The organism is Dysgonomonas sp. 216 (assembly GCF_010501065.1).
Taxonomy (GTDB): domain Bacteria; phylum Bacteroidota; class Bacteroidia; order Bacteroidales; family Dysgonomonadaceae; genus QVMM01.
This window is the reverse complement of record NZ_QVMM01000002.1, coordinates 57,672-115,342: the sequence shown is the minus strand read 5'-3', so window position 1 is coordinate 115,342 and position 57,671 is coordinate 57,672. Positions and strand designations below refer to the sequence as shown.

At 35.1% G+C, this 57,671-nt stretch carries 43 protein-coding genes, 1 tRNA gene and 1 pseudogene (2 of these 45 cut by a window edge); 24 read left to right on the top strand and 21 right to left on the bottom strand.

Translation table 11 applies throughout. The features are described 5' to 3' along the window. The 4 genes in view from D0T53_RS02060 to D0T53_RS02045 are tightly spaced (at most 4 nt apart) and all read left to right on the top strand, a layout consistent with a single transcriptional unit that may run on beyond the window. A protein-coding gene (locus D0T53_RS02060; protein WP_163264573.1) for a murein hydrolase activator EnvC crosses the window boundary here: on the top strand, nt 1-899 show its 3' portion. 385 nt of this gene lie to the left of the window's left edge; only the last 899 of its 1,284 coding nucleotides appear in the window; its start codon lies beyond the left edge, outside the window; the stop codon is at nt 897-899. Nucleotides 900-903: 4 nt separating this feature from the next. Next, a complete protein-coding gene (locus D0T53_RS02055; RefSeq protein ID WP_163264571.1) occupies nt 904-1,788 on the top strand; it encodes an FdtA/QdtA family cupin domain-containing protein in 885 nt (294 codons plus the stop codon). Then, nucleotides 1,778-2,713 (top strand): GNAT family N-acetyltransferase, encoded by a 936-nt coding sequence (locus D0T53_RS02050; RefSeq protein WP_163264569.1) that lies wholly within the window; start codon nt 1,778-1,780, stop codon nt 2,711-2,713. Before D0T53_RS02055 ends, D0T53_RS02050 begins: the two co-directional genes overlap by 11 nt. Then, entirely contained in the window at nt 2,710-3,813 is a 1,104-nt protein-coding gene (locus D0T53_RS02045; protein ID WP_163264567.1) for a DegT/DnrJ/EryC1/StrS aminotransferase family protein, read from the top strand. Before D0T53_RS02050 ends, D0T53_RS02045 begins: the two co-directional genes overlap by 4 nt. 32 nt (nt 3,814-3,845) lie before the next feature. On the opposite strand, the gene glmM is transcribed toward D0T53_RS02045, so the two are convergent. From glmM to rpe, 5 genes are read right to left on the bottom strand one after another with little or no spacing between them, the layout of a single operon-like run. Further along, a complete protein-coding gene (gene glmM / locus D0T53_RS02040) occupies nt 3,846-5,231 on the bottom strand; it encodes a phosphoglucosamine mutase (protein ID WP_163264565.1) in 1,386 nt (461 codons plus the stop codon). A gap of 31 nt (nt 5,232-5,262) precedes the next feature. Further along, entirely contained in the window at nt 5,263-6,372 is a 1,110-nt protein-coding gene (locus D0T53_RS02035; RefSeq protein WP_163264563.1) for a DUF4827 family protein, read from the bottom strand. Then, a complete protein-coding gene (locus tag D0T53_RS02030) occupies nt 6,369-7,409 on the bottom strand; it encodes a bifunctional oligoribonuclease/PAP phosphatase NrnA (protein WP_163264561.1) in 1,041 nt (346 codons plus the stop codon). The genes D0T53_RS02035 and D0T53_RS02030 overlap by 4 nt, the downstream gene beginning before the upstream one ends. Nucleotides 7,410-7,451: 42 nt before the next feature. Further along, nucleotides 7,452-9,413, bottom strand: coding sequence for a ComEC/Rec2 family competence protein (locus D0T53_RS02025; protein WP_163264559.1), 1,962 nt, complete (start codon nt 9,411-9,413; stop codon nt 7,452-7,454). A 4-nt stretch (nt 9,414-9,417) separates the two neighbouring features. Next, nucleotides 9,418-10,071, bottom strand: a complete 654-nt coding sequence (gene rpe / locus D0T53_RS02020) for a ribulose-phosphate 3-epimerase (protein WP_163264557.1) — start codon at nt 10,069-10,071, stop codon at nt 9,418-9,420. A 381-nt stretch (nt 10,072-10,452) separates the two neighbouring features. Between rpe and D0T53_RS02015 the strand changes: the two genes are divergently transcribed. Next, nucleotides 10,453-11,241, top strand: coding sequence for an RsiV family protein (locus D0T53_RS02015; RefSeq protein ID WP_163264555.1), 789 nt, complete (start codon nt 10,453-10,455; stop codon nt 11,239-11,241). 99 nt (nt 11,242-11,340) lie between these two features. Here D0T53_RS02015 and D0T53_RS02010 read toward each other — a convergent pair whose 3' ends face one another. After that, a complete protein-coding gene (locus D0T53_RS02010) occupies nt 11,341-12,093 on the bottom strand; it encodes a DUF6261 family protein (RefSeq protein WP_163264552.1) in 753 nt (250 codons plus the stop codon). 303 nt (nt 12,094-12,396) lie between these two features. Here D0T53_RS02010 and D0T53_RS02005 point away from each other — a divergent pair, with 303 nt between their 5' ends. From D0T53_RS02005 to D0T53_RS01995, 3 genes are all read left to right on the top strand, one after another. Then, nucleotides 12,397-13,851: an aminoacyl-histidine dipeptidase gene (locus tag D0T53_RS02005; RefSeq protein WP_163264550.1), complete on the top strand. Its 1,455-nt coding sequence runs from the start codon at nt 12,397-12,399 to the stop codon at nt 13,849-13,851. 7 nt (nt 13,852-13,858) lie between these two features. Next, entirely contained in the window at nt 13,859-14,050 is a 192-nt protein-coding gene (locus D0T53_RS02000) for a hypothetical protein (protein ID WP_163264548.1), read from the top strand. A 117-nt stretch (nt 14,051-14,167) separates the two neighbouring features. After that, on the top strand, nt 14,168-14,605 hold the full coding sequence (locus D0T53_RS01995) for a thioesterase family protein (protein WP_163264546.1): 438 nt from the start codon (nt 14,168-14,170) through the stop codon (nt 14,603-14,605). A gap of 203 nt (nt 14,606-14,808) precedes the next feature. Here D0T53_RS01995 and D0T53_RS01990 read toward each other — a convergent pair whose 3' ends face one another. The 3 genes from D0T53_RS01990 to D0T53_RS01980 form a co-directional block, all read right to left on the bottom strand. Beyond that, nucleotides 14,809-15,702 carry an FkbM family methyltransferase gene (locus tag D0T53_RS01990; RefSeq protein WP_163264545.1) on the bottom strand — a complete coding sequence of 298 codons (894 nt, stop codon included), beginning with the start codon at nt 15,700-15,702 and terminating at the stop codon, nt 14,809-14,811. Nucleotides 15,703-16,013: 311 nt separating this feature from the next. Beyond that, nucleotides 16,014-18,386, bottom strand: coding sequence for a hypothetical protein (locus tag D0T53_RS01985; protein WP_163264543.1), 2,373 nt, complete (start codon nt 18,384-18,386; stop codon nt 16,014-16,016). A 170-nt stretch (nt 18,387-18,556) separates the two neighbouring features. Continuing rightward, the gene (locus D0T53_RS01980) at nt 18,557-24,121 is read right to left on the bottom strand and encodes an alpha-2-macroglobulin (protein ID WP_163264541.1); all 5,565 of its coding nucleotides are present in this window, start codon (nt 24,119-24,121) and stop codon (nt 18,557-18,559) included. Nucleotides 24,122-24,324: 203 nt separating this feature from the next. On the opposite strand from D0T53_RS01980, the gene D0T53_RS01975 reads away from it, so the two are divergent. Further along, nucleotides 24,325-25,302 carry a glycosyltransferase family 2 protein gene (locus tag D0T53_RS01975; protein ID WP_163264539.1) on the top strand — a complete coding sequence of 326 codons (978 nt, stop codon included), beginning with the start codon at nt 24,325-24,327 and terminating at the stop codon, nt 25,300-25,302. Nucleotides 25,303-25,839: 537 nt separating this feature from the next. On the opposite strand, the gene D0T53_RS01970 is transcribed toward D0T53_RS01975, so the two are convergent. Both D0T53_RS01970 and D0T53_RS01965 read right to left on the bottom strand, forming a co-directional pair. Further along, complete coding sequence (locus D0T53_RS01970) at nt 25,840-26,247, bottom strand: DUF3244 domain-containing protein (protein WP_163264537.1); 408 nt, start codon at nt 26,245-26,247, stop codon at nt 25,840-25,842. Between the two features lie 364 nt (nt 26,248-26,611). Further along, nucleotides 26,612-28,306: a hypothetical protein gene (locus D0T53_RS01965; protein ID WP_163264535.1), complete on the bottom strand. Its 1,695-nt coding sequence runs from the start codon at nt 28,304-28,306 to the stop codon at nt 26,612-26,614. A gap of 254 nt (nt 28,307-28,560) precedes the next feature. Here D0T53_RS01965 and tyrS point away from each other — a divergent pair, with 254 nt between their 5' ends. The 11 genes from tyrS to D0T53_RS01910 all read left to right on the top strand — a co-directional run bounded on the left by tyrS (nt 28,561) and on the right by D0T53_RS01910 (nt 42,452). Next, a complete protein-coding gene (gene tyrS, locus D0T53_RS01960) occupies nt 28,561-29,838 on the top strand; it encodes a tyrosine--tRNA ligase (protein ID WP_163264533.1) in 1,278 nt (425 codons plus the stop codon). A 38-nt stretch (nt 29,839-29,876) separates the two neighbouring features. After that, nucleotides 29,877-29,947, top strand: a tRNA-Gln gene (locus D0T53_RS01955). A 345-nt stretch (nt 29,948-30,292) separates the two neighbouring features. Beyond that, the gene (locus D0T53_RS01950; RefSeq protein WP_163264531.1) at nt 30,293-31,273 is read left to right on the top strand and encodes a hypothetical protein; all 981 of its coding nucleotides are present in this window, start codon (nt 30,293-30,295) and stop codon (nt 31,271-31,273) included. A gap of 11 nt (nt 31,274-31,284) precedes the next feature. After that, on the top strand, nt 31,285-31,725 hold the full coding sequence (locus D0T53_RS01945) for a T9SS type A sorting domain-containing protein (RefSeq protein ID WP_163264529.1): 441 nt from the start codon (nt 31,285-31,287) through the stop codon (nt 31,723-31,725). A gap of 6 nt (nt 31,726-31,731) precedes the next feature. Beyond that, nucleotides 31,732-37,992 carry an RHS repeat-associated core domain-containing protein gene (locus tag D0T53_RS01940; protein ID WP_163264527.1) on the top strand — a complete coding sequence of 2,087 codons (6,261 nt, stop codon included), beginning with the start codon at nt 31,732-31,734 and terminating at the stop codon, nt 37,990-37,992. A gap of 1 nt (nt 37,993) precedes the next feature. Next, entirely contained in the window at nt 37,994-38,530 is a 537-nt protein-coding gene (locus tag D0T53_RS01935) for a hypothetical protein (protein ID WP_163264525.1), read from the top strand. Nucleotides 38,531-38,689: 159 nt separating this feature from the next. Next, nucleotides 38,690-38,998 carry a hypothetical protein gene (locus D0T53_RS01930; RefSeq protein ID WP_163264523.1) on the top strand — a complete coding sequence of 103 codons (309 nt, stop codon included), beginning with the start codon at nt 38,690-38,692 and terminating at the stop codon, nt 38,996-38,998. A 289-nt stretch (nt 38,999-39,287) separates the two neighbouring features. Next, nucleotides 39,288-40,274: an RHS repeat-associated core domain-containing protein gene (locus tag D0T53_RS01925; protein WP_163264521.1), complete on the top strand. Its 987-nt coding sequence runs from the start codon at nt 39,288-39,290 to the stop codon at nt 40,272-40,274. Between the two features lie 8 nt (nt 40,275-40,282). Next, nucleotides 40,283-40,702: a hypothetical protein gene (locus D0T53_RS01920; protein WP_163264519.1), complete on the top strand. Its 420-nt coding sequence runs from the start codon at nt 40,283-40,285 to the stop codon at nt 40,700-40,702. A 174-nt stretch (nt 40,703-40,876) separates the two neighbouring features. Beyond that, nucleotides 40,877-41,926 carry an RHS repeat protein gene (locus D0T53_RS01915; protein ID WP_163264517.1) on the top strand — a complete coding sequence of 350 codons (1,050 nt, stop codon included), beginning with the start codon at nt 40,877-40,879 and terminating at the stop codon, nt 41,924-41,926. A gap of 154 nt (nt 41,927-42,080) precedes the next feature. After that, nucleotides 42,081-42,452, top strand: a complete 372-nt coding sequence (locus D0T53_RS01910) for a hypothetical protein (protein ID WP_163264515.1) — start codon at nt 42,081-42,083, stop codon at nt 42,450-42,452. A gap of 147 nt (nt 42,453-42,599) precedes the next feature. On the opposite strand, the pseudogene D0T53_RS01905 reads toward D0T53_RS01910, so the two are convergent. From D0T53_RS01905 to D0T53_RS01875, 7 genes and pseudogenes are all read right to left on the bottom strand, one after another. Beyond that, a pseudogene (locus D0T53_RS01905) lies at nt 42,600-43,631 on the bottom strand (dipeptide epimerase); the annotation flags it as partial. Between the two features lie 9 nt (nt 43,632-43,640). Next, nucleotides 43,641-44,720 (bottom strand): hypothetical protein, encoded by a 1,080-nt coding sequence (locus D0T53_RS01900; RefSeq protein WP_163264511.1) that lies wholly within the window; start codon nt 44,718-44,720, stop codon nt 43,641-43,643. A gap of 12 nt (nt 44,721-44,732) precedes the next feature. Further along, nucleotides 44,733-45,551 (bottom strand): alpha/beta hydrolase family protein, encoded by an 819-nt coding sequence (locus D0T53_RS01895; protein ID WP_163264509.1) that lies wholly within the window; start codon nt 45,549-45,551, stop codon nt 44,733-44,735. A 26-nt stretch (nt 45,552-45,577) separates the two neighbouring features. After that, a complete protein-coding gene (locus D0T53_RS01890; protein WP_221411482.1) occupies nt 45,578-46,624 on the bottom strand; it encodes a lysylphosphatidylglycerol synthase transmembrane domain-containing protein in 1,047 nt (348 codons plus the stop codon). Nucleotides 46,625-46,735: 111 nt separating this feature from the next. Then, a complete protein-coding gene (locus D0T53_RS01885) occupies nt 46,736-48,241 on the bottom strand; it encodes a S26 family signal peptidase (protein ID WP_163264507.1) in 1,506 nt (501 codons plus the stop codon). Between the two features lie 11 nt (nt 48,242-48,252). Next, nucleotides 48,253-48,969, bottom strand: coding sequence for a 4-hydroxy-tetrahydrodipicolinate reductase (gene dapB, locus D0T53_RS01880; RefSeq protein WP_163264506.1), 717 nt, complete (start codon nt 48,967-48,969; stop codon nt 48,253-48,255). 93 nt (nt 48,970-49,062) lie between these two features. Further along, on the bottom strand, nt 49,063-49,428 hold the full coding sequence (locus tag D0T53_RS01875) for a GntR family transcriptional regulator (protein WP_163264504.1): 366 nt from the start codon (nt 49,426-49,428) through the stop codon (nt 49,063-49,065). 1,324 nt (nt 49,429-50,752) lie between these two features. Here D0T53_RS01875 and mnmG point away from each other — a divergent pair. From mnmG to uvrC, 3 genes are all read left to right on the top strand, one after another. Next, nucleotides 50,753-52,627 (top strand): tRNA uridine-5-carboxymethylaminomethyl(34) synthesis enzyme MnmG, encoded by a 1,875-nt coding sequence (mnmG, locus tag D0T53_RS01870; RefSeq protein ID WP_163264502.1) that lies wholly within the window; start codon nt 50,753-50,755, stop codon nt 52,625-52,627. 86 nt (nt 52,628-52,713) lie between these two features. Beyond that, nucleotides 52,714-53,238 carry an adenine phosphoribosyltransferase gene (locus tag D0T53_RS01865; RefSeq protein ID WP_163264500.1) on the top strand — a complete coding sequence of 175 codons (525 nt, stop codon included), beginning with the start codon at nt 52,714-52,716 and terminating at the stop codon, nt 53,236-53,238. A gap of 51 nt (nt 53,239-53,289) precedes the next feature. Then, nucleotides 53,290-55,113, top strand: a complete 1,824-nt coding sequence (uvrC, locus tag D0T53_RS01860) for an excinuclease ABC subunit UvrC (RefSeq protein ID WP_163264498.1) — start codon at nt 53,290-53,292, stop codon at nt 55,111-55,113. Between the two features lie 38 nt (nt 55,114-55,151). Here uvrC and deoC read toward each other — a convergent pair whose 3' ends face one another. Genes deoC through dtd form a run of 3 tightly spaced genes read right to left on the bottom strand, consistent with a single transcriptional unit; the run spans nt 55,152 to nt 56,822 of the window. Next, the gene (gene deoC / locus D0T53_RS01855; RefSeq protein ID WP_370457773.1) at nt 55,152-56,012 is read right to left on the bottom strand and encodes a deoxyribose-phosphate aldolase; all 861 of its coding nucleotides are present in this window, start codon (nt 56,010-56,012) and stop codon (nt 55,152-55,154) included. A 27-nt stretch (nt 56,013-56,039) separates the two neighbouring features. Further along, nucleotides 56,040-56,366 carry a nucleotide pyrophosphohydrolase gene (locus D0T53_RS01850; protein WP_163264494.1) on the bottom strand — a complete coding sequence of 109 codons (327 nt, stop codon included), beginning with the start codon at nt 56,364-56,366 and terminating at the stop codon, nt 56,040-56,042. Nucleotides 56,367-56,369: 3 nt separating this feature from the next. After that, entirely contained in the window at nt 56,370-56,822 is a 453-nt protein-coding gene (gene dtd / locus D0T53_RS01845) for a D-aminoacyl-tRNA deacylase (protein ID WP_163264492.1), read from the bottom strand. A 492-nt stretch (nt 56,823-57,314) separates the two neighbouring features. Here dtd and D0T53_RS01840 point away from each other — a divergent pair, with 492 nt between their 5' ends. Beyond that, nucleotides 57,315-57,671 carry the 5' portion of a glycosyltransferase family 39 protein gene (locus tag D0T53_RS01840; protein WP_163264490.1) on the top strand. It continues 1,176 nt past the right edge of the window, so the window shows 357 of its 1,533 coding nt (coding positions 1-357); it begins with the start codon at nt 57,315-57,317; its stop codon lies off the right edge, out of view.

Sequence of the window (57,671 nt, the reverse complement as noted above, 5' to 3'; positions counted from 1 at the left end):
TGATGTTCGTTCTCTCCGGAAAATCATTTACCGAATCGTTTCGGAGAATGAAATACTTGCGAGAATATTCGGAGTGGCGTAATCAACAAGCCGAAGATATTAAAAAGCAGCAAAAAGAATTGGTGGCTAAGAAAGAAGAGCTAGACAAACAGAAGAGTGAAAAACTTGCATTGCTTTCTCAGCGTAAACAGGAACAAGACAATCTTAAAAAAGAAGAGGCCGACCTGAATAAAGATATGGGAGAAGCCAAAAAGCAGGAAAAAGAGCTTACTGCACTAGTAAAAAAACAGCAACAACAAGCACAGGAGCTCAGTAAACAGATCGACCGTATTATTGCCGAGGAGTATGCCCGCCGCGAACGTGAAGCCAAACGCATAGCAGAAGAAAAAGCACGGTTAGAAAAGGCTAAAGGCACAAAGCTTACATCGAAAGATATAGAAAAAATAGATGGGGCACAAACTGTTGAAAGAAACTACAAGTTAACCAGTAGCTTTGCCTCCAATAAAGGAAAAATACCGATGCCTGTGGCTCAAAGAGCAACTATTGTAGGAAAATATGGTATACAACCTCATCCCACGGTTCCTACTGCTTCGATACGCAATACGGCAATTCAGATAAGAACCGAAAATGGCGCCACAGCAAAGGCCGTATTTAACGGAACCATATTTATCGTAAGACCTTCCCGCGGGTATAATAATACGATTGTTGTAAGTCATGGAGACTATATGACTTTGTATTCTAATGTTAAGGATGTTTATGTAAAAGAAGGACAAGAAGTAAAAGCCGGACAGAATTTAGGTAAAATATTTTCCGATCCCGATAATGGTGCAACAATTCTTGAATTTGCGATAAAACACAAATCGGGTACTCTTAATCCCGAACAATGGCTTAAACAATAATACTATGCGTGAACGAATTATTGATTTTCCGAAAATAGAGGACAGAAGGGGAAATCTTTCCTTTGCCGAAGCCTTAGACCAGATACCTTTCAATATTGCAAGGGTTTACTGGATTTATGACGTTCCGGGAGGACAGGTTCGTGGTAGTCACGCATTCAAAAGCCAAGAGGAGGTTATTATCGCTCTGTCAGGAAGTTTCGATGTTGTTCTCGACAATGGGACTCAGGTACGCAGGCATACGCTTAACCGTTCGTATAAAGGCTTATACGTTCCTAGCAAAATGTGGCGTTCTTTAGAGAATTTTTCGACAAACTCGGTATGTTTAATAATCACATCCGAGCCTTTTGATGAAGATGATTATATCCGCAATTACAGAGATTTTAAACGATACATAAAGCAAGAACCCTTATCGGAAGGTAATAATACTGTTTTATTAAAAAACAGACCTAGTAAAGAACCCTTTAACCCGGCAAATAATACTGTGTATGATTGCAATCTTATTGAACTTCCCGTTATAAGAAACCGGGCCGGAAATATTACACCCATACATAATTCCGAAAATATTCCGTTCGATATTGCCCGTGTATTTTATATATATGATATTCCATCAGGTCAAACACGGGGTGGGCATGCACATAAATATTGCCATCAGTTTTTAATAGCGGTCAGTGGAAGTTTTGATGTAGAACTGGACGATGGGGTAAACAAACGGATTGTTACATTAAACAGGCCCATGATGGGACTATATTTACCCCCCGGAATTTGGGCGGTAGAAAAGAATTTTTCGTCGGGGGCTGTAAGTTTAGTTTTAACATCACATATATACGAATCGGAAGATTATATTCGTAAATATTCGGACTTTAAAAACTACAAACCTGATGTTGATTAAACAATATACTGCGGAAGATAAGGCTTTGTGGGATAATTTTGTCCTTTCATCAAAAAACGGAACATTTTTATTCTGCCGCGATTTTATGGAATATCATTCGGACAGATTTAAAGATCATTCCTTGATGTTTTACAGTAAAGATAAACTCATTGCTATTCTGCCTGCAAATATATCAGATGACATTTTTTATTCACATCAAGGTCTTACTTACGGAGGACTGGTATTATCGCATCATATTAAGACAGACGATATATTGAATATTTTTTCGTTACTCACAGCGTATTTAAAAAATATTGGTATTAAGTCATTTTACTATAAAGCCATTCCACATATCTATCACAACTATCCTGCAGAAGAAGATTTATATGCTCTGTTCAGAAATGGAGCTTCTCTGTCGTCAAGAACAGTTTCGTCGACAATAGAATTAGCAAATAAGCAACCTTATGGGCAGTCACGAAAAAAACAGGTAAAAAAAGCCTCTGGCTTTAAATTACAAATATTAGAAAATTCTTCTTTAGACGGTTTTTGGCATGTTTTAGACGAAAACTTACGTATCAGGTATAATGCGAAACCGGTGCATTCTTTAGCCGAAATTCAATATTTGAAGTCGAAATTCCCCGATAACATAAAGTTATTCACAGTATCGGAGAATACCGAAATTATTGCAGGAAGCCTAATCTTCGAAACCAATTCTGTTGCACATATCCAGTATATCTCGGCAAATGAACGGGGAAAACAAATCGGGGCATTAGACCTTTTATTTGATACCCTCATCAACAGATACTTTTCGGATAAAAGATACTTTGATTTCGGAATATCTACCGAAAATGGAGGACTATACCTTAATTCGGGGCTGATATTTCAGAAAGAAGGCTTCGGCGCCAGAGCAATAGTATACGATACTTATTTGATTGACATAAAATGAAAACGATACCTTTTCTCGATCTTAAACGTGTAAACGAACGGCATCAAGCCGAAATAAACGACACTGTTTTAAGAGTTGCACAATCCGGATGGTACATACACGGAAAAGAATGTAGCAATTTCGAACACGAGTTTGCGGCTTATTGCGGTACAAGCTCCTGCATTGGCGTAGGGAACGGATTGGATGCTATACGGCTAATTTTTTCGGCTTATATTGAGATAGGAGTATTTAGCAGAGGTGATGAGGTTATTGTTCCGGCAAATACTTATATTGCCAGCATTCTGGCTATTACCGAAAGTGGTTTAATACCTGTGCTGGTTGAACCCAATATTAATACTTATAATCTGGATGCATCCAAAATTGAGGAGAAAATAACCGATAAAACGAAAGCCATTCTGGCTGTTCATCTTTATGGGCAGGTTTGTGATATGGAGCCTCTAAAAACTATATCGGAAAAATACAACCTGAAACTCATTGATGATGTTGCGCAAGCACATGGGGCTGTATACAACAATAGTAAAACCGGAAATTTATGCGATGCTTCGGCTTTTAGTTTTTATCCTACAAAAAATCTTGGAGCTTTGGGCGATGCCGGGGCTGTTACTACAAACGATGCACAATTATCAGATGCTATCAGAAGCATTGCGAACTACGGCTCGAAAGAAAAGTATGTACATCAATATAAAGGGATAAACTCGCGTTTGGACGAAATACAGGCAGCCGTTTTAAGCGCAAAACTAAAGTATCTGGACGAAGATATTGAAACAAGGCGTAATATTGCCCTACACTATCTGAAAAGCATATCAAATCCTAAAATTATACTCCCTGAGTTTAGAAAACCCGAAGAGCACACTTTTCATCTGTTTGTTATAAGAGCCCAACAAAGAGATAGCTTAAAAAAATATTTATTAGATAACGGTATTCAATCACAAGTACATTACCCCATTCCCCCGCATAAACAAGAAGCTTATAAAGAATGGGAAAAAGACAGTTATCCGATAACCGAAAAAATACATCAGGAAGTTCTTAGCCTACCTTTATTTTTTGGAATCGCACAGGAAGAAGCAGATAAAGTAATTGAAGTTTTAAATAAATGGTAAGGGGCTACTAATTCAGCAACCCCTTTCTATCATTATTTAACCATCGATTTTATTATATCTATAATCTCGGCCCCGGCTGTTTCAGCATCCTTCATTGTCGAAGCTTCGGAATAAATCCTGATTATCGGTTCTGTATTCGATTTTCGAAGATGTACCCATTTTTCGGTAAAATCTATCTTCACTCCGTCTATATCGGTAACATCAAAACCTGCAAATTTGTCTTTAACAGCTTTCAGAATCGCATCGACATCAATATCGGGAGTTAATTCTATTTTCTGCTTTGCTATGTAATATTGCGGGTAAGTTGCTCTTAGTTGACTAACTGTTTTCTTTTCTTTAGCAAGGTGTGTCAGAAATAAAGCAATACCAACCAAAGCATCGCGCCCGTAGTGGCTTGCAGGATAAATGACCCCGCCATTCCCTTCTCCTCCAAACACAGCATTAACTTCTTTCATTTTAGTTGTAACATTAACCTCACCAACGGCGGCAGCATAATAATCGCATCCAAAACGGTGTGTAACATCGCGCAAAGCACGGCTCGAACTTAAATTCGAAACTGTAGCTCCGGGAGTATGGCGCAGAACGTAGTCGGCAATAGCCACAAGAGTATATTCTTCGTTAAACATTTCGCCATCTTCACAAACAATAGCAAGGCGGTCAACATCAGGGTCTACAACAAAGCCCACGTCAACTCCTCCTTTTTTCATCAGTCCCGATATTTCTTGCAGGTTCTCGGGTAAGGGTTCCGGATTATGAGGAAATTGTCCGTTAGGTTCGCAATATAGTTCAACAATATCTTTTACACCCAATGCTTTTAAAAGCTTGGGCAGAACAACACCGCCCACCGAGTTTACACAATCAATAGCTACCTTAAAGTTTGCAGCTTTTATAGCATCTGCATCAACAAGCTCCAAATCGAGCACGGCTTTTATATGATAATCGGTATAATCGGCTTTTATTTCATTTCCAAGGTTATCTACATCTGCATAAATAAACTCTTCAGCCTCAGCAATACGTAATACTTCGGCACCTTCGGCTGCATTTAAAAATTCACCTTTTTCATTTAACAGCTTTAAGGCATTCCATTGCTTTGGGTTATGGCTTGCTGTAAGAATAATTCCACCACAAGCGTTTTCGGCAGTTACAGCTACTTCGGTTGTTGGTGTAGTAGCCAAACCAATGTTTACTACATCGAAACCCAGTCCCATTAATGTGCCGGCAACAAGCTGCTCCATCATTGCTCCCGATATACGAGCGTCACGCCCTACAACAATTTTGTTGCTTTTTATCTGTGTTGTTTTTTTAATGAATATACCGTATGCCGAAACAAATTTAACGGTATCCAACGGATTCAGACCTTCGCCTACACTCCCTCCTATTGTACCCCTTATTCCGGATATTGATTTTATTAGTGTCATAACACGAGTTCTTTTGTTTGGTTCTTAAAGTTTATTCTTCATCAAAAGAATATTGTATTTTACCGAAGTATACGAACTCTTCGTTCAGTTTTTGCACGGTAGATCCTGAGATACTGGGCACTATCATTTTTACAATAGCTCCGTTTCGTACAAAGCCTAAAGGTATAGTCATACCTTTCGATTTGAATGTATAATTAGAATACCCGTTCGAAGCATCTTTTTCGGTATAAGTACTTGCTTGTCCGTAATAGAAGCTTATAATATCGTCGGGATCGGCTTCGTTCGAAAAAATAGCAGTAGCATCAAACATCGGGCGAGTAGTATTCGAATGCGTCACTTGTACTTTCTGACGGTCGTTAATATCTATTTGTCGTCCGTATCCTTCGTCTACTACATTAAAATATACACCACTTCTTTTGTGATAATAAAACTCGTTTTCGGCAAACACTCCATCAGATGGGTATTCGTTTAGGACAATTATCCCCGAATCAGCTATCAGGTCGTTAATGGCTTTTTGTTCGGCTTCCGGAATTTCAACTTCTCCTTGTTTTTTACTAAATTCGTATTTAATGTAACCAAAATAAACAGGATCGTAATAGTTTGACTGATAGGCAGAACCTACCCCAAAGGGCACTATCATTTTTATAATGGCATTTTCTCCAACATAACTTAAAGGGACAGTTAAACCTGTTGACGTAAACATATAGTTGTAAACACCATAAGCAGAACTTGAATATTTATATGTACTTGTATTTCCATAGGTAAAGTTCATATACTCATTTTCAAATCCCGGTCGGGTATTATCCCATGCCGTACTATCTGTTATAGCATCGCTTAAAAGCCGATATGTACCTCGAATTCTTACAGTAACTTCAGTTCCTTGTTCAGCACGGTTTCCATTACCCGAATCGATAACATGAAAAAATACTCCGTGGTTGGACTCAGAGAAAAATTCACCCTCATCAAAAGGTCTGTCAGTTGGGTAAGAACTTGTAGTGTAGAAACCACTGTCGTTCATCAACCTGCTTATAGCCTTACTTTGTGATTTTAGTTTATCGGCATACGTTTCTGTTTTACTGCACGATGCGGCAATAATAGAAATAAATATTAGCAGGACTATGCCTGAGATCAGTTTTTTCATTTATCGGTTTGTTGTTTTAAGTTGTTGAAGAATTCGGGTAGTGCTTTTTCGTATATTTTTATCGCTTCATCCAGTGTTCCAAAAAATTCTCCCCCCGACGCATTCAGATGTCCGCCTCCATTATAATACTTAGAGGCAAATGAATTGGTAGGAATGTCTCCGGCAGAGCGAAACGACATTTTTATCATATCGTTATCTTCTCTCATAAAAGTGGAGAAAGAAATATCTTTTATGCTTAACGGAAGATTCGAAAAGCCCTCGGTATCCCCTTTTTTTGCATTGAAACGAGTTTGCTCTTCTTTCGAAAGCCAGATAAGAGCAGCGTTATATTCGGGAAATATACGCATTCTTTCGCACAACATAAAGCCTAACATCCGAAAACGATCGGCTGAATAATCGTGGTAAACATTTGCGTAAATTTGGTCTTTATCAATCCCTTTTGCTAATAACTGACCTATAATATAATATATTTCGGGGCTATTAGAGTTATATGTAAAACCGCCTGTATCGGTCATCATTCCTGTATATATGGACTCGGCTCCAACTTTACTTATCTCGTCGAAATCGCCCATACGACAGATTAATCTGAAAACCAGTTCGCTTGTCGAAGATATTTCGGGATGCGATATTGTAATGTCGCAAAAATCCAACGGATGGGGATGATGATCTATAAGAACTTTTTTTGCCTTCGAAGCTTCAACCCATGGTCCAAGCTGATTTATACGCTTGGGCGTATTAAAGTCAAGACAGAAGATAATATCGGCTTCCGATATAAGTTTTTCGGCATATTCGGGATATTTCTCTGCATTAAGAATATCTTTTGATCCTTTAAGCCAAGCCAAAAAATCGGGGAAATTATTCGGCACAATTATCGTTACTTCGTAGCCCGAATCGTTAAGATAATGAAATAATCCCAGTGAAGAGCCTACCGCATCACCGTCGGGCGATACATGTGTTACTATAACAACTTTTTCATTGTCATTAAGAAGATCCTCTACCCTCGAAATCTTATCTTGTGCTATTACTTTAGTAATCATTATATTAATTGGCTCTTTCAGAAAATATTCTAACAAAAATAATTAAAAAATTGACCTAAACATACCTTTTTCAGCCATATCGTGCAACGGAATATCCATATTTTCACATTCTCTTTTTATTCTATTACGGTTACGAACTGATAATGAACGGTCTATGATCACATTTTTGATAGAAAATGTTTGAGTTAAAGAATATAAAGAAATGGTATCGGATTTAAAAATGTGCAAATAATCTATTATAGGCCTATTACCATCTTCGTTTACCTGCCAGTAATTGGCTTTAGTTGACAACAAAACTTTGTTACCCAGAGGAATTAATCGGTACTGATTTATCGAATCCAAAACATGAATTTGCCTCCCATTGTTCCACTTTATTATAGAATTGTTATTGCTACTATATATTTTTAATATATCATCTTTTAGTAAATAATTTTCTGCCAGAAAATTCAGCATAATCAGAAGTACAAATACTTGAGAAACAATAAGAGTTTTAGACCTGCGATGAATAAGAAACGCTAATAAGCTAATTATTGCACACACGAAAAATAGCATGCCAAACATCGATACCTTAATATTTTCGATCAACGCAAACGGAAGACCTTCAAAAAAATGAACTACAAACATCAGTATCTTTATCAGTAACCCGAATATTGCAGTTGGCAACAGCATAATAACCGAAGATATTACCGAAGGAAGGATAGTAGAAAATAAACTTATTACCACCATAATCATACTTGTGTACAATATGAGGGAAATAAGAGGTACAACCAACATATTACTGATAAAGAAATAAGTAGGGAAAGTGCCGAAGTGATATAAGCACAAGGGAAGAGTGCCCAATTGTGCCGCTATCGACAGAGTGAAAAGATTCCAGCCCGATCGTAAATACCTGTTTTTAATCTGTACTGATGACAAGTAAGGATGAAAAAAGCAAATTGCCGATACAGCCGCAAAACTAAGTTGAAAGCCCATATCAAAAACATAGAAAGGCTCATAAACGAGCATTACAAATGCAGCAAAAGAAATATTGTTAAAAGTCAGCCCTCTCCTATTGTATATGTGAGCAACACAAATAATTGACAACATTATTACAGCCCTGATAACGGAAGGCGAAAGCCCTGTTACAAAAGCATAACACCAAAGAACAGCAATAATAAAAACCTGTGCATATTTATTCCAATTGATGCGATGAATAAAAAGTCCTAATATTGACAGAATGATTCCGTAAATTATGCCTGTATGCAACCCACTTAATGCAAGCACATGCGCTGTACCGGTTTTTCGGAACGATTGTTTCAAGTCGTCGGATAAAGAATCTTTATAGCCAACGGTTAAAGCGGCAAGCATGGCATAAGAATCTTCATCGAGGTTTAACGATTTATAAAATTGAAGTATTTTATCCCGATAGCCGAGCGCTATTGTCGAAGGAGAGAAACTTTTACCCTCTGTTGTTTCCCAGTTGGAAGAATATAAGAAAACCGAACCCGAAAATCCTTTATTGTACATATAGTGTGCATAATCGAATTCATCGGGATCACCAAAGTTTTTGAATGGCTCAATTTTTCCGAAAAACATTATGTTTTCGCCTACTTGCAGCTGCCTGCTTCGTATACCCGGTTGCAAATAACATATTACTTTCTTCCGGTTGTCGAGTTTTACCTCACACATTATTGAATTTTCCTTTGTTTGCGGACTGTTTATTATTAAGCCCTGATAAGATTCTTTATTATCGGGGAAACTGAATGTTGCCTTTTGTTGACTATGGGTAGTCAGAAATACAGCAAACGCAAAGAGGCAGGAAAATAGTCCGGCACCAAATAACCATCTTAACCCAAATTGTTTTTGAGGATTAATAAAAAACGAAACCAGCATTATTGCCAACCCCGCGAACAACAGAATAAAGCCTATACTTGTAGGGACATATAAGTAATATTGAATAAGAATACCTACTATTAGAGGTATCAGAAAGCGAAGAAACGGAGTTTTATGCAAAAAATCCGTCATCGTTTCATGTCAGGCTTTTTAGTTTGTGTATTGTTTCGGCAGGATTGGAAGTCGAAAACACGGCATTACCTGCCACAAGTATATCTGCTCCTGCTTCTACAAGTTTTTTTCCCGTTTCCAGATTAACACCACCATCAACTTCAATCAATGTGTTGAGATTTTTTTTCAGTATTATTTCTTTTAGCTGGCTAACTTTCGAAAGAGAATGTTCTATAAATTTTTGTCCTCCAAATCCCGGATTCACACTCATCAGCAAAACCATATCCACGTCGTGCAATATATCATTCAGCAATGTTACAGGTGTATGTGGGTTAAGTGTAACCCCGGCTTTCATTCCGGCTTCGTGTATTGCAGCTATTGTACGGTGAAGATGGGTCGATGCTTCGTAATGTACGTTCATCATATATGCTCCGGCATTTTTTACCTGCTCGATAAATTTTTCGGGCTGAACTATCATCAAATGCACATCAAGAGGTTTTTTTGCTACTTCTTTTACCTTTTCCAATATGGGAAAGCCAAACGAAATATTAGGAACAAATACTCCATCCATAATATCGCAGTGAATCCAATCGGCTTCGCTGTTATTTATCATTTCGATATCGGCCTGTAAGTTAAGGAAGTTTGCCGATAATAACGATGGGGCTACTTTGTGACTCATAAAACTATCTTTTTGCTTAGTTACAAAAGTACAAAAAATAGATTGATAAATATCGGGCTTTTACAAGTAAATATCAGAGCAACAAAAACAGCCTCATTACATTCTAATAATAAGGCTGTTACTCGTTAAATTTTTCCATTAATTTGTATAAACTTCTTTAATTCCTTTCGGTAAAGATTGCTCGACTTTATACGATCGTGCGAACATCTTTAAGAACTCCGTTGTTTTTAATGATGGGCCACTGTTTTTTTTGTCGATAAGTTTATTAACTTTGAGTGTAGAGTTTTTGCTCATAGGCTTTATTACTTTTTGATTTTAACTTACTATACAAACGCTTGGTTTTTAATATTATTGTTTAATACAATGTTTATTTGAAATAATATGAAAAAATTCTTTGTTTTACTAGCTTCTGTCTGGGTGGTATTTTCGTGTACAACACCCGATCCTAAACCTACTTTCGAGCATTTAGCGACCGAAAGGACTATTTACATTTCGAATGATTCGGCTAAGCCTTTCATGAAATTAAATCTTGAGTTTGTTTATCCTTCTACTTATGCAAACGACACCTTATTGGCTAACATACAGAAATTGTTTGTATTAGCATTTGCAGGTAAGGATTATGCCGGACGCAGCCCTAAGGGAGCTTTTGAAGCTTATGAAAAGAGTCTGATGGATGAATATGTAGATATCGCAAGAGATTTTGGTGGTGAATCGGCTGCTTTCTTCGGAGATTTGTATCAAACGATAAAAACTGAAATAATTGACGATTCGCTAAAAAACATTGTTATAGTAAAAACAACTAACGAAAGCTATATGGGTGGAGCTCATGGTTCTTACATCGAAAGTTATTATAACATTGATATGCAAAAAGCATTACTGCTGAAAGAAAAAGAACTATTTGGCGATGAAAACAATCAAAATATCTCGCAACTCATTACCAAATCGTTACAGGATAAGTACGGCGAGAGCATTCACGATGTTCTTTTCGAAATTGACAGTATACAACCAAATGGCAACTTTTATATTAATGCCGACGGGATAACTTACGTTTACAATCAGTATGAAATAGCACCGTATTCATCGGGAATTATCAAAGCTTTTATACCATACGAAAAAGTGAAAGAATTTTTAAAACCCGAATACTCGGAGATACTGATTCAAAAGAAATAATATCGTATGTATAATCATATAAATAAAGCCCGAATGAACATTCGGGCTTTATTATTGTATTTAATCTATTTTGCGCCTTATAAAAAAACAGAATACTAATCAATAGAAAGTTTCGGGAGATATTGCTCCTTGTTGTTTAGTGTTTGAAGCATTGAAATTGTCATTGTTATCGCCTCTATTTAACTGATTTTGCATTTTTTCTATCGCTCCATTCAATTGGTCGACAAACGAATGGTATTTCCAATCTCCGTTTACTATTGCAAAAGCTTCAATTTTGCTTATAAGCTTTTTATACAATTGGTCGATGTTACTACGGATCGATTTCAAAGAAACTCTCCTGTTTTCAAAGCTGGTTTGGTACTTCTCGAAAAACTCCTCAAACTGATCGTTTTCTTTTTTCAATATATCTACCCATTCGTCTAAATGAAATTCGGCTAGCAATTCCTTCTGCTCTTCCATATCGGAGCAAAACTTCTTCAACGCCAAAGTTTCCTCATCATAAGGTAGTGGGCGTAAATCGCCATATTTATCGAAAATTTGTTGTAACATTTTCGCATTGTTACGCATGTCTTCGTCGGGGTGTCTTAAATTGGCTTTTATAATCAATTCAATAGCCCTGTGATAATCGTCGCGCTTAGCATCCGAATCCTCTAGTATTTTACTACAATGGGTTTTAGACTCTTTATTTACAATTGCATACTCTTTTTGGTACAGGTCTAAAAACCGTTCGTAAATATCGTCCACATTCAGATACCTTGCCCCTGTAGTCTCAATCAAATTTTTTACATCGGTCATGAACTCAATATGTTCATTGTTGTGTAACTTGTAGGTTTTAATCATTTTTATTTTCATAAGGCAAGCAATTTTAAATGGTTAACCAAAAACACTAAAACATATAAAACAATAGTAGATACCTATTCATAATAACAAACAAATGTTTGCTCTTTTTTGTTCGCTGATTTTTTATTTACAATCAATTATTTAACAAACTTTTAAGAGACTGTTATTCTATTGTTAACAATCAGACTGTCTCCTTTTTCTGTAGATTAATATGAAATTTAAATTTATTAGTTTTATTCTGCTACTGAATTTTAAGTGCTATCTTAGCATATGTAAATAATAAATATCACACATAATAAGAAAATTAAAATAACTATGCCAAAGAATGTATTATCGTTAGAGCCGAAAAATGTATGGAAACATTTTTACGATTTAAGTCAGATTCCGCGTCCTACAGGGCAGATGAAGGCTGTTACTGCATTTGTCAAAGATTTTGGACATTCGCTAAACTTAGAGACCATACAGGATGAAACAGGAAATGTGCTGATAAAAAAGCCGGCATCGAAAGGAATGGAAAATGCTCCTGTTGTTATTCTGCAATCGCATCTGGACATGGTTCCTCAAAAAAACACCAGTGTAAAACACGATTTTGAAAAGGACCCGATAGAGCTTCGGGTAGAAGGAAATATTGTAAAGGCCAATTCTACAACCCTTGGCGCCGATAATGGCATCGGGGTAGCAGCAATAATGGCCATTTTAGAAGATACCTCTTTGGTACACGCCCCTATTGAGGCACTGTTTACTATAGACGAAGAAGTTGGAATGGTAGGAGCTTTCGGGTTAAAACAAGGTTTTCTGAAAGGTTCTGTTTTACTTAACCTCGATACCGAAGAAATAGGAGATTTGTGTGTAGGATGTGCGGGAGGAGTTGACATCAATGTTTCTTTTGGTTTTAAGGACGAAAAAACACCCGAAGGAGATATTGCTTATAAAATAAGTTTAACCGGTCTGAAAGGAGGCCATTCGGGCACAGAAATACATTTGGGTAGGGCTAATGCCAATAAATTAATGATGCGCTTACTGAAAGAAGCTGTAAGCGATTTCGAAGTGCGCTTATCCTCATTCAAAGGTGGTTCGTTGCGCAATGCTATTCCTCGCGAAGCGTTTGCTGTAGTAACTGTTCCCAAAGGTGGAGAAGAAGATTTGCAAAGTCTGGTAAAAGAATATGAAAGTACATATAAAGCCGAATATAATGGCATTGAAGATAAATTATTGTTGGTTGTTGAAAAAACAAACTTACCGGCAACTGTAATACCCGAAGAAGTACAAGACAGTTTGATAAATGCAGTTGAAGGATGCCAAAATGGTGTGATAAGCATGTTGACAGATTTTCCCGGCACGGTAGAGTCTTCTTCAAATTTAGCTTCCATTGAATCCTCAGCCGGTAAAATCGAAATTAAATTCCTAGCCCGCAGTTCGTCCGAAACCCGAAAAGATGCTATTTGTTCGAGTATAGAGAGTGTATTCAATTTGGCAGGAGCAAAGGTTGAGATAGAAAACCCATATCCGGGATGGCAACCTAATGCTAAAGCTAAGGTACTTCATATAATGAGCGACCTATATGAAGAAATGTACAGTAAACCGGCAAAAGTAAATGTAGTTCATGCAGGGCTCGAGTGTGGTATAATATTGGGTAGTACCCCCGGCTTAGACATCGTTTCGTTCGGGCCAACAATACTGAATGCACATTCGCCTGACGAATATGTGGAGATTGATACAGTTGCAATTTTCTACGATTATTTAAAAGCGACTTTAGCCCGTTTAAAATAACAAAGCTATGATTAAGCCGAAAAGATCGACGGTTTTATGTACAGCATTGTTTATATATACTGCTGTGCTGGCTATATTTATATATCCGTTTTTCAGTAAAGCAGGTATGCTATTTGAGTATTTTTGCCTGATAGGAGGATGTGTATTCCTTACTTTGCTGCTTATATATCTTTTCAGGCGTCGGGAAAAGAATAATTGACCTTATAATAAATTCAGATAAAAGGGTTGTTCTGTCGAACAATCCTTTTTATTTGACCTCAGCAAACATAAGAAATTTATAAAAATACCATAACTTTGGAGTTTCAAACACGTAATTATGGAAGATATATTGTTTAAGCATAGCCTGCCACTTCAGATACGTTTTAACGATGTAGATAAATTCGGACATGTAAATAATGCCGTTTATCTTAATTTTTACGACTTAGGCAAAACAAACTATTTTGGCTCTGTCTGCCCGAATGTTAATTGGGAAAGGGATGCTATTTTAGTTGTTCATCTCGAAGTGGACTTTATTTCTCAAATTTATGGAGCCGACGACAGTATTGCCGTACAAACTGCTGTTACCGCCATCGGTACCAAAAGTTTCGATTTGGTTCAACGTCTTATCGATACAGATACAAACGACGTGAAATGCATTTGCCGCTCTACAATGGTTACATACGATTTGAAAGAGCACAAATCTAAGCCTTTAACAGAAGAATGGATAAATGCCATCTGTTCTTATGAGGGAAAAGATTTAAGAAAAAAGAAATAAAGTTTTTCTTAAAATCCAAAAGTAAAAAACTACCACACTTGTAAAAACAAAGATAGTTGTGGAACTTGTCCACAACTATCTCATTAACCTTTATTTAATCTCTATCAGTACATCGTTTATTCTGATTTGAAGAATAGGGACATCCTGCATCCAAAGTCCTTTTTCAAAGCATAAACTTCACTATTGCTCTCATAAGAATCAAATTAAGATACAATCATAGATTTTGAACACCGAATAACTCCTCTTCTAAAATATGGGGCAACAAATTTCCCTTTTGAGAATATCATATATCCCGACGATGTTTCGACTGCATATTTCTTTTGGTGCATAATATCCGATAAGTCAACATAATCATTAGCCTCATGATAAGTACAGATGACTGTTTTTACATTATAATTACCCGAATCGAATATTTTTTTTGCCCCTGCAATTACAGATGTTTCAGCACCTTCAACATCCATTTTCAGAAATACCGAACTACCCGGTTCAAGATCTTTTACCACAGAATCTATGGTTATGCAGGTTTCAGAATCTATATCTGATACAAATTTGTGTATTATAACCACCTTATCTTTCCAAGGTTCGAAGGTTTTTTTCAAAGGTTCGTCCCATTCTTTATCCGATTCGAAAAGATAAATTTTACTAGCTTTTTCAACCATTGAAAGAGAAAAATTACCTTCTGCTGCACCAATGTCGAAAAGAATATCTCCTTTTTCGAATCCGAAAGATTCTGATATATAAGAATGGGCCGATTCAGGGTCTTGCTCGCACAAAAGGAGGGAATAATGCCTTTTGACTCTGCTTTCTTTAGTTTTACGCCTAAAATAGAGACGATTACCATTGTGCATTACATACCGTAAACCACTCTCGGAATCGGTTAATACATCAATATCGTCAGCTTTATATTTTTCGTTAAACTCGTAAGGGAAAATATGCCAGCCATTTTTTTCGATATAGGATAAGGCTTCTTCTATTTTTTCGTCTTTAAATTGAGGGTTCTTATCATAATATTCCCTCATTGAACTTATAAGTTGAGCTCTCTCCCTTAATTTCTTCTTTTTATTAAATAGTTTTTTTATCTCTTTTATGATTCCCATTGGTTATTGTTTGTTTTTAAATCAGACAGTTAGTTGTTAATACAAATGTAACCGTTTTTATCGGATGAGGCAATAAGCCTTTGACATATTATTAACACAGTTGCTTTCAAATAAAACCTAAAAACTATTGTTGTTAAAATGCACCACAGCTTAGTTATTTAAGGATATAATATGCCCTCTTCGCATTGTTTTATTCATATACAGCTTTATAAGAATTGGGCATTCCTAATTACCCACACCTGTAAAAACAAAGATAGTTGTGGAACTTGTCCACAACTATCTCATTAACCTTTATATTAAGATTCTAATATTTACTGAATAATTACTTTTTTCACCCAGCCCGATTGGCCTTTCACAATAACAAGAGTTCCTGTTGTTAAACCTTGTATTTCATTTTGTCCTGCGTTTATAGCTATATTATAAAGCAATTTACCATCAATAGCATATACATTTACAAGCTCGGCATCATCGCTATTTACATATAATACACTATTGTTTGCATATACGTTTACTCCGCTTACAGTGTTATCAGCATCTATTCCTGTTGCGTTTCTAATTTCAATGTTTACAATTACTTCGTCCTGAGAGATATTGCTTCCATCGCTCAAATCAAAGTTTATGTTGTTCATTATTATTTGCTGCTTGTTACTTTGTGCTTGTTGTACGGTGTAAGCAACATCTATAATTTTTTTGTAAACTATTAGAGAAGACGAAGACCGAATTTCGTTTTTCTTAATCTCTATCAGCCATTTATTACCATCTTGCGGAGTATAAGTAAGATAGAAGTTATCAGCAAATTCATCGTTCAATTTAGTTGCGTCTTTATCAAGAGTTAATCCTTGCGGAAATTCTACTATAAACGAGCCTGTAATTGTTGCATCGGACGGAATTGTAAGAGCAAGTTCGAATTTACCTTTATTATCGTCTCCCACAGGCGTAGTTTCTTCTGCTTCAACTTTGTTGTTACTACTGTTTAAGAAGAATGGATAATAAACTTCGTACTCATTTAAAACCCACTCCGAGCTATGCCAATTGTAATATTTAGCTATGTATGCATAACCTTCGTCGGTATATAATGTTACGTCTTTGTAATTACCTTCCCAATTACCAGCATTTTTATTCCAAGAATAATATTCTTCCAATGTATAATCTCCATTGTCATTGTAGTCGTTTACGTATTTAGAACTTTCTATCCACTGGTTGTTATCATAGTCCCAAGAATAATACTCATACAAAGTAGGATACAATTCGTCTGCATTTTTGAAAGCAGCATTGAATTTTTGAGCACCAATAAGAGATCGACCTTCATAATCTCCTATATATGCTTCGAGAAATATTACATTCTTATTCGAATCGTATTTTTTTATTTCCAATAATTGAGTAACCCAACGATAGATATCGTTGCCCGAAGAATCGGGAATAAAACTATAAGTCTTATACTCGTAACGAGTTACATTTTTATCAGAATCGTACTCCATCAGGTATTGAGCCGATGATTGCCAATATTCATGCACACCTGTTGAGTCGATATAAGATGTATATAGATATTCGGTTTTCGATGTATTATTCTGGTTGCCATCATAAGTAAATTCAGTCTTATTTTGGTTTATCCAACTTCCGTCACCAGCCAAATATTGACCGATAGCCATTTTTATTAAACCATCGTCGTATGTGTTAGTATAATTTATATGATTGTATTTAACCAATTGCCCTAACTCCCAATCGTAACTATAATTGATTTCACTTGTTATATTAGCACTTGCATCAAAGTCGCGTTCTGTTTTTTGAATGCATAACCAAGTGCCATTCTCCCAATGGTAATAAAGCTCTTTACTTACATATTGGTCGTACAAATATTCACGTTCTTGCTTATAAGAGCCTTTCCACTGGTTAAGGCTATCGCTATAATATTGTTCTTCCAAAATATAATTGCCCGATTTATCATAACCAAATATATACATATCATGTTTTTTCCAATCGTTATTTTTCCACAAATAATTGGCCTGAAAGATTATATTTCCCAAAGCATCATATGCTTGTTGAGTTTTATATCCATCTAACAACACATAATTATCGTCATATATAAAGTTAATATTAAGAGTATCTCTATTTTGCTGGTCGAAGAAACTGAAGTATTCATTGTCTCTTATCCATCTGTTATTTTTCCAAATTGAATGATATTTAGTTACATCATTTTCACCCCTTTTATACTCAATTTGTTCAATCTGAGCCCAAGCGTTATTTTTCCATTCATAATCGGTTTCTAAAACTATATTCCCATCGGCATATTCATATTTATATTTGCTTTCGGGAATTAGTGCTTGCAATGTATCACTCCACTCATGAAATTCCTCACAAATTATATTCCCATCATTATCATACAAATAATATTCTTTTTCAATGATGTATCCATCTGCAGAATACATGAATATACTATCATTCCACGAGTTAGTAACACCTTCGCCTTGCGAAGCCCGCGAGGCTATTTTAGGAGTATTAAATGTAACAACCTTGCTTTTTTGTGTTCTTTGCGTTTCAACTTTTTTCTGGTTGCTTTTCATTACCTCAGCAATGTTCAGCTTTTCTGTTTTTACACGATGCCTTTTCTTTATATCAGCTTTCGGAGCAGCCACCGCAGGCAGTAACAGAGCCAGCATAATAAGTAGAGAGTAAAATTTTTTCATAAACAATAAGCTTTAGTTAATAATATAAATACAAATATGTCATTAAAGTCTAGAAATCACCGACTAAGGTAATATATAATTTAGCAACTTAGTTGTTTTTTAACATAAAACAAAAGTCCCTTAAGAAAATTTCTTAAGGGACTTTTTCCATTATATATCTTTAATCCATCCTATTGAGTAACCTCAACCCATTTTCCTAGGGTTTTCGACTGTTCTTCGGGTTTGTACATTGTTTCCGAAACAGTAGCAGGCAAATAGAATTTACCGCAATATGCAGCCTGAAGCCTTACTTTGAAAGAAGTTGAGTATCCATTTCGCAAGTTGAAATATGTCAACACCCTGTCGTCGCGAATATCCTGATAATTGAATGTTTTACTTTCTTCGTTATCGAACAAACGATTATTGAATATTTCCCAACCCGAAGCAAATATCTGGCTCAGAGCAATATCGGTTAAATATTCACCCGATACATTTTGCACAATAACGCTTGCATAAAATTCTGTTCCCTGACGCAGCGATGTAACATCTATTTCTTTATTCTCTAAATCGGTATATTTCACGTAAATGTTCATGCCTTTATTTTCTGCAGGAAGAGGATCTTCAAGCGGTTGTGTACGACCAATCAGACGAACATATATTTCGCCTTGCCCCTTGTTCACAAATTTAACATCGACAGTTTCCTGAGGTTTGATATTTATTTCGTTAAACACCTGAGCCGGATTTCCACTTTCCTGTTTCACATCGTTCAGATACCATTCGTAACTTATATTGCCTTTGCCCATAACTTCGGCAAGTTTCGACATTGCTATTAACCCATACGATGCAGTTTGAGTGGATATGTAATCCGAACTAAGTTTTTCCGATACTTTACGGGCAAGTATCAGAGCCTTTTCGGTATTCCCTAATAACAGATGAGTTTCCATAATCATAGCTAAATCCCTGCTACTGTCGCCATATGTATTATTACTAACAGTATATCCGTTTACATTGTCGCTTACGTTGGCTATAAGTTGGCGTGCCGCATCTTTTTTGCCTGCAACCGCATATGCTGCAGCAAGCCTCCAGCGTGCCTGTGCCGAAAGATCTTTCATTTCTTTCAAACGATTCATTGCACCTAGTTCGGGCTCTCCTGCCAATGCTAGTGTATACAAACGGTAAGCTTGCTGAAGATCGCTCATCGAATAATCGTAATACGAATTATACATGTCTCCCTTATTCCAGTTCTGTGCAGCCTTTTTCTGGAATTGTTTCCATTTCGACAACACATTTGACGATACGTTATAACCTTTATTATGGGCTTCGAGAAGGAAATGACCTGCATAAGTTGTTACCCACTCTGTAGGATAATGGTTGCCGGGCCAGTAGGCAATGCCTCCATCGCCTAGTTGACGTGATGAAATTATTTTGATAGCCTCGCTTATATTATATTTCATCTTTTCGGTTTGCTTATCGGTAAATTTAGTGAATGTACCAACATACAATAATGGAAATGCTTTTGACGATACCTGTTCGGAACATCCGTGAGGATATTCGAGCAGATAAGCGATATTTTTATTGAGATTGACGCTAGGCATGCGCGATATTTCGAGCTTCACCCAATCGTCGGCTTTCGGAGCATCCATTCTGATACTTAATTGCTGTGTATCGCGTGGCGCAACTAATGCCTGATCGCTAAGCAACATCGATGGATTTGGATTGCGTACTTCAATATCTATCGTTTCGCTCGAAGTTTCGCCTCCTCCCGTTGCATTTATTTCAACACGTTCGTAACCTGTTTTACGTGCAGCTTTCATTTTGAAATAAACAATTTTATCGCCTGTATCGCTAAATGTAACCGATTTTGATGTTCCGTCAGTAAATTGCAATAACCCTCCCGATTTTACCGTAACGGTAACGTTCTTCACTTTTTTATCCATAGCAAACACATTTACAGGAAGAAGTATTTCTTCGTCAGGGCCTGCCACACGAGGTAAAGTAGATAAAATCATCAACGGATTTTTAACTTGTACAGCTTTTTCGGTATTACCGTAAGCTCCTTCAGGCGACCCAGCTACAACCATAACACGTACAGAGCCTATATAAGATGGCAATTTAATTTTGTGCTTTTTAGTTTCGCCCCCTTTAATACTGAAAGGACCAAGGAATTTAACAACAGGTTTAAAGCGGCTAAACGGATTGGTTGAAGCTTCAAGTGCTTCGTCACCACCAATGCTTAACAATGGCCCCAATTTTCCGGCATTTGCCCCTACTACCATATCGTACATATCCCAAGTGCGCACTCCAAGTGCTTGTTTAGCGTAAAAATCGCTCCAAGCATTCGGGGTTTTAAATGCGGTTATATCAAGCAGTCCTTCGTCTACTACGGCTAATGTATAAGTCATTTTCTTCTTATTTTGCTCCGAAACAGACACAGTAAATTCAGTTTCAGGGCGCAGCTCGTCAGGCATCGCTATTATAGGCTTCAATATAGTATTATCGTTCTTCACATTAATATTTAATACCCCATACATACGGATAGGTAAATCGTTATCGGTTTGTGCATGCGGTTGCAATAAAGTTGCGAAAATGTAAAAATTCGGATTCATTTCTTCCGTAACCTTAATTGTGTGTTTAGTATCTTCTTCCGCACTGGTTTTTACCCACTCGCGCGATAACACTTTCGATCCTGTTTCGATACTTATCAAAGCCCTACCCTTCGAACTCTTCGGAATAGTTATAGTTACATCCTCGCCCACCTGACAAGTATATTTATCCGTTGAAAACGATAACATAGTTAATCCACCGGGATCGTCTTTTGCCGAGCGTCCACGCCACGACGGCCAGTCAACATAAACAATCCGTCCTGCAGTATGCCCACTCTTCTCATCCTTTACCAGAACCAGATAACGCCCCCAATTAGGATATTCTACCCTGAATTTAACCCGGGCTTTTCCGCTTGTTGTAGAAACATTCTGATCGAGTACAATATTGGCCGAAGTACTGTTTACGTATGACGAGAGGTTTTCGCTGTTACTACTCCACCACCACGACCAACGTATTTTATATACCTTCACGTTAACATCCGAACGATTTAACGGTTTTCCTTCGGGCGAAAGGGTAACAATATCCAACATATTGTCGGCATCGGTTTCGAGCATATCGTAATCGTTTGTTGTAGGTGTTTTTACCCCAACATAACTAGAGAATGGCGAATATGCCACTGTTTGTGGGTATACACTGGCATCGCCCCCCGATTCGAATACGCGCGAAATAATATTAGCTTTTAACATGCCCGGAGCATTGGCTGCTTGTGGCAATTTTGCGCTCACATTGGCTTCCCCGTCAGAATCTAAACGCCCTTCGAAAAGTGTATAGGTATCAGAACTGAAATTTGTTGCAGGATTATTGAATGAGTATTGCTCATATCCTTTAAACGGACTGCCCACGGTACTTAATGTCATTTCTACCGCTGCTTTCAGGCTATTTGCAGGTGCACCGTGTAACCATTGCGATGATAATTTACCGGTGAATGTACCTTGGCTGGCTTTTATTATTTCGCCTGCATCGATGCGTATTTTCAAACGGTTTGGTTTTACGGTTTCTATTTTCAGAGTCTTAGTAAACGATACACCTCCTACTTTTATCACAGCTTGCCAATTACCGGTTTCATCCGTTGGATTGGTAGCAAATTTGAAATCGTAGAAACCGTTTTCTCCCGATGTTTTGATATATTTCTGATACAATTGTGCACGCGGAGTAAATAACTCGAGCGATACAGGATGGTCTTCGGGTATAATTTTATCTTTATCTTCGAGAATGAAAGTCACAAATATTGAATCTCCGGGTCGCCAAACTCCCCTTTCACCGTAAATATAGCCTTTCAATCCTTTCTGTATCTCTTTACCGCTTATATCGAAATTGCTTAGAGATAGCGAAAGATTCGATGTTACTTTCAGGTATCCTTTTTCCTTGTCTTTCGATACTACCACAGCAAAGGGGACTCCACCCTTGTATTCTATGTCGGCAAATCCGTATCCATCGGTATCTCCCGATCCTATAAGCTGCATCTGGAAGTTATATACATTTACCTGTGCTTTTGCGATGGGTTCGGTGGTTAAAATGTCGGTTACCGATACTTTTACTTTTTTATCGGAGCCTATTTTTGCGATTATGCCGAGGTTCGAAGCAAATACTATACAGTTTTGCTTACGGTTCATATAATAGCTCTTATGGCAAGGATTGTCTCTTTCGCTCCACTCGTATTCATCCCAATCAATATCACTATCATAATAGTACGACGATGGGATGTCCCACACCGCCTCGTCTTCTTCGGTTACTTTATTATCGAATCGTTCGAGAGCTGCATCTTGCGAAACCTGAGGAATTACACCATCGCAAGGGTAAAGCGAGTATTCCTTTTTCATCGAAAACTCGACCCTGTAAATTGCACCCGGATCTTGTTTTATCATAGTCGACAAGTCGATTGAAAAATTATTCCAATGATCGAGCCTCATGCTGTGATCTGTATCGAGCCGAACGCGTTTTTTGAGGATAATACGTCCGAAACGGCGTAAATCGCTACTTCCTCCTAAATTGTTCGACTGCAAATACCCCAACACATTATTCTCGAATATCTTTATCACTTTTACATCTACAGCCCAAAGATTCACCGCTTTAAACGGAACTATCAGGTTATTTGAGTTTGGCAAAATATTTCCTGTTGTATTGAGTAACTCAACATCGGGATTATTTTTCTCTAGAGTCAGCTCATACGAGTAACTCTTATCCAATTGTTTGTTATTGGAGTTTTTAACTTCCTGATAAACAGTGAGACCTACAGTTGTTGTGTTGCGCGTATCGTTAAGGAAAATAAGTAGTACGTTTTTTTGTATGTCGTACGAATAGTTCTGTACACCATTCAGACTGATAAGCCCCTGTATGTTTTGGTTAGCCGACAAAGGATCGCTGAATGTTACCCTGATAGCTTCCTGTGGATCGTAAGTGAGACGCACATCGTTTACCTGAAACAAATCGAGCTTGGGCATTGTAATTACATTGTTTATAATTTTATTAACCCCAAGCGGTGCACCGTCTATTTTAAGTACATAATCTTGTGTTTGTCCCGTACGTTTAAGACTATCTACCGTAAAAGTGTAACGCCCAGTTTGTTCGGATGGTAGTACTTTTACGCGAGCGGTATTTGTGGGTCCTGTTACAGAAAACATTTTTTCGATCATGTCCACCGGAGCCGCATCGGCAAGTGTAAGTGTTCCGCTAACGGAATTCCATTCCAAGTCGTTATCTTTTGTGGGAGAATAAGGCAAAACATCCGCCGTAAAATTTTGTGGCGGTACATTGAAATAAAAATAAAACTCCTGAAACTGGCTTTCCACCTCAAGTATTTTCCCAAGCTTGAACCATGCTTCGTATTGCTGCCCCGATTTAAGTTCGCCCACTTCGGGAACAAATGTTATTTTACGGCTGCTTGTCCAATAGGCTTTTCCTTTTATAGCAGGTGTAAATTCAAATAATTCCTTGTCTATCTCCTTATTCAACTCAACAGCAGGCATATCCTGAGTAAGTTCAATCTGTATGGATGAAGTTGACGATACACTACCGAACGTAAACGCAGCTATATAACGCGAAAACTCGGGATCGATGGTATGATCTCCCGTTTTCTTACACGAATTGAAAAGAAGGAGAACAAAGCCTAATAACAGCAGGCCGACTGACGACAAGGATTTTGAATTTTTCATATTTCGAAATGTTTATGTTAAGCTCACGGAGCTATTTTATTAGCTTAATTAAATAACATTAATACGCTTTACAAAAGCAAATTAAGGCAATTTGTGCAAATATAAAGAATTTACTAAAAAATATCTTTGTTTTTCCATTATATATTTAAATCGTTTTTTGTAGTTATATTTGTTGTAGGCTTTATATGGAAATAAGCTGTTTTATGCGCAAAAAAATTAGTATTATAATTCCCGTATATAATGTTGAACCTTATGTCGAACGTTGTATATTAAGCATTATCGAGCAAGACGTTTTTCCCGATGAATACGAAATTATTGCTGTAAACGATGGTTCAACCGACCAAAGCGGCCAAATACTTGAAAAACTACAACAAGCTTACCCTTTTATTAAAATTATTAATAAAGAGAACGGAGGCCTTAGTTCGGCAAGGAACGAAGGACTCAAACACATTTCGGGCGATTATATTTTTTTCCTCGACTCCGACGACTGGATTACCGATGGATCGATGGCTTTTCTGACCAATTGGATAAATTCTGTCGAATCCGACATTTATTTGTGGCGCCTTGACGAAATTTATGATAACGGAACGATTAAAAGGCCTAAAAATGTGCTGTCTGACAACAACAAGATATTAACCACTGAAGATTATCTGAATTCGCATACTCTGATAAGCACCGCCTGCCAAGGGTTGTTTGCCAGACAAATTTTCGACAAATACAACATAAGGTTTAAAAACGGTTTTTTGGCAGAAGATGACGATTTTGTAGTCCGTTTTTTTTCGAGGGCTAAAACAATAGTTTGTACCCATCGCTCTGTTTACTGCTACTATCAGCGCCAAGGGTCGATAAGTAAGGGACAGGAATTTGAGAAAAAAATAATTGGCGACAGGTTGATAATGCTCGAAGAATTGGATGCATATATATCGCTATTCGACGGCAGAATGAAAACAGGATTGCAACGCAAGCTCGATTTTCTGGCTATTGATATTATTCGCCTTTGCATCCGGAAACGGCTTCCGGAACAGATAATAAACGAAACTTTGTCGGGATTAAAAAACATAGGTTATTTTCCGTTGAAAACAGGGCGAATTTATTCGATAAAATACCTGATATTTAAAATTGTGTTTTCTTTTCCTTCACTGATTAAAAAACCGGGATTCTTTCTGAGAAAGTACATGTAATAAAAAATCATCAATACTAATACATTAGTATTGATACCTTTTCCATCGTAAATTATAGTGGGTTTACTTTTGGTATTTTACCATTATACTTGCAGCTGAATATAATCGTAATGAACATGAGACTCCACTACACAAATTAATCCCCTGCAACAGTAGTAGTAAAATAGAAGATGAGTCTTCATAAAAATGCTTCTTCTTGTAGATATTTATTGTTAATACTTTTGCGAAAGTATGTCATAAAAAACACATTAAAAATGCCATACAATATTTACAAATCCTGCATATAGTTTTAGAAAGTATATTTTTCACTGACAATCAATACATTGCCGTATTTACAACGCAAAAATATATAACTTTTTAATATGCTGCACCTAAAGTATACAATACTGTTTGATATGCGATGAAATGGGTTATTTATGTTATAATTATAAAAGAAGGACAGAAGTTGATTAGGGGAAACCATTCTTCTGTCCTTAATTACCTAGTATTGCTGCTTTTAGCATACGCTAAACCGAGCCACGATTAATAGGCTGTTCTTCACTCTACAGTGAAGTTACCTGTTGTCGTATACGCAGTATTGCTCAAATTTGTGAGCCTTAACGTATAGTCGCCGCTGCTAAACGATGTTATAGGCAAATAATACACACCGTCTACCTGAGCAAAAACTACCGAATTGTATACATTTCTGTCCGACGAGTTGAATATCACAATATGAACATTGCCTATATCATACTGAAATTCCAGTCTTAAATATGATTTCAGAACATGGTATGCTTTAAGTCCTATATCTGAAGACCCTCCTGATTTAGGACGATGTATTACAAGCTGCCCTTCAAGATGCATTTCATTATCTATCATTTCGTCTTGTGCACTGGCCGTTTCTACAAAGGCTGGAGTAAACATAAAACCAGCCAAAAGGCAAATAACTGCTAAAATTCTTTTCATAATTTAAGTGATGTTTAAGTGAAAAATAATGTACGCTTTGGTTGTGCGGTCAAATGTAATATGGGGGATAACAAAAAGAAATGGAAAACAGTATCCATATAGTTTTTTGTAAACCACATATTTATTTAATCACTTAATTAACAACACGATATAAAGTTTTTATTCCAATATAGATATAGCTTTTTTGCCTTACATGTAACTCGAAAATGTTGTTTTTGAAAGTGTATTAAGGTTATCAACGAACATGGAACCGTATATATTTAAATAATATAACCACAAAAAGAAAACCTTCCGCTATTACTGTTTGTAATAACGAAAGGTTTAGAAAAGACCGTATATAATTATTTTATTATCCTAGATCAGTTTAGACAGTCATAATTGCCACATTTTCTTTCAGGTAAACCAACATATTTCCGTAATCTTTTACTCCTATTTTTTTGCGTATTGCCCATTTCTTTGTCTGTATAGTATTCAGTGTTTGTCCCATAAGAATAGCAATCTCGGTATTACTAAGGTCGGCATAAGTAAGGCAACAAATCTTAACTTCGGCTTCGTCGAGTTTTGGATATGCTTTGCGAATTTTGTCGTAAAAGCTGTCGTGCATCTGGTTTATCAGGCGATAAATGGTATCCCAGTTAAAGTCTTCCTGCCCATAAACTACTTCCCTGAATTTTTTCAACAGTTTTTCGTTTTGCTTCTTTTCACCCTGACGCAGATATCCCTCAAACAAAGCAGCCTTCTTCAATATATCGAAATGCTGGTACAATGTAGCTTTAAACTCATCTTTTTGCTCATTCTGTACACGCCCCATTTGTTGCATGCTATAAATCATTTCGTTTGCTTCGCGTAGCTCTTTTTCTTTATTCGCATGTTTTCTGTAATAGTAGGTTATTATAGCTAAAGCAATAAGAATAACTACTAAGATTCCGATAAACAACCGGAACTTTTCTATCTCTAATTGATAATTCCTGTTCAGAATCTGCTCAAAACCATAACGCTTTTCTATTTCGCGTATGTTTTGTTCTTCCCTTTGGGTATGAATGGCATTATTGGTTCTTATATATTTCTTCAGGTAACCGATAGCTTCTTTATGATTATCTTTTAATATCTCGAGTTCCGATAATATCCAATATATGTTCAGGGTATTTCCTCCATTATATCCCAGATCGGAAAGTTCCACCGATTTATCTATGTAATATTGAGCAGAATCGGTGTTATGTTCCAACATAAAGATGTGAGACATACTAGAAAAAACTTTTATTTTGATATTATCGTCATCTGTCATCTGCAATACTTCCCTGAGGTACATCTTTGCTTCGTCATAATCTCCTCTGATTTTTAGTGCCGTACTTATATTTAATGTTAAATCTAGTTCCAGCTTTTTGTCGTTTTTGCTTTTAGCTATCTCATAACCCTTGTCGTAATAATAAAAAGCGCTATCTCTTTCTCCCATCAACAGAAAAGTGTTTGCCAGCATATTATCAGCCATAATCTGATTCCTGAATTTATCGTTTTTCTTGCTTCTTTCGAAATAATGCAAAGCATTTTTGTAACGTTCGATAGCTTTGCTACGCAACTTAGGTTTGTAATAATTTACTTCGCCAATATAACATTGTATTAATCCTTTCAGATTGTTATCGTCTGTGTTATTGGCAAACTTTTCGGCATCGAGAAATTGCTGCAAAGCAGGTTCGTTTTTTTTATTCAGCAGCAATACTTTTCCGTAGTAAAATGCTGCTTGTGCAGTATTTGGGTAATCGTTCTCTTTCTCGTAAAACTCTTTTGTACTCAGTATTACCGTATCCTTTACTATGCTTCTGTCAGATTTGTCTTTTGCCTGAATTCTAAGTAAATGATACTTATGATACACCTTTTTGTCGAGGGCTTCGAGCCCCACAACCGAGTCGAGTTTCGCCAAAGCTTCGGCAGGTTCGTCATTGGCCAACAGGTAGTCAGCCTCAATAATTAAAAGTTCGGCATTTTTTAATTGATGGTCACAGCCAAAGTTTAATATGAACAGGCAACCAACGATTGATAAAACAATAATTGCGCGTTTCATTGTAGTATTCAATTATTACAGATATTCCGGATTTATAAAAGTTGATATAAAAATATGGGTTTTTTATAAAACAAACAGCATTTTTATCCCTATTTTATTGTTAAATTGTAACCATTCTTAAAACAAATGTTTGCATTGTGCTTAATTACAATATTTAGATAGCAAGCATGTATTTTTCCGACTACTTTTTTTATTTACAAAAGAAGTCGTACTTTTGCGAAACTTGTATCACTTTTAATATTTAAAAAGAAACGATGAATTTTGTTGAAGAGTTAAAATGGCGTGGGATGATCCATGACATGATGCCGGGGACCGAAGAGCAATTACAAAAAGAGTTAACCTCGGCTTATGTTGGTATTGACCCAACTGCCGATTCTTTACACATTGGACATTTGGTAAGCGTTATGATGTTGAAGCACTTTCAGCGTGCAGGACATCGCCCTATTGCATTGGTGGGTGGCGCAACAGGCATGATTGGCGACCCTTCGGGTAAATCGCTCGAAAGAAACCTTCTTGACGAAGAAACTTTACGCCACAATCAGGATGCGATAAAAAAACAGTTGGCTAAATTTCTCGATTTTGAGTCTACTGCCCCTAATGCAGCCCTGATGGTAAATAATTACGACTGGATGAAAGATATAACTTTCCTTGGTTTCATCAAGGATATAGGTAAACATATCACCGTTAATTACATGATGTCGAAAGACTCGGTTAAGAAACGTTTCTCGGGCGAAGGCGAAGGTATGTCTTTTACCGAGTTCACTTACCAGTTGGTACAAGGATACGACTATCTTCACCTATTTTCTAACTTCGGTTGCAAATTGCAAATGGGAGGTTCGGACCAGTGGGGCAATATAACAACAGGAACAGAACTTATCCGTCGTAAAGTAGGTGGCGAGGCCTTCGGGTTAGTGTGTCCGCTTATAACAAAAGCCGATGGTGGAAAATTCGGAAAAACCGAATCGGGAAATGTTTGGCTCGATCGCCGTTATACATCTCCTTACAAATTCTATCAATTCTGGCTGAATGTAAGCGACGATGATGCCGAAAAATACATAAAAATATTCACAGCTTTAAGCAAGGAAGAGATTGAGGGTTTGGTAGCAGAACAAAAGGCTGCGCCTCATTTACGTCCGCTTCAGAAAAGGCTGGCACAGGAAGTTACGGTAATGGTGCATTCGCAGGAAGATTTCGAAAATGCAGTTAAGGCATCGGAGTTACTTTTTGGTAAATCGCTTCCTGCCATCGACAACGAAACTTTCCTTGAGGTATTCGAAGGCGTTCCGCAGTTCGAAGTATCGGACAACGATATCGAATTGGGAGTGAAAGCTATTGACCTTTTAACCGAAAAAACAGCAGTATTTCCGTCGAAAGGCGAAATGCGTAAGCTTGTTCAGTCGGGAGGTGTATCGATAAATAAAAACCGTTTGGAAGATACTGAAGAGGTTATCGACAGTTCGTATTTAATAAATAATAAATTTATCCTTATCCAACGGGGTAAGAAAAATTATTACTTGATTATTGTAAAATAAGGGAATCTTTCATTCCTTTGCACTACATATAATGCAACTGTCTCATGGTGTAATGGTAGCACTGCAGATTCTGGCTCTGCCGGTCTAGGTTCGAATCCTGGTGAGACAGCTTAGTAAAACAAAAAAAGATGTGAGTTTCAAAAAACTTGCATCTTTTTTGTTTCTTATGTACAGCTATTAATTCACTATATCTTAACTCTATTCTTTTTTGTTAAAATTGCAAATATTTAACCAATAGCGACTAAATTGTTTGCTATTTAGTTAATTTTGTTTTTATTTGTATTCGTAAACAGCGTGATGTTTTGTTATTTATCTATAATCCGTACTGAAAAACAATTATTAATCTGAAACTATATCTCGAATCAAAAAGTGTAACTCTTCTATTATACAAAACATACGTTCACTATCCTCATTGTAATAAACTAATTAACAATCAACATAAAAGAAAATCTTTATGAAAACAAAAGTTATATCACTAGTAGCATTTATCATTATATCATTATCAGTAAAAAGTCAAACATTAAGAACAGTTGGTTTAAACGATTGGGATACAATAAACGAATCGGGATTTTTTTCGAGCGCACGGACTACTCCCAATAATCCTGATTCTATTTCTGATATATTTTATGGTATCACAATCGCACACATGAGCGAGAAATATGGCGGTCAAATGGCTTTTAGAATAATGCCTCACACCCAACCCAAAGGCATTCCTAATGTGTGGGTTCGTAGCCGCATCCATACAGGAGTAGGAGAATGGGCTAAATTGATACACAGTAAAGGAAATCACACGATGGAGGGAAACCTGAATTTTCTGAATTTTACTGTAAGAGATAATGGGTATATTGGAGAAAACATTACAGGAAAAATGGGAGAAGGTACCCGACTGTATTTCCAAGGGAATGAACTATCTAATAACAAGGTTTTTTTTATATCTAAATACAACTGGAGCAGCAACAATTCGGATCTGCGTATAAATGTCAGGAGTGGAAATGATGGCAAAGATCGTTTTGTTGTCGGCAACAACATTAATAATGTTTGGAAAAGTTGGTTGTCTGTATCCAATAATGGACGGGTTGGTATTGGTGTAGAGAATCCTCAAAATGCATTGGATGTGAAAGGAACAATATGTGCCGATAAAGTAGAAATAAAAGCTGTAACATGGGCCGATTTTGTTTTTGCGAAGGATTATAAACTTCCATCTCTCGAAAGTGTAAAACAACATATTGACGAACATAAGCACCTGCCTGATATTCCTTCCGAAAAAGAGGTAATAGAAAAAGGAATTGATGTGGTTGAAATGCAGGCAAAGCTGCTACAAAAGATTGAAGAGTTAACCTTATATGTGATAGAACAGGAACAAAAGAATAAGGATCAAAAAACTCAAATAGAAGACCTTCAAAACCGTTTGAAAAATTTAGAATCAACAAAATAACACCTATTACTATGAAAAAATATATATTAGGTCTAGTATTCATATTGGGAATATTCGGCTGTGAAAAAATTGTGGCTCAACATAGTGTAGTATACGAATACGATGCAGGAGGCAATCGTATATCGCACAATTTGATTGTAATGGATGTAAGAAGATCGGCAGCTCAAGAACAGGAGGCAGAACCTCAAACACATACTGAAAAACTTGCCGAATTTACTGCAATCATATATCCAAATCCCACCGAAGGTTTACTGAAGGTAGAGTTACTGAACCTTCCATCAGAAACGACTGCCGAAATAAAGGTATATGATAAGGCAGGAAAATTACTTATACAGAAGCCGGGCATATCAGAGGTTGTCGAGATAGATTTGCAAGAATACGTATCAGGAATTTACGTAATGCAAATAACAGCAGGAGAATCGACTTCGAATTGGAAAATAATAAAAAGATAAGATAGGATGAAAAGAATATATTTTACTGTTCTTTTAGTATATATATGTGTATTAGGAGGTACACAAGCTCAGGAAACTCAACCGAGCTGGAGCCTCAAATCGACAATGAATGGAAACCAAAATTATGTTGCCCGCGATATTATCGAATTGTTACCGGGTTTTTCATATACATCCACTCAAGGTAATTCGTTTACGGGTTCTATAAATGAACTTTTATTGTTCCCTCCTACCGAAGGAGTTTATGCAAAACCCGATGGAACAATAACTAATAATCCGGAAGAAGGAGGTATTGTTGGAACTATTGGCGGAAGTTTCGATGTAAGTTCTACAGGAGCTGCGACATACACAATTCCCATAAATTGTCCTGCCGGTATAAATGGTATGCAGCCCAATATCTCATTGGTGTATAGCAGTCAAGCCGGAAATGGTATTGCAGGCTGGGGATGGAATATAAGTGCCAGCTCTATGATTAGTCGGAGCCCTAAAAATTATTATTTTGATAACGAAAAAACAGGTATTATTTGGGATAAAACATCGCCGCTAACTTATGATGGTCAACGAATGATTCAGCAAGAAGCATCAGGCGACAGCATTGTTTATTGTACCGAAAACAATACTGTAATTCGCATTGTAGGTTATAATATAAAAAATTGGGGACCACTTTATTTTAAAGTATACACAAAAGAGGGTAATATCTTAGAGTACGGAAGTTTATCAAATATAGCATCATATTATCCGATAGAAGGTTCCGGTACTGTTATTAACAATGGTTCTGTACCCATAGAATTTGTTGATATAATTCAAAAAAATCTGGGCTGGGCATTAACAAAGGTAATTGATAGCAATAATAATTATATCGAATATATATATGACAACGATTTTACCCGCACAAGTGCAGGGCAAATATGTTATTTTACATGTAAGAACAATCACTTATCGCGCATCGAATATGGGCATATCGATTCTAATCAAAAACAAGTAGTCAACAGTGTGCAATTTCATTACACAACATTGTCAGATACTTCTACAAAATATCTGGACGGAATGACTGTCAACAATAATTCTTTACTTGAAAAAATAGAAGTAAAAGGATCAGGGAATAATCTATTGGAAGAGTATCTGTTAGACTATAATGTGGTTAATAATATAGATTATCTTTCTTCAATTAAAAAAAGAAACTCGGATGGAGAATTTATCCACCCCATTAAATTTGATTGGTCTCCGGTTAGTTACAACTATTCATATATAAAAGAATTAACTTTTAATAAAAGCACAAATGTAACTGCATATGCAGATATAAATCATTTCATTCCTGTTGCTTTTGGAGACTTAGACGGTGATGGTATATTAGATCTAGTGATGAAAGTTGTAAAAATGGATGGAAAACAATATTGGATAGCTTATAGAAATAACGGAAACAAATTTTTTGAAACACTTTATGAAGGAAAAGGGGGAGATGATGCTCCGGTTTTTTTGTTCTTAGATATGGATAATGATGGCAAAGACGAGTTATATAGAGGAGTACCATATAACAGTGGGTCAACTGCATTATTATTGGAATGCTATAAATATGAAAATAACAAGTTTTTACGTTATAGTTCACAGGATATAAGAATAGATATAAAAGGATCTGATTTTCAATACAGAGAATATTTTCATGTAATTCCGTCAGACTTTTTAGGAAATGGTAAAACTCAATTATTATTAGTTGCAAACAATAATAGAATTATTTCATCATGGGGATTTCCTACAGACATCGATTTAACAATATTCGCAGATTATGCAAAGTCTCAGATTTTACTTACTGACATTAATGGAAATGGTAAAACTGAGATAATGTATATCGAAGGTAGACATAAAACCTGTTTTTATGAATATAGTGTAGGTGAAGGATTTATTCCTATACGTACTGATAATTACAAATTTTCATATAAAGCCCATTTTTACCCGGGAGATTTCAATGGTGATGGAAATACTGATATTCTGGAAAAATGCGAAGAAGATGATAAATGGAAGTTATACATATCGAATGGAAAAACATTTACAGAAAAGGACATGAGCTCTTATATGAAGGAAACAACATATAATCGTTATCCATCGGAATATAAAGTACTAGTTACAGATCTAAATAGAGATGGTAAGAGTGATATTATAATAGAAACTTCTAATACGGAAAATAATGCCACACTTAGATGCCTTATAAGCAAAGGCGACGATTTTCATTCGCAAATCATAGATAATGAGGCGCTTATAACAAGTGCTCATTTTAAATCAAGTGGTAATTTTTTAAACAAACATAGTACTGATATTTATGTAAATCTTAATAGGAATTATACAGGGCTAAAGGGAGCACAGATTTTATCTTTTTGTCAGGATGTCAGATTCAATAAAATAGTAAAAATAACAGACTCTATGGGTGGAGATTTATCGATAACCTACCAAGATTACAAGAGTCCATTCCTATCCAGACATAATACAGGTTACTCTGAAAATGCTAATTCTACCAGTTCTGACAAAATGGTAACTATTTGCCCTTCAAAACTTGAAGTTGTCAAGAAAATAAAAAGTGAGAATATAAACACTGAATATGAATTTTATAAGCCTTATACTCATTTACAGGCACGAGGTTTTCTTGGTTTTTTTAATACTGAAAAAAGAAACTTAGTAACGAATGTAACGAATATTAGCGAAAATAAATCGAGTAGTATATTTGGAATTTTATATCCATATAAGGAAACTGCAAAATTAATATCCGGAGAGTTGATAAAAGAGAATATAATAGATTATGCAACTGTTTCACAAGGAAATAAAGCATATTTTCTTCGCTTAAATTCACACATCTTTAAAGATTATTTAAGACGGACAAAGACTATTGAAAAAAAATATTCAAGATATGACAGTTCTGGAAATCCACAATTAATAGAGACTTCATATATAGGTTTAGGATCCGAAAAACAAGAATTAGTATATGTAAAGAAGGGATCTTTATTTTATAATAAGATAAGTTCATCTACTATTACAAAACATATAGCTAATGAAAATGATTTTGTAAGAAAAGTCGAGTATTTATATGACAATAAAGGTAATCTGACGTCAGAAATTATAGATAAAGATGACAATAAAGAAGTAAATACTAAATACTTATATCACGATAAATATGGGAATGCCAGACAAGTATCAGTTACAGCAAATGGCATAACACGTAATTCTTATATGACTTACACCTCCGGACGATTCTTAGCTAGTAAAACAGATCATTTTAATCAAACTGTTACTTATCGTTACGATATGACAAAAAATTTACTTTTGTCCACGACAGACAGATTAGGCACAACATCTTATCAGTATGATGGATTCGGGCAACTTATAAAAACAATTAATCCCGATGGAACAGCAGAGGTCAATGTTTTGAGGTGGGCTTCAACCGATGCGCCACGAGATGCTAAATATTATAGCTATTCTGAGTCTTCAGGCCAATCTCCCGTAAAAGAGTGGTATGACAAATTAGGCCGTAAAATAAGGATAGAAACATATGGGCTTAATAATAAAAAAATATTTATTGACACAGAATATAATCTTGAAGGACAACTGGATAGAGTATCTGAACCTTATTTTGAAAATGATACAAAAAAATGGAATATTGTTTATTCGTATGATAATTATGGAAGAATTGAGTCAAGTGTTACACCAATAGGAACAACTACATATGCGTATGATGGAGCCAAAACAACAATAACAACACCAACAGATATTTCTGAAACAATATTGAACTCATTGAATCAAGCCGAAAGAATTACAACAAATGGAAAATCGGTTAACTTCACTTATTATGCAAATGGACTGACAAAATCAGCTACTCCCGAAGGTGGACAAGCCGTTACCATGGAGTACGACCTGCAAGGTAACCGTACGAAGATAACCGACCCCGACGGAGGCGTTATAGAATCGGAATACGATGCATGGGGACAGATTACAAAAACAAAACGTTATATGCATTCGGCTACAAGCCCTACCGTTATAACTTACGAATATCATAACAACGGATTGCTTAGAAGGCAGAATGGAGTTTCGTACGAATACGATTCGAAATATCGTTTGATAAAACAATCGAACAATTTTGAAATAAGAACATATGCATACGATAATTTCGACAGGACTACCTCTGTTACATCGAACAGTAAAACATCACGGTTTGAGTACGATAAATTAGGGCGGGTAAAAAAAGAAACTTATCCTACGGGTTACTATACAACAAATACTTACGATAATAATGGTTACCTGACCGAAGTAAGGGACGTTAATAATAACCTGATTTGGCAAGCCCTTGCCGAAAACACAAAAGGACAGCTTACCCAAGTGAAAAAAGGAAACGTTACAACCACTAATACGTACGACGACAGAGGATTCCCTACAGCCATAAAAGCAACAGGAATTGTAGACTTTACTTACGTCTTCGACTCGAAAGGCAACCTTACATCTCGAAAAGATGGCATAAGAAATCATCAAGAACCGTTTGTGTATGACAACATGAACCGTTTGACGAAATGGTCTTCAGTATACGCATATTACGACAACTTGGGCAATATGAAACATCCCAACTTGGGAACACTTAATTATGGCGAAAATGGTAAGCCCCATGCTTTAACCTCGATAACAACAGCCAACCCCGATTATTGGGAGAAAATAGGTAGTGAACGCTATATGAGTTTTTCGCGAACAGGAAAACTTGAGTTTATGGCCGAATGTGTAAATAACCCTAACGGCAGTTATAGTACAAAAACGCTTGATGCATATTATGGGGTTGACGATCAGCTTGTAGAAATGGGTACTGGAGATGCGAGCTCTTCTTTTTCACGAAGTTATCATAATGGAAATTACGAAGAAGAAGATTATTATGGAACAAATTCACGTAAAATACATTATATTTATGGCGGCGACGGAATAGCGGCAGTGTATATAATGGACAATACAGGTAATAACCTGTATCATACGTATACCGACAACTTAGGATCGTTGGTTGCATTGGTAAAGCCAAATAATACGGTAGCCGAAAGGTACTATTATTCGCCTTGGGGCAAGCGAACCAAAGTTACCAATACGGGAATAGCCGACAATCAGAATTGTTTGTTGCACCGTGGGTACACCATGCATTCGCACATCGACGAATTTGGATATATACACATGAAAGGGCGTGTTTACGACCCTGCAACAATGCAGTTCCTTAGCCCTGACCCTTATATACAGGCACCGGGAGACTGGCTGAATTTTAACCGCTATTCGTATTGTTTAAACAATCCGTTTAAGTATACCGATCCGAGTGGGGAGTTCTTTTTTACAGCACTTTTTCCAGGTGTAGGTACTGTTTTAGATGCAATGTGTTGGGGCGCTGTAATTGGTGCGGGTACAAGTGCAGCTAGTTATGCTATAGGAGCGGGTATTTCAGGAAATTGGTCTTGGAGTTCTTTCGGAAATTCGGTAGGCATGGGAGCTGTTGGAGGTGCTATAGGTGGAGGATTTAGTAGTATTGGTGGTGCCTTTGCTAACAATTTAGGATACAATATACTAAGTCAAACAACAAGCACTGCTCTAACAAATACGATATTTGATAACGATATAACATGGGGAGGTATTGCCGGAAGCGTTATTGGAGGATTTGTAAGTTCTCAATTACCTAATTTCTCAGGAGTCCAAGGAGGGGCCTTTAAAAATGGTATGGCAGAAATAGGCTTTAATTCTGTGAGAGGTGCAGTAACTGGACTTTATTCCGGAGCAGTACAAGGTGCTATAGATAATAATCCGAATGCTATGTGGCAAGGTGCTTTAGGTGGAGCAATAAATGGGGCTAGTAATTCAATGTTAAACATTGCAACTATGGGTAGTACATATATTCCTGACCCAGAAATATATTGTGAACTAGGTGATTATGGACAAGTTTATAGAGGAGGATCTGTGTTCATGAGAAAAGGAGAAGGAATAACCATCGGAAGAAATGCCGTTACAAAATTGACTGGAGACACTGATTATGATAGATATCTAATCCACCATGAAACTGAACATATTATTCAAATTCAAAAGAAGGGATTCGCTCCTTTTTACAAAAGGGTTTTGTCAGAATATAAAAAGTATGGACTATCAAATGTTTATAATATAGGAGGAACATTGGATTATGCAGCAGATTATGCAGTATATAACAGACTTGGTTATATAGGCTATATAGGTAAAAATGGACCTTATATCCGATATTCTCCTCCAATAAAAATACGATAACATGAGAAAATATATAGTTATTTTTGTACTTTCAGAATTATTCGTCTCTTGCGGTATAAAATTTCCTTTAATCGAAGATTTCCGGAAACCTTACCCAACTTATTTAACAGAAGAACATAAGGAACAATCAGACATTATAGTTACTGATTATATCTATATGTCTGTCAACCCAAATTCTGAATTTATAACAATTTCAGATAGCAATTATGTTATTTCAGGTAATATTAAAGTATATAGTTATACAAATGACACTATGTATCTGACAATAAGAACAACAAATGCTTGTCTAAAAAATAAAGAAAATCAAAATCAAGTATTTGATGCTACTATTAATTCTGAATTTGATTCAATTAAAATTTTACCGCAAGCTACTAAAACAGTTCCTTTCAAAATGAAGTTTAAATATTTTAACAATAGCTATATAGAAAAAATGTCTGACTTTGAAAATTATAACTTGGAAATTATGTTCTCAGATATTTTAGTCAATAATATATCTTTAAAAGATAAAAAGGGCATATTTTTTTGTACTCTATTGTAATTAGCTATATCTATGTTTAAAAACAAGTTACTTTATGCACTAGTTATATCAAGTTTATTCTATTCTTGTTTATTTGCATATGATCCTCCAAGAAAATTGATATCAATTAAAAACAACTCTGAATCAATCATATACCTCTATTGGTCTTGCGACGACACTATGAGATGGTATTACCCTCCAATATATGAGATGGAGTTATCAATTGAAAAAAGTGATAAACTTAAGAATATCCCATTATATTATAAAATATATCCAGATAGTATTGATTTTCTTCACACAGGATCTTATGAACGTTGGGAAATATTCGATATATGTTCTGTAAATGAAATTTATGTGTTTTTTATAGCAGATAGCATAATGCAAAAAGAGGGATGGAACAATATTGTTAAAAAACAACTTTACACAAAAAAGGAAAGTTTTACAATGGAACAATTAGAAAAGCAACGTTGGATAATAGAATATCCTTAAGCGTAAATATAAACCCCAGATATAAATGTGTATCTGGGGTTTATCTATAAGTAAAGTGCTATTACCTTTACAAAAAGCCTACAAACCGAAAATTTGCATATTTTTGTCAGATGTGTCAGGTTTTGTAAATAATATGCGTTTGAGGGCTTAAGAAAGAGATGTTGTTATAGTTGAGTAGAATTTGGAATTCATTATATTTACGGAGGCGACGGAATAGCGGCAGTGTATATAATGGACAATACGGGTAATAATCAACGATCAGAATTGTTTGTTGCACCGTGGGTACACCATGCATTCGCACATCGACGAATTTGGATATATACACATGAAAGGGCGTGTTTACGACCCTGCAACAATGCTGTTCCTTAGCCCCGACCCGTATATACAGACACCGGGCGACTGGCTGAACTTTAACCGCTATTCGTACTGCTTAAACAACCCGTTTAAGTATACCGATCCGAGTGGAAATATGTTTAGTGCTGTTACAGGTTTTCTTAGAGGGTTATTTAGTAAGGAACCATGGAAAGCTTATGATTCGGCCTGGCGGTCCATACAAAATGAGTATAAAATATACTGGGGATTATTAAAAACAGATAGCAATCTTAACTTTGCAGATAGGGCAAAACAACTCATTTCTCGCTTTACATGGGAATCATTACAAACAACGGTAGGATTTACTTATTCGCATGCAACAAATATGTTAGGTTTTACTAGAAGAGTTACTTATTATGGAGGAGCTACAGTTTCGGAGTCATATTCATCAAAATATGTTTCAAATGGGGCTATATCAATCGGGGCTTATATTGTAGGAAAACCTGGGATAAAAGCTGATCCAAATAACACTTTATTCCAACATGAATATGGACATTATTTACAAAGCCAATCGATGGGACCTTCTTATTTGTTTAGAGTAGGATTTAGAAGTATACAATCAGCAGGCTCTAGCGATGGTTCACATAAATATAACAAATACGAACAGGATGCAAATGTCAGAGGATTTTTGTATTTTAACCGATATGTTGATGGCTTTTATCAATCGCAGGAAGATTTTAATAATAATTATGATGGTTCGCATGAAATTGAAAGAAAAGGCTGGAATTTTTATAAAAATCCTTTAGCCATTAATGGTACCAATAATGTAAATGGTAAATATTGGGATTATAAAGACAGAAGTATACCGTTTGGTAATTTGCTAATGAATAATACCTGGTTCGAAAGACGATTTGCACCTTTTGGGCAATACAACGACCTTTATTTATTTCCTCACAAACCATAAATAAGATTATGAAAAGATATTTCAAATATATAATGCTATTTGGTACATTTATAGTAATATTATCGACATTAACGATGTGCCGTGAAGCTAAAGGTCCGTTTCCTTTTATCGTAAATAATAATACAGATGATACGGTTTATTTTAGTTATGAAGGATATTGGAGAGACACATTTATTGTTTGCAATAGACATATACATCTTATACCTCCATATTCTCATACAACTTTGTGGTGTGATTGGACATGGGAATCAGAGTTTGGAAATCAAAAGGATTATATTCTTCAAATATTTATACTTGATAAAAGAGTTTATCCTTATTTTAGGTCAAATTGTGATAGCCTCCGCTATAATAATAGTTTTCTTTTAAAGCGTTATGAATATACTGTAAATGAAATGACAAAAATGAATTGGACAATAACTTATCCATAAAGTCTAGTTAAGCATAACCCCAGATACTCTATTTGTATCTGGGGTTTATCTATAAGTAAAGTGCTATTACCCTTACAAAAGCCTACAAACCGAAAATTTGCATATTTTTGTCAGGTGTGTCAGGTTTTGTAAATAATATGTGTTTGAGGCCTTAAAAGAGAGGTGTTATTATAGTTGGGTAGAATTGGAATTCATTATATTTATGGCGGCGACGGAATAGCGGCAGTGTATATAATGGACAATACGGGAATAGCCAACGATCAGAATTGTTTGTTGCACCGTGGGTATACCATGCATTCGCACATCGACGAATTTGGATATATACACATGAAAGGGCGTGTTTACGACCCTGAAACAATGCAATTCATTAGTCCCGACCCGTATATACAGACACCGGGCGACTGGTTGAACTTTAACCGCTATTCGTACTGTTTAAACAATCCGTTTAAGTATACCGACCCGAATGGGGAAGCTTGGTGGGTACCCCTTTTAATAATCGCAGCATCAACAGCTTACAATGTATATGAAAATTGGGATGACATTTCAGATGGGGGATTTCAGTGGGAAAAATTTAGTTTGTATGCCACTATTGCTGCTGCTAAAGGTGCAGGGTTAGCAACAGGTAATCTATGGATAACAGCAGGAGCCGAAACGGTAGGGGGAGCAGGTAATAGATTTGTAAGGGATGATTATACTTTTTCAGATGGAGTGTTGACTGATGGATTAAGAGACGGAATAATTACAGTTGTAACAGCAGGTGTAACAAATAAATTGCCTACAAATTATATTAATTCAAAATTGACAACGACTTTAACAAATCAAGGTGTTAATAAAACTGTTGCAAGCGTAAGCAGTGATTTTGTTGTAAATTATACTCTAAATTTTGGTGTTAATGTAGGTTCTGATTTATTAGTAGAAGGAGAAGTTAATTGGGAAAAATCATTTTCAAGATCTTTGTTTAGTGCAAGTATGACAACAACAACGAATGCCATACAAGGAAAATTCAATTCTACTAATGAGATTAGCAAATCACAACCCAAAACGGAATATGAAAAATATGCAGCAGAAACTAAAGGCGCATATGCTGGCACTGTAGGGCCAGGCCCTATAGGAGGAGGAGGGTCAATCCTTATCAAGGATATTCGACCTCACCCCTATATAATAATAGTAGATTCCATAATAATACTTCGTATTACTATTATCATCAACCAACCCTTAAGGTAACTCCAAGGACCTGGATGAAACCTTATAATAATACTTATAATTCTTTTTATCTAAAATGAAAAAAAACTCGAATAAAATAAGTTGGAAATTAATTATTCTTTGTTTTGCATGCTTTATTGCGATAGCAGTTTGGATTACATATAAAAGACACAATGTGAAAGTAGATATAATGCAAAATATGGGATACTCCATAGGAACAGTTCAACTTATACTTACTCCTAGTACTAATCAAAGATCAGCTGGCGATGCGTCAATTTATTTTAGTTTAGATATTAATGATCTGATTTATAAAAAACAGAAAGATAAAGGACTAAGTAACAATAAATATAAAAAAATGAAAATAGGAGAAAGATATATGGTTGTTTATGATACAACAAATATTGAAAATTGTATACTACTCGTAGATTATCCTGTGAGAGACAGCATTGATTATTTTCGATATATGGAAGAATTCAAGAATCAACCGTTTGATTTGAATGGGGAATTTCAAACACCTTTATATCGCTTATTGTTTTCAAATGATTAATTTCATTTACAGCCGTTACAGAAAAACCTACAATCCAAAAAAAATCATATTTTTGTCAGATGTGTCAGGTTTTGTAAATAATATGTCTGTAGTATACCATAAGCAAGGTTCAATTCTATAAAAATAGAATTATTATAATAAGACACATTAAAAGACAGGTGATAATAAGTTAATACCCACTCCCGACAAATCGTTCAGTTCTATCTTTCCATTTATAACTTTCACCCCATCAAAACAATCGTTACTTATCAAAAGGTTTCCGTCTAAATCGGCAAAATCGACCAGTGGAGACAACTGGGCCGCTGCCGAAATTGCACACGAAGTCTCAGTCATACACCCTAACATAGATTTAAAACCTAAAGAAGGAGCAACATCCAACATTTTCTTTGCTTCGTGCATACCTGTACATTTCATTAGTTTTACATTTATTCCCGAAAAAGCTCCTTTTATTCGTTCCAAATCTGAAAAACGCTGAACCGATTCATCAGCAAAAACCGGTAACGGACTATTTTGTGTAATCCAAGCATTATCGTCCAAATTATCCTTATTCATCGGCTGTTCTATCATTACAACTCCCTTTTCCGACAACCAGTTAATCATATCCAAAGCCTCACTCCTATCCTGCCACCCCTGATTGGCATCGACCACCAGTGGTAAATTAGTTACAGAACGTATAACTTCAACCATGCGTTTGTCGTTTTCACCGCCTAGTTTAACTTTTAATATCTTGAACTTCTCAGCTACTTCTTCGGTTTTTTGCCTTACCATTTCATCGACATCCATACCGATAGTAAAAGTAGTAAACGGAGTTTTTGTTTTATCCAGTCCCCAAATAGAATGCCATGGTTTATCTATCATTTTTCCGGTCAAATCGTGCAATGCAATATCAACCGAAGCTTTAGCCGCCGTATTTCCTTTTTCGATTTTATCGACATAATTCAGAATTTCTTCAATCTGTAAAGGATTAGCAAATCGAGAAAAGTCAATTTTACGGAGAAAACGCATAACCGACTCCTGTGTTTCACCCAAATATTGTGGGAGCGAAGCTTCTCCGTAGCCAACCAATCCGTCATATTCTAAGCGAGTAAGAACAATAGGTGTTGTAGTTCGCGAATAGTTTGCAATAATAAACGGATGTTTTAATTGCAAATTATACGGTTCGAACGAAAGTTTGAGCTCTTTCATATTTTATTTCAAGAATTCTGCAATTTCTTCGGAAGTCAATTTTTTCTCGATTTCAACGTATGCTTCGAGGTTTTTAAATGTACGTTGAATACTCAAATTACGAATGTAAGAAGGTTGTCCTAAAAGTATAACCCGATGTCCATTTTTAACTGGAATATCAGCCGGCGAACCTTCGCTCCATATCCACGTATCCATAAAGTCACGGGCTTTATCAACTGAAGCCTTTTTATTATTGATTAATTCTTCCCATCCACCTTTTCCAATCAAATGACAATCATACATATTCCATTTGCCTTCAACAACCGATTCTGACGATTGAGATCCAAAACCATGAATAATATCTAAATCTTCGTCGTTTATATTGACTTCGTCGTTAAACCCGTTAATTCCCATCAATACTAGTTGAAGCTGAAAATTATCAACAATTCCACTCATTTTTCCGGTAAATCCACGATTAGTATCCATATCTATAACAACAACTGGTTCATCGAACAAAACAGTAAAAAGCTTATCGAACCAATAACATCCCTGATTTGCTTCGGCAAAAGCCGAAACTTTAGTGTTCAACTTTTCTTTTCCCGAAGAAAAGGCTTTTCTATCAGCCGAAAACAAAGAAATTCCACAAGGAAAAAACTTATCTAAACAAACAACAGCTCCTATTTCTTGCGGAGCAGATTCAAGGCGTTCTTGCCATAAGTTTTGGAAAATTTCATTTGTTTTTTCTTCGGTTTCATCGTCCGATTTATCAAAGCCTTCAATTCTCTTATAATATGCTTCAAAAAACGGAGCCGACGAGTCTAAAAGAGAATCATACAATTCGATAAAATCGCCAACAATAACATCTCCCGGATATCCATTTTCAACCAGATAACCACATATACTGGCAGCCATTGCTGCACGATCTATATTAGGTAATTTAACTAACGAAAATATCGATTTCAAGGCTTTATTAAAGTCTTCATCTCCGGCATCCGGTATAAGTTGATAAATTTGACGTAAAGCAGCACTAACATCATCGTTAGAAGACGAATCATCAGCCATTACATCGGAAAATTTCTTTACTTTTTGCTCTAATTGTGTCATACTAGCCTGTGTTTACTTTTTATTAAAATATTTTGAGAAATAAAGAATTTGGTAATCAACAGCATTATTCCAATAAGCACCATTATGCGCACCAGGGCGAACAATATAATCGTGAGGAATCTTATTAAGCATTAATTCGCGATGTAAACGTTCGTTTACGTCAAAAAAGAAATCATCTACACCACAATCTATTATAATATTAGCAGTTGAAGGCTTTATAAGTTTTACCAAATTCATTACCGTATGTTCGTTCCAATAATTGGGATTTTCGTTATACGAACCCAGTAAATTCTTCATATTCCAGTTATTCGGAAAAGGACGTATATCTACTCCCCCGCTCATTGAACCGCAAGCACCGAAAACATCTTGATGCCGAATGCCCAACCACAGCCCTCCATGTCCGCCCATACTGAATCCCGTTATTGCACGTCCCTTATTCGATTTTACCGTACTATAAGTTTTATCCATATACTCAACCAATTCTTTACTTACATAAGTTTCGAATTGCGACTTCGAGTTTATCGGACTATCCCAATACCAACTATTCTTTCCATCAGGACAAACAATAATCATATTATATCTCGAAGCTTCCTCAGGTAACGACGGCTTAATCCTTGCCCATGAAATATGATTGCCTCCATGACCATGTAGTAAATATAGAACAGGATATGTTTGATTGACATTATAATTCTTCGGTAAAATCACTAAATTTTTGACATCAATACCCATTTTATGACTATATACCGAAACAGTATCTATCGGCTGTGCCGAAACATATAAAAATGATAGTAAAAAAACACTTACAAAGAGACTTCTCAAAATCGTTTTCATCGTATTATGTTTATTCTAAATTATCATTACTGCGACCTCTTTCCAAACGAACTACTTATCCAGCGTGGAACAAGCAAAGCTCCGATAAAAAGATAATTATAATAGCTTAATAACCGCCATAAAAGCATAATAACAGGAGCAAGTCCCATAATAGGTATGAGTCCACTCAAATATTTATCGAAAATTATCTCTGTCAAGCCACTTCCACCGGGAGTTATACTTATTATCATCAATATCCACATAACAAATTGGCGGGCAAATACAAGCAAATTATCTTCGACAGGGAAAAACGCCATAAAAAGGGCATTTACCACCAAATATCGTGAACACCACGATAAAACAGTAGCAAATATCAATGGAAGCCAATACGATATTTTTTTCCCTTTTATTTCTTTTGAGCTAAGAATTATATCGTCTCCTACTTTTTGAGCAGCACGTTGCCATTTACGAAGAAATGGTAAACGAAATATATTAAGTAAAAGCCAGCGTATAGCTTGAGGCTTAAAGAACAAACCGGTTATTAAACAAGCACAAAGTAAAAGCTTGATAATATAAGCCACAACAAAAAGAGTAAATATACTAACCTCAAGAGCTGAATCGCTCGAAAACAACGAATCGAACGGTAAAAATAAGAAAAGGACAGGAAAAGTGACAACAAAAAACATCTCGTCGAGCAACATAGTAACAAATACCATTGTTGTGCTTTTCCCTACCGAAATATTTTCTTTTGCTAAAAACAAAACAGCCATACTTGATCCTCCCACTGTAGAAGGAGTAATTGCCGAGCCAAATTCGGCTAACAAAGTAACTTTAATACTTTGCTTCCACGATAAAAGTTTATCGGTTAAATACCGATAACGTATAGTAAAACCTAAATCGCGTCCTACCATTAATAAAAGAGCTACAAAAATCCAGAAAAACGTTCTCCATGAAACTTGTATTTGCTTCAAACTTTCAAGATTTTCGCCGCCATCCTGAGCAAGATCTTTCCAAAGCATATAAACAATTACCCCCATCCCAAGCAAAGTTGGCAATATAATCTTCCATGCACTGAATTTCGTTGATTTAACCATAATAAGGTTTAAGTAATGCGAAACAAATTTAAGAATTTAAATATCAATAAAAAACGGGCAAACCGCTTTAATATGGTTTACCCGCCTTAATATTTTTCGCAAATTATATGTTTATTTCTTTTTTGCACTCGTAAACAGGCGTCCCCATCGAATTTTTCCATTAAACAATCCTTTATCTTTATCTAACGAAAGCCAAATAAATACAGGACTACCTACAATATGATCCTCAGGAACAAAGCCCCATGCACGCGAATCGGCCGAATTATCACGATTATCTCCCATCATAAAATAATAATCGAATTTAAAAGTATACGAATCGACTTCTTTCCCGTTTATATACACCTTTCCTCCGCTATAATCAAAATTATTATGTTCGTAGTTTTTGATACAACGTTCGTAAGCTGCTACTTTGTAATCAACGTTTTCATCGAAACGAATAGTCTCTCCTTTTTTCGGAATCCAAAGAGCCGGAAAATCACCGGGCAAAACGCTCTTTTCATATGTAATAGGGTATACACCCATTTGTTGAGAATATACCGAACCTGTAAATGAATGAAGACGATGGTAAAAATCATTTTGACGAATAACTTTCTTAACAAAAGGTTTTTTCTTTAACTCATTAACCATCTCTTTCGTAAGAAACACATTAACATAAAGTATACCTTTGTTTGCTTTAGTCCAATCAAAACCAATTTGAGAAACAGTTAAACTATCCAATTGTGATTCAAAAAAAGGACGAAGGATATTCTCAGCTTTATCGCCAACAATACCAGCTATATCATCATTAGTTATTCCTAATCCTTCGAAAAATTTAGCAGATAATTGTGTTCCATCAGTTTGTATAAAATATAAGTGCTGAATATTTATAGGATCTTCAATAGCCTTTCCATCGATATAAGTAGTATCATTTTTCAATTCAATAGTTTCTCCCGGAAGACCAAGACAACGTTTTACATAATTCTCTCGGCGATCAACCGGACGATAAACTATATCTCCATAAGTTGCCTTATTAGCCCACACACCTTCACGTCCATTAGGATTTACCTTACATAATGCATAATAGTCACGTTCTTGAATTTTTAGAGCAACTGTATCCCCAGCAGGAAAATTAAAAACTACAATATCTCCCCTTTCCACCGAACCAAATCCGGGTAAACGTTTGTATTCCAACTGAGGTTTATCGATATAAGATTTACTATCAAAAAAAGGTAATGTATGTTGAGCTAATGGAAAAGATAAGGGAGTCATTGGCGAACGGGCGCCATAACTCAATTTACTTACAAAAAGAAAATCACCAACTAATAACGATTTCTCAAGAGATGACGATGGAATCTGATAATTTTGAAAGAAAAACGTATTAATAAAATATACTGCAATTAGCGCAAAAAGAATAGCATCTACCCATTCCATCGTTTTTCTAACTACAGGATTTTTCGATTTTTTCCAAGCTCCCCAAGGTATAAATTTTGTTATATAACAATCGAAAAACAATAATAACAATAGCAAAACCAAGTAATAACCCGACCATATAGCAAATAATATACACAGCAAATCCATAATTGCCATGCGTATCCATTTTCTCTTCGGTGCGTTCAGTATTCGTTCTTTAATATTCATCCCTTTATGTTTTAAAAGTCGAGCATATCTTTCATTCCCAAAAATCCCTTTTTACCGCAAGTAAACTCTGCAGCAAGCACAGCTCCAAGAGCAAATCCTTGACGGTTTTTGGCATCATGTTTAATATTTATATAATCGACAGAAGATTCGTATATAATTTCATGTATCCCGGGAACTTCTCCTTCTCGTACAGCATAAATAGCCAAATCGTCATTATTTTGTTCCGAATCAAGATTCCATCGACTTTTTCTGTCAATATTATCCATTATATCTTCAGCTAAAGTAATAGCAGTTCCGCTCGGAGCATCCAATTTATGAATATGATGAGTTTCTATCATTTTCACGTTATAATCGGGGAATTTATTCATAATTTTAGCTAAATACTTATTTAAAGCAAAAAAGATATTTACACCAAGACTAAAATTCGAAGCATAGAAAAAAGTCTGCCCATCTTTTTCACAAGCATTCTTAACTTCGTCCATATGTTCGAGCCAACCTGTTGTACCCGAAACCACCGGAATATTCGAAGCAAAACATTTCTTGTAATTATTCATAGCTGTATGTGGAGTTGTAAACTCAATAGCTACATCTGCACTTTTAAACAGATCCGAATCCATATCAGCTGCATTGGTTACATCTATGGCCGCAACAATATCGTGCCCTCTCTCTTTGGCAATCCGTTCAATTTCCTTGCCCATCTTTCCATAACCTATAAGTGCTATCTTCATAAAATGATATTTATATAATACAAAATTATCTCAAACCATTTTATTGGTCTAAGAAAAAGAAAATTAATCACACAAAAATACAGAAAATTAATATTATTTCGATTTTTTATTCGACTTATACAAGTCAATAAGTTCGCCCAATGTGATTTTCAGGGTGTACATAGTTTCAAAAAACTCAGGAACCTGATTATCGTAAAAAGATTTACGCATGAAGTTCAAAGCATTATTATACGAATCTTTTGTAAGAAAAAGCCCTACACCACGCTTTGACACTAATATTTTTTGATTTTGCAGAAATTCAAGGGATCTCATCAATGTATTATGATTAACATCAAGATCTTTAGCCAACTCTTTAATAGTTGGTAGTTTTGATTCTTCAGTCCATTCTTTCGAAACAACTTTTTGAGCAATTATATCTACAATCTGAACATAGATTGGCTTATTCTTATGAAACTCCATAACACACTTAAGTTTAGATGTTCAAATATAATATTAGTATTCTATTAAAGCATAAAAAGTGATATTTTTTAACATAATATTGCCAATTAAACAACAGAAGTAGTTAATTAAACTACAATATAAACTAAGAAAAGCTCATAAGATAAAAGCAAATTATTTTGAAAAGGTAACAGGAGAATAATATTAAATGTAAGAATAAAATATTAGTATAGTATTATATATTCATATTATTAGTAAACAATATTAACATTATAAAAAAGAACTATATATATATAATATATTATTATAAAGATAATTATTTATAATATAAATATATAAAACTATAATTATAAACATAATTTAATTTATAAATAGATAGAATATAAAATAAAAAGAAAGAAAAATATAAAGACAAAAATATATTGAAAATTGTATAAGTAGGAAATAAAAAGTAACATTCAGAAGACAAGACAATTTTATTAATATTTTCACATAATACGGAATAATAAAAACAATAAGAAAAAACAGCTTAATATCAAATCACGCAAATCCATAAACAACGAAAAGGGAAGAAAACCAAGTATTGATAGAAATTAATAATACAATATGAAGAGAGTATACAGAAACATTAAATTTATGTCCGACTTATAAACAGACAACAGATATAATATTGTCAATATTTAAAAACTAAAAATACTATTAAGATAATTTGTAAAGAAAAAATTACAAATAGAAATAAAAATATTTCAAAAAAACAAGAACTGAATAGAATGAATATAAAAAAATAAAAACAAGAGATAGATAATAACAAATTAAAAAGTAAAATATGAAATATTATAAGAAGTATAGAATATATATAGATATATATAACGCTATAACTTATGAAATATTTTAACATTAAAAAATATATAATTATTAGTATAATTCATTAATTAAAAATATAATAATAATTTAAGTAAACTATAATTCTATAGTTATAAATATAAATTAACTTATTAATAAAAGCAGAGAAAATAAAAAATAGAGAAAATAACTAAATAATATCAATTACTACAAAAACAACAAGTAATATAAATACACAATCAGATATTAAAAAATAACACAAATAAGGAATCAATAGATTTATTATTTATACATAGAAATACATTTTAGAAAATTAATTACAGATAATAAAAAGAAAAATGATCAAAAAGAGAAAGAAGATTTATAAAATAGCAAACGATATTTTACAAAACAAAAAGATTATACAGCTATTAACAACACGAAGATAAATTATTGCACTAATAATATTAACTTTGTATATAAAGAATAGATCATATTTCGTAAAAACAAATCAAAAAAGACAATGGACTTCAAATATGAGGTAATAGTTATCGGTGGAGGACATGCAGGCTGCGAAGCTGCTGCTGCTGCCGCAAACATGGGATCAAAAACCCTACTGATAACAATGGATATGAACAAAATAGGCCAAATGAGTTGCAATCCGGCAGTAGGAGGCATAGCAAAAGGGCAAATAGTTAGAGAAATTGATGCATTAGGCGGACAAATGGGAATAGTTACCGATAAAACAGCTATTCAATTCCGAATGCTAAATAAATCGAAAGGTCCAGCTATGTGGAGTCCAAGAGCACAAAGCGATAGAGCACAATTCATTCTAAAATGGAGAGAAATACTCGAAAACACCGCAAATTTAGACATTTGGCAAGATACTGTTACCTCGCTCGACATAAAAAACAACGAGATAAAAGGAGTAAAAACAGCTATGGGAGTAAATTTCTCGGCAAAATCGGTAATTCTAACAAACGGAACCTTTCTTAATGGATTAATGCATATTGGCAAAGTTCAATTAATAGGCGGACGAATAGCAGAACCATCATCTAGCGGAATATCCGAACAATTGGGAGAAATTGGGTTCAAAGTTGAAAGAATGAAAACCGGAACTCCTGTACGTATAGATGGAAAAAGCGTTGACTTTTCTTTAATGGAAGAACAAAAAGGAGAAGATGATTTTCATAAATTCTCATATCTCGATTATCCGGCAAAAACATTAAAACAACTCAGTTGCTGGATATGTTACACAAACGAAGAAGTACATAATATTTTACGCAAAGGATTACCAGATTCACCCCTTTACAACGGACAAATTAAAAGTATCGGCCCAAGATATTGCCCAAGTATTGAAACAAAAATAGTCACTTTTGCCGATAAGATATCACATCAACTATTTTTAGAACCCGAAGGCGTAAACACACAAGAATATTACCTCAATGGTTTTTCATCTTCACTTCCACTCGATATTCAATTAAATGCATTAAAAGAAGTTCCAGCATTTCGTAATATAAAAATATACAGACCCGGTTATGCTATCGAATATGATTTTTTCGACCCTACCCAACTAAAGCATACATTAGAAACTAAACTTGTAAAAAATCTATTTTTCGCAGGCCAAATAAACGGCACTACAGGATATGAAGAAGCCGCCGGACAAGGATTAATAGCAGGTATAAATGCACACATAAATATACACGGAGGAAGCGAGTTTATTCTAAAAAGAAACGAAGCTTATATTGGCGTATTAATCGACGATTTAGTAACTAAAGGCGTAGACGAACCTTATCGTATGTTTACATCGAGAGCAGAATATAGAATACTACTTCGACAAGACGATGCCGACATGAGATTAACAGAAAAAAGCAACATTATAGGATTAGCTAAAAGTAATCGTTTACATTTATTAGAAGAAAAGAAAAACGAAATTTCGAGGATAATCGATTTCACCGAAAATTATTCATTAAAACCCGAATATATAAATTCAACATTAGAGACATTAGGCACATCGCCATTAAAACAACGCACACGCTTAAAAGATTTACTTACACGTCCACAAATAAACATCAATAATATAGAAGAACATATTTCTACATTTAAAACAGAGTTAGACAAAATACCTAACCGAAAAGAAGAAATTATCGAAGCCATCGAAATTAAAGTCAAATACGATGGTTACATAAAACGCGAAGAAATAATAGCAGACAAAATTAATCGTCTCGAGAATATACGAATAAAAGGAAAATTCGATTACGATAATATATTATCTCTTTCCACCGAAGCTCGAGAAAAATTAAAAAGAATAAATCCTGAAACTATAGCTCAAGCAAGTAGAATTCCGGGAATCTCACCAAATGATATTTCAATACTTTTAGTATTATTAGGAAGATAAAAATGTTTCACGTGAAACACTCGATGAAAATTTGTTTCACGTGGAACAATAAAAAACTTAAAATAAGAATTTAATTATATAAACAAATGAGTCTAGAAAAATTAAAAAAATCGATACGCAACATACCGGATTTTCCTATTCCAGGAATTCAATTTAAAGATGTGACTACTCTATTTAAAAATGCCGACAATTTAAAAGAGTTAACAAAAGAGCTAAATAAAAAATACAGGAATAAAGGTATAACAAAAATTATAGGGATAGAATCGCGTGGGTTTATAATGGCTCCTATTATGGCACTCGAATTAAACGCTGGTTTTATACCTATAAGAAAACCAGGAAAACTTCCGTATGATACTATAGAAGAAAGCTACGAAAAAGAATATGGCATAGATACAATTCAAATACATAAAGATGCTTTAACACCAGACGATATCGTTATTATACATGATGACCTATTAGCTACCGGCGGAACAATGCTTGCTGCATATAAATTAGTAAAAAAAATGGGAGTAAAGAAAATTTATATTAACTTTATAATAGAATTAGAAGAGTTAAAAGGACGGGATCATTTTCCGTACGATATAGAAGTTGACTCGCTTATAAAGTTCTAAAAATACACAAACAAAACTATACAAACAAACTTATTTATAATCTGGAAAAATATGCTAGATTATCTAAAAAACATAATAAAAAACATACCCGAAAAGCCGGGTTGTTATCAATACTACGATGACAAAGGGGTTATTATATACGTAGGAAAAGCTAAAAATTTAAAAAAAAGAGTATCATCGTATTTCACTAAAAATCACGATGATAGTCCTAAAACACGAATACTTGTAAGTAAAATAAGAGATATAAAATACATTATTGTAAACTCGGAAGAAGATACATTTTTATTAGAAAATAATCTGATAAAAGAATTTCAACCCAGATACAATGTAATGTTAAAAGATGATAAAACATATCCCTCAATAGTCATCAAAAATGGATATTTCCCTCGTGTATTTCAAACACGCAAAATAATAAAAGACGGATCTACATATTTTGGGCCTTACACTTCAGCTTTAAGCGTAAAAGCATTACTCGAAATTATACATAAATTATATCCTATAAGAACATGTAATCTGGCACTAACACCAGAAAATATAAAAAGTAAAAAATTTAAAGTTTGTCTCGAATATCATATAAAAAGATGTTTAGGGCCATGTGAAGGGCTACAAACTTTAGAGGATTATAACAAAAACATTGAATATGTAAAAGAAATTCTAAAAGGAAATATAGGTCTCGTTAGCAACAGCATTTACGAAGATATGCAAAAGTTATCGGAAGAGTTGAAATTTGAAGAAGCCCAAAAATTAAAAGAAAAATTTCAACTGATTGACAACTTCAAAACCAAATCAACTATAATAACAAATGCCAATTATAATATAGATGTATACGGTTACGAAGATGACGAAAACGCTGCTTATATAAATTATTTAAGTGTGTCGAATGGAGCCGTTATACGTGCCTATACATTTGAATATAAAAAGAAAATGGAAGAAAGCCCTGAAGAACTGTTGGGTATGGGCATAATTGAAATGCAAAAACGATTCGATAGCCATCCACAAGAAATAGTAGTGCCTTTCTACCCCGATATTTCACTAACAAAAACATCATTTTTGATACCTCAACGCGGCGATAAAAAAAAGCTGCTCGCTTTATCGCAGCAAAATGTAAAGCAATATAAAATAGATAAATTAAAAAAAGCCGAAACATTAAACCCCGAACAAAGATCGGTAAGAATAGTAAAAGGCATACAAAACGATTTACATCTGAAAGAGTTACCTGTACACATTGAATGCTTCGATAACTCTAACATACAAGGTACCAATCCTGTATCGGCATGTGTTGTATTTAAAATGGCAAAACCGTCGAAAAAAGATTACAGGCATTTTATAGTAAAAACCGTAGAAGGCCCCGACGACTATTCGACAATGAAAGAAGTAGTCTACCGCCGATACAAACGCTTGATGGAAGAAGAATCTCCCCTACCCCAGCTGATAGTTATAGACGGAGGAAAAGGACAGTTGAACGCATCTGTAGAATCTCTCAAAGAACTTGGGGTATATGGGAAAATAGCAATAGTAGGTATAGCCAAAAGACTGGAAGAAATCTACTATCCCGAAGATTCTATACCACTATATTTAGATAAAAACTCTGAAACTCTGAAAGTTATACAACATCTCAGGGATGAAGCCCATCGTTTTGGCATAACATTCCATCGTAACCGCAGGAGTAAAGGGCAACTACAATCGGAACTTGACACAATAAAAGGTATAGGTGAAGAGTCTAAAAAACTACTTTTAAGACGATTTAAGAGCTTTAAACGTATAAAAGAAGCATCCTTACCCGATCTGGAAGAAACCATTGGAAAAAGTAAAGCAAAGTTACTTTACGAACACCTAAATAACAACGATACTATTGATATAAAATTTAAAAGCTGACTCGTATAGTCAGCTTTTAAAATATATTGTGTAGCAAATTATCCTATACTTTTTAACAGGCTATCGGCTAAACGGCTTGCTCCTATTCTGAATAAAGTATTATCGCACCACTCCTCGCCTAACACTTCTTTCACAATAGTATAATATTTAACAGCATCTTCGACTGTAGTGATTCCCCCGGCAGCTTTAAAACCTACTTTGCGAACATACTTACTGTTATATTCTTTTATAGCCTGACACATTACATAAGCAGCTTTTAAAGAAGCACCCTCGGAATTTTTACCTGTAGATGTTTTCAAAAAATCGGCACCCGAATACATTGCTAATATCGATGCCTTTTTTATTTTCGAAGCATTCTTCAACATTCCTGTTTCAAGAATGACTTTCAACTGAGCATCGCGACAAGCATGTTTTACTTCTTCAATTTCTTCACACATTTCCTCATAATTACGAGAAAGGAACATTCCTAAATTGATAACAACATCAATCTCATCTGCTCCATTTGCAACAGCCAGAGCAGTTTCGGCAACCTTTACTTCTATAAAAGTTTGTGAAGTTGGAAAACTCGCCGAAACAGAAGCAATCTTTACATCCTGAGCAGTAAGCGATTCTCTTACTGTTTCAACAAAATTAGGATATACGCAAATAGCAGCTACATTCGAAATATCGGAACTACCTTCAAAATCGTTTACTTTTTCAGTAAAACGCCAAATATCCTCTCTCGAATCTGTTACATTTAACGATGTAAGATCGAGACACGAATAGATTTTCTTATAAACTTCAATATTATTATTTTCGTCAAATTTCTTTTCTATAATCTCAGCTACACGTTCATTTATCTTCTCGTCATCCAAATTAGTGTCGTACTCTTTGAGAACAGCCAAATATTTATCATCCATTTGCATAATATACTAATTATCTGTTAATTATTTTAATTTATCATTATTAATATGCCTATCACTATCGCGTTTTGTCTTTTTCTCAATATTCTTCTTTAAAGCATCGGTAAGATCTACTCCGGTCTGATTGGCCAGACATATAAGTACCCACAGAACATCAGCCATTTCATCAGCCATGTTTTTATCTAAATCCGATTTTTTAAACGATTGATCGCCATAAGTACGAGCCATTATACGAGCCAACTCCCCTACTTCCTCAGTAAGTATAGTCATATTTGTTAATTCGCTAAAATACCTGACCCCTACTGTTTTTATCCAATTGTCAACCTGTTTTTGAGCTTCTTCTATTGTCATAATCTATTCACGGTTTTTCGAATCAATACAAATAGTAACAGGCCCATCATTTACAAGCGCAACCTTCATATCCGCTCCAAATGTTCCTGTTTTAATATCACGCCCCACAAGATTTTTCAAAACCTGACAAAATTTTTCATACATAGGAATTGCATATTCAGGCTTCGAAGCACGTATATAAGACGGACGATTTCCTTTCTTAGTTGACGCATGAAGAGTGAATTGTGAAACAACTAATATATCGGCATTAATATCAAGAGCAGACCTATTCATCACGCCATTCTGATCATCAAAAATACGAAGATTAATTATTTTTTTACATAACCAATCAATATCTTCTTCATTATCAACATCTTCTATACCTAATAAAATAAGAAGCCCTTCGTTTATTACCGATTTAATATCTCCGTCTATTGTTACCGAAGCATTATTAACCCTTTGTATTACAACCCTCATAAATAATGAATGAAAAAATACCAGAACACAAAGATAGACATTAATTGAGTAATTATTAAAATTCTACTTACATAGAATTTTATACTGTTTATAACATATTAAAAATGTATTTTTATAAAAAACCTGACAAATCTTACAAGTTTACTCAAAAATAACTCCATTATTTTATGAGACAAAACAATCGTCTGTTATCCTTTCATTACTTATATATATTCATCTGCTTTTATTTTAGTTATTCTATCAATATAGAATTTTACCCCATTCACAATACACTAAACTAACTTTCAAACAAAAACCTGACAAACCTGACGGTTTTAATATACTTTTCATATTCATTTATCCCTTATAACTGCCCTCCGAAGAAAAAATAACTATAGTATAGATAAATAAGAACTTGTAATTAAGCTTGTTTATTGGATAATGCCGAATTTTTATCAGAAATATAATATATTTGCGGTCAATAGTAAAGAAAAGTTGCACAAAAGAGAAATAATGGAAAAAAAGAAAATTATTGTATCGTCAGATAAAATTATAATATTGTTGTTATTAGTTTTTTCTGTGTTTTTTCTGTTTCTTAATTCAAAAAACTCACCCCTGTATCTATTTAATGAGTGGTGCGATCCAAACATATACTTTTCGATAGGGAAAGGAATGATTAATGGATTAATACCTTACAAAGATTTATTCGATCATAAAGGACCTTTCATATTTTTAATTTATGCCATTGCTTACTTAATATCGCCAAACAGTTTTTTGGGAGTTTATATAATAGAATGTATTACACTGTTTATCAGCCTTATATTTGTTTATAAAATTGCCAGATTATACTTAAACGATACATTTTCGTTT

Bases quoted from the DNA above. Each gene is read 5' to 3' on its own strand.
- D0T53_RS02055 (WP_163264571.1), top strand. From the start codon at position 904: ATGCGTGAACGAATTATTGATTTTCCGAAAATAGAGGACAGAAGGGGA.
- D0T53_RS02050 (WP_163264569.1), top strand. From the start codon at position 1,778: ATGTTGATTAAACAATATACTGCGGAAGATAAGGCTTTGTGGGATAAT.
- D0T53_RS02045 (WP_163264567.1), top strand. From the start codon at position 2,710: ATGAAAACGATACCTTTTCTCGATCTTAAACGTGTAAACGAACGGCAT.
- glmM (WP_163264565.1), bottom strand. From the start codon at position 5,231: ATGACACTAATAAAATCAATATCCGGAATAAGGGGTACAATAGGAGGG.
- D0T53_RS02035 (WP_163264563.1), bottom strand. From the start codon at position 6,372: ATGAAAAAACTGATCTCAGGCATAGTCCTGCTAATATTTATTTCTATT.
- D0T53_RS02030 (WP_163264561.1), bottom strand. From the start codon at position 7,409: ATGATTACTAAAGTAATAGCACAAGATAAGATTTCGAGGGTAGAGGAT.
- D0T53_RS02025 (WP_163264559.1), bottom strand. From the start codon at position 9,413: ATGACGGATTTTTTGCATAAAACTCCGTTTCTTCGCTTTCTGATACCT.
- rpe (WP_163264557.1), bottom strand. From the start codon at position 10,071: ATGAGTCACAAAGTAGCCCCATCGTTATTATCGGCAAACTTCCTTAAC.
- D0T53_RS02015 (WP_163264555.1), top strand. From the start codon at position 10,453: ATGAAAAAATTCTTTGTTTTACTAGCTTCTGTCTGGGTGGTATTTTCG.
- D0T53_RS02010 (WP_163264552.1), bottom strand. From the start codon at position 12,093: ATGAAAATAAAAATGATTAAAACCTACAAGTTACACAACAATGAACAT.
- D0T53_RS02005 (WP_163264550.1), top strand. From the start codon at position 12,397: ATGCCAAAGAATGTATTATCGTTAGAGCCGAAAAATGTATGGAAACAT.
- D0T53_RS02000 (WP_163264548.1), top strand. From the start codon at position 13,859: ATGATTAAGCCGAAAAGATCGACGGTTTTATGTACAGCATTGTTTATA.
- D0T53_RS01995 (WP_163264546.1), top strand. From the start codon at position 14,168: ATGGAAGATATATTGTTTAAGCATAGCCTGCCACTTCAGATACGTTTT.
- D0T53_RS01990 (WP_163264545.1), bottom strand. From the start codon at position 15,702: ATGGGAATCATAAAAGAGATAAAAAAACTATTTAATAAAAAGAAGAAA.
- D0T53_RS01985 (WP_163264543.1), bottom strand. From the start codon at position 18,386: ATGAAAAAATTTTACTCTCTACTTATTATGCTGGCTCTGTTACTGCCT.
- D0T53_RS01980 (WP_163264541.1), bottom strand. From the start codon at position 24,121: ATGAAAAATTCAAAATCCTTGTCGTCAGTCGGCCTGCTGTTATTAGGC.
- D0T53_RS01975 (WP_163264539.1), top strand. From the start codon at position 24,325: ATGCGCAAAAAAATTAGTATTATAATTCCCGTATATAATGTTGAACCT.
- D0T53_RS01970 (WP_163264537.1), bottom strand. From the start codon at position 26,247: ATGAAAAGAATTTTAGCAGTTATTTGCCTTTTGGCTGGTTTTATGTTT.
- D0T53_RS01965 (WP_163264535.1), bottom strand. From the start codon at position 28,306: ATGAAACGCGCAATTATTGTTTTATCAATCGTTGGTTGCCTGTTCATA.
- tyrS (WP_163264533.1), top strand. From the start codon at position 28,561: ATGAATTTTGTTGAAGAGTTAAAATGGCGTGGGATGATCCATGACATG.
- D0T53_RS01950 (WP_163264531.1), top strand. From the start codon at position 30,293: ATGAAAACAAAAGTTATATCACTAGTAGCATTTATCATTATATCATTA.
- D0T53_RS01945 (WP_163264529.1), top strand. From the start codon at position 31,285: ATGAAAAAATATATATTAGGTCTAGTATTCATATTGGGAATATTCGGC.
- D0T53_RS01940 (WP_163264527.1), top strand. From the start codon at position 31,732: ATGAAAAGAATATATTTTACTGTTCTTTTAGTATATATATGTGTATTA.
- D0T53_RS01935 (WP_163264525.1), top strand. From the start codon at position 37,994: ATGAGAAAATATATAGTTATTTTTGTACTTTCAGAATTATTCGTCTCT.
- D0T53_RS01930 (WP_163264523.1), top strand. From the start codon at position 38,690: ATGAGATGGTATTACCCTCCAATATATGAGATGGAGTTATCAATTGAA.
- D0T53_RS01925 (WP_163264521.1), top strand. From the start codon at position 39,288: ATGCATTCGCACATCGACGAATTTGGATATATACACATGAAAGGGCGT.
- D0T53_RS01920 (WP_163264519.1), top strand. From the start codon at position 40,283: ATGAAAAGATATTTCAAATATATAATGCTATTTGGTACATTTATAGTA.
- D0T53_RS01900 (WP_163264511.1), bottom strand. From the start codon at position 44,720: ATGACACAATTAGAGCAAAAAGTAAAGAAATTTTCCGATGTAATGGCT.
- D0T53_RS01895 (WP_163264509.1), bottom strand. From the start codon at position 45,551: ATGAAAACGATTTTGAGAAGTCTCTTTGTAAGTGTTTTTTTACTATCA.
- D0T53_RS01890 (WP_221411482.1), bottom strand. From the start codon at position 46,624: ATGGTTAAATCAACGAAATTCAGTGCATGGAAGATTATATTGCCAACT.
- D0T53_RS01885 (WP_163264507.1), bottom strand. From the start codon at position 48,241: ATGAATATTAAAGAACGAATACTGAACGCACCGAAGAGAAAATGGATA.
- dapB (WP_163264506.1), bottom strand. From the start codon at position 48,969: ATGAAGATAGCACTTATAGGTTATGGAAAGATGGGCAAGGAAATTGAA.
- D0T53_RS01875 (WP_163264504.1), bottom strand. From the start codon at position 49,428: ATGGAGTTTCATAAGAATAAGCCAATCTATGTTCAGATTGTAGATATA.
- mnmG (WP_163264502.1), top strand. From the start codon at position 50,753: ATGGACTTCAAATATGAGGTAATAGTTATCGGTGGAGGACATGCAGGC.
- D0T53_RS01865 (WP_163264500.1), top strand. From the start codon at position 52,714: ATGAGTCTAGAAAAATTAAAAAAATCGATACGCAACATACCGGATTTT.
- uvrC (WP_163264498.1), top strand. From the start codon at position 53,290: ATGCTAGATTATCTAAAAAACATAATAAAAAACATACCCGAAAAGCCG.
- deoC (WP_370457773.1), bottom strand. From the start codon at position 56,012: ATGGATGATAAATATTTGGCTGTTCTCAAAGAGTACGACACTAATTTG.
- D0T53_RS01850 (WP_163264494.1), bottom strand. From the start codon at position 56,366: ATGACAATAGAAGAAGCTCAAAAACAGGTTGACAATTGGATAAAAACA.
- dtd (WP_163264492.1), bottom strand. From the start codon at position 56,822: ATGAGGGTTGTAATACAAAGGGTTAATAATGCTTCGGTAACAATAGAC.